This window comes from Ardenticatenales bacterium (assembly GCA_020634515.1).
Lineage (GTDB): Bacteria > Chloroflexota > Anaerolineae > Promineifilales > Promineifilaceae > JAGVTM01.
Genome location: JACKBL010000002.1, coordinates 461,373 through 519,043 on the forward strand (window position 1 = coordinate 461,373; position 57,671 = coordinate 519,043).

The following is a 57,671-nucleotide window of genomic DNA, read 5'->3' on the forward strand; positions in this document are numbered from 1 at the left end:
TGGTGCTGTCCCCGTTTAGCTCCTGGTTCGTCAGATTCTCAAAATCGGCGATGGCATAACCGGCGGCAAGGCCGTAGATGCCGGCAATCGCCGCGGAAACACGCGGCCGGTCGTGACAATTCCCCGCCGATACCAGTCCTCCTGAGGCGCGCGCTTCCCAAAAAACCACGGCGACCGGATTCCGCGCCAGGATGAAATCGCGTAATGCGGTGGTTTCCGGTTCGGAAAAGGGCGCCGCGCCGCCAGCCCCGGTGACAACCTGGTTACGCCATGTGGGATTGGCGGTCCAGCGACAGCCCCAGTTCCGATTCAGGTCTACGCCGCGGGCGTTGAGGCGACCGCGCAGTTCTCCGGGCGCGGAGGGGCTATCCGGGTTGGCAATGGGAATGATGTAGAGGGTGATGGATGCCGGCAATTCCCCCAAATTGCGCTGAAAATGAGCCACCGCTTGCTGCGCGACGGCGACGCTGCCGGGGGTAAAGCCGGCGTGCATTCCACCAATGAGGATGATGACCTGGCCGCCGCCGCCAAAGCGCACCGCTTGCAGGGCGCGTCCATTGACTGATTGGCCGTAAACGATGGTTTCCGGTCCCAGGTCGGGTGTTTCCGTGGCTGTGGGACTTGGCGTGGGGGTGTGGGTCGGGCGTGGCGTGGGCGTGGCGGTAGGGATAAGGGGCACGGGCGGGGTTGTGGAAACAAGGGGCGTGACGGTGACTGCCGTAGAGAGGGGCGTAGAGCTTGCGGTGCGGGATGGGAGTTGTGCGCTGATGCCGGCCGTGGTGGGCGTGAGGGGGGGGGCGTCAGGGGGGGATTGGGTTTGGAACCAGAGGAGGAAGAGGAGGAATGCCGGCACAATCAGTCCCGCTACCCACCACCATGCTCGCTTACGCGCCAATGGCCGGCCACACCCGCCACAAAACTGCGCCTGCTTACGATTGGCGTGACCGCATACAGGACAGAAGTTGGTGGCAAAGGCGTTGTTGTTCATCAGCGTTGCCAGCGGGGCTGCCAATCGGCGCGCCCGTTGAACGTCAATTGTGTCACTTCCGAACCGTCGCTACGCATAATGAAAACTTCCGCGTCGCCATCGCGGTAGGATGTGAACGTGATCCACTGTCCGTCGGGCGAAAAAGACGGGGCCAGGTTGCTGCTCTCGGCGGTTAGTTGTTGAACTTCCAACGTGTGAACGTGGACTTTGTAGATCTGGCGGCTGTTGCGCGGACCGGCGTAAAAGGCGAGCCATTGACCGTCGGGCGACCAGTCGGTGCGCCCGCCAATGCTGCCTACGCCCGTTTCCAGACGGCGACTTTCGCCGCTGGTCAGGTCGAGAATGTAATGGGCATTGACGCCGGACTGGTTGGAATAGTAGGCGATCTGGCGGCCATCGGGCGACCAGGTGGGGTCCTGGTTATCGGTGGGGGCGGTCGTTAGTTGGCGCAGCCCGCTGCCGTCGCGGTTCATGACCCAGATGTGTTGTTCATCGTTTTGGGCCGCGGTGAAGGCGATTTGGCGGCCGTCGGGGGAGATGGCGGGCGCGTAGAGGCCGCCGAGATGGGTGGGGCCGATGGCACGCGGGTTGCCGCCGTTGGAATTGATACTGTAGAGTTGAAAACTGCCGGCATGACGCGAAGAGAAAACGATCTCCTGTCCATCGGGAGCGAAAGAGGCGTAAAAGCTGGTGGCGGACAGGTTTGTGAGCTGCCGCAGGTTGCGGCCATCGGCGTCAATCGTGCAAATCTGGTCAATCTGATTCATGTAGCAGGTGAAGACGATGCTGCCTGAGGCTGGCTGCCGGGCGGGCGCGGCCGTGGGCGTGGCGGTGTGGGTAGGAGAAGGGGGAGGCGATGCAGTTGGGGATGGCGTCAAGCTGGGCGCGGGCGTCGTTGTCGGCACAGGAGTCGTTGTCGGTAAAGGGGTAGCTGTGGGCGTTGTTCGGGTGGGACTGGGCGGTATTTGGATGGTTGCGGGGGGCAGCGCGGCTATCTGGCTGTTATTTTGTCGCCACAGGAGAAAAGACGCGACGACCAGGATAAAAAGCGCGGCGGCAACAATCGGTAGCCAGACGGGAATCCGTTGCGTGGGAGGAGGCGGGGGGATGGGGAGTACGCGACCACAATTCCCGCAAAACGCGGCGTTTGTTTGATTAGGGTGGCCGCATTGGGAGCAGTAGCGTAGTCTGGTTTCTCCGTTCATTGGCGAGTTGTCCTGAGGTCAACGGATGGGATCTTTATGGAATGGCTCCCGTTTGCGCTATTGGTGTGCCGGCATTGTCCACAACTTTCAACCCCAATTCGCCTGCCCGATCTCGTGTCCACCGACTACGAAAGGCCTGACCGGGGGAGAGGGAGATTTGCCAGGTTGCGATGGGTTGGTTGCCGGCATAAAGCTCAACCGTAAACTGCCCAGAACTGCTCACGGCCAGGCCGACATCCACGCCAGCGTCGTTTTCCGTCAGGCGTAGGGCGGCGGCGCTGTTGGCATAGGTGAGGCCATCCAGATGGCTGACTGGATACCATTGTTCACTCCAACCCACACTTTGTCCCGGTTGTAGGATACCATTGGCCCAGAAGGTGGAAGTGGCTCCACTCCATAACTCAACGTAATTGCTGTTATCGTCTGTCCAATAGGAAGGGGCGTAGCCGGCGGGTCCGAAGAATTTGGCGCCTGCCGGCCAGCCCGGCGCATGGCTGCGCACGATGCCTTGCTGTGCTGCGTGGTCGTAGAGGGCGGCGAAGCCGTTGGGCGGGAAGAAGAAGCCGATGTGACCTTGCCAGTTGCCGTAAAAGTTCATGGCGCGGCCGCCGTGAACGGGCCAGGACATGCCGCCGCCGGCACCCGGAACGCCGCCATCCCCGCTGGAGTGAATGGTGACTTGAGATGCCGGCACGATAAACTCCGTTTCTGGAGACACTGTATTGCCGCCGAGGGTGAGCATTGCATTGAGCCAGAGTTGATATTCATGCGCCTGTTCCGTATCGTTTTTCGCATAGGGTTGGATGGTGAAGGCGCTGCTGCCGGCACGTAAAGAAATCGTGGCCCCAACTTCCATACCGGTGCGGTCATCTATATCACTGACGGTAATAGAGGTGCCACCGACGCTAACGTTCCACGGTCGCCATTCATTCAGGCCGTGTTCTTCCACGGGAAATGCCCACTCAATGCCGCCGGCGGCCAGCCACCAGCCACGATAGCCCCAGGCGGACGGTTTGATGACCGGATTTTGATACAAGAGTTGTCGTCCAGTGCCTTTGTCTAGCCAGCGATAGAGGCGACCACCCAGTTCAGGCAGAATAGTGAGGCCAACATAACCGTTTTCCAGGTGAATGGCACGATAAGTTTGCGGAACTGGCGGCCCTACCTGACCGAAGTCCAGCCGCGGATACGGGTAGGCGGAATCGTCTGGGGCGGTGGGGATGAAGGCTTGCTGGAATTGATAGGTGAGAATGGTGATGGTAGATTCCGTGGTCCAGACGCCAACATTGCTTGTCGGCGGACTGGCGGGTTCAATGGTGTATGGCAGGACGCCGTTGACTGGCGGCAAAGGGGTGTTAGTGGAAACGGGTGGTGACGTGTCGGTGGGGATGGGCGGCGGCGAGTCAGTGGGAATGGGGGTGTCGGATGTGGGAGATGCCGGCACAATTACCGGTTGGCGCACATCCGTGGCGGCGGTTGGTGGCGAGGCAGACGGCAGTGCGATAGGTGTTGCGGTGGGGGAGATGGCAGTGGTTGTTGGCGTCGTTTTTATGAGCGTTGGCGTTGCCAGTGGTGTAAGTGTTGCCGGCAAACGAATCAGCGTCGCGGTCACCGTGGCCGAAGTGTCCGTCAGTGGGATCGGAGGCGTGGCGGAAGATTCTACTTGAACCAAATAGGCTCGTGTTGGGAGGGGAGAAACAGAAGGGCGACAGGCCACCGACAGTAATGCCAGAGTAATGAGGAGCAACCAGATGTTTCGTTTCATGGGCATTTACCGCCAGAAGCCGCTATGCAACAAGATGTAAACATGTCCGCTGCTGGCCTGGATTGCCAGTCCGCCAGAGAAATCTTGTACGCGATTGTGATTGCCCCATTCGTAATTGGTGGCGTTGCCCAATCCTTGCTGCACTTCAGGGTAGGTACACCAGACCCAACCGAAGCCTCGGCGGGGTGTAGGTGGACTTTGCCGTGGTCCGCAGGTGTATTCGTCGTACCCTTCCCTCCAATCGCCGCGATAGAGACCCCATCGCCCATTGGCGTAGAGGACGTAGATATACTTATCGTTATCCTCTCGCCAAAAGGTATGGCCACCGACGAAATCTTCTTGAGCCATCCATACGGTTTTGCCGGCATTCAGTGGACAACCGAGGCTATCAAGATAACCCGCCGTGGCGGCGGCGAAGGTGCGGTCAACCCCATAGGCGCAGACGGTGGGAGCTGGCGTAGGCGTGTTTGTGGGGAAAGGCGTATTTGTGGGAAGGGGCGTGCTTGTGGGGCGAGGTGTAGCTGTGGGGCGGGGCGTGGATGTGGGGATGAGGGTGGCGGTTGGCGAGGGGCGTGGTGTGGATGTGGGGCGAGGCGTCCTGGTGGGGATGAGGGTGGCGGTGGGGCGCGTGGCGGTGGCGGTAGGGTTGAAGGGGGGAGGCGGTTCTGGGTTGCTCCCACCGTTGAGGAGGAGAATGCCGGCAACGATCAACGACAGTCCCAAGACGCCGATCAGGTAAGGGAGGATGGACTGGAGTATGGTAGGAGCGGGGGGGCGTGCTGTGGGCATAGTTGGTAAAGGCGACAAAGCGGGCAGTGCATGACGGCACTGGCCGCAGAAGCGGGCATTGCCTGCATTGGCGTGCCCACATTGGTCGCAATAACGTATCTCTGACATATCGGCGCTCCATTTAAGGCTGTGTTGCCATGCCATTGGCTTCAATCGTGATAGCGGCAATGTTTAGCGCGGGATCAAGGGTGTTAAGCGAGGGGACGGAATCATCGCTAATCGTTATGTTCGTTAACATGCCGGCATGACATTGTGGCGGCAGTTCCAGCGATAACAGATCCAGAAAACCAGATACACCGACGGTTGTTGCGCCTTCCCACACGGGAATGGCCGCGGCAGCATGGGAGACGACGTTGGCGGCAACGTGCCATTCACGCAGATCGCGCCCCAATCGCAGTTCACGCACCAGATAGGGTTGGTCCTCGCAGGTGACGGTGATGCTACCTACAGTCTGGTTGAGGAAGTGGTTATAGCCATTGCCGGTATTTATCAACAGGTGAATCTTTTGCGTCTGGAATATAGATACGGACAAACTGGCCTGCGTGGGATAACGGTCAAATGGTGGAGTAGAAGCCTGGCTTTTGAAGACGCCACTGCCAATCCTGAATAGAATGTTGTCAAATTCGTGTAGTCCCACAGCGGGGGCGGCGAAATCCAACGTGCCATTGGAGACGGCATCCAATGGAATTGGAATAAATCTATTTGCTTGGACGGGGACCGCGGATGGCGCGGGCGAGGAGGTGGGGGATGGGCGTGGGGTGACGGTCGACATCATTGTCGCTGTAGATGTGGGTAGGATAGTGGAGGGAGGTGTTGCGCTGCTTGTGGGAGAGGGAGTTGGCGTTTGGGAGGGCACAACGGGGATTGGGGGGGGAGGGGGTGGCGTGCTGGTCGGGGAGATAGCGGCGGTTTGGGGCAGGCAGCGATGGAACAGGTCAATGCCGGCAATGCAACCTTCGGTGAGGAAGAGAATGCCGGCAATGACGATGAGCAAGGAGGCCGTACCAACTAACCAGAAGGGAACACGTGGACCGGCGGTCGGAGTCGCAATGGGTATCGTGGGCAAGGACGATAATGCCGGCAACACATGACCACAATTGCCACAGAACTGGGCGCCGGTATTGTTGGCATGCCCGCATTGGCTACAGTAATATGCTTGCTTCATCACCGCCCCTGCATTGATTGACCTCCATCTATTCTTCCCCCAGATCGCCGGTAACAACACCCAGGTAGTGCCCACAACCCGTGCAAAAAACGGCTCCAGGCGCTACGACCGAATGGCAAACGGGGCAGCTACGCGACGCAGGTTTGTTTTCAATCGTCTCCTCTTCGTGCTGCCCTCCCAATGGATGTCCACACTCGGTACATAAACCAACATTGGCGGCGACAACGTGCCCGCAAACAGGACAGGTAGTCTGATCTGGCAACGCCGGTGGCTGTTCGATTTCCTCAATGGCGGTCAAGGGTAATTGGGCGCCGCTTGACACTGTTGGCGCATCATCCGTGGCCTCGGTTTCTGGGGAGGGTACCGGCACAGGTAAGGCCGGGTTTTCTGTCCACGGTAATTGGGGCGGTACCGGCGTCGGCTCCTCGTTGAGCCAGGATTCGGATGTTGGCGTATCTGTCGCTGATGAAGGCGGCGTTGTTATGATAGGGGAAGGCGTGGAGCGTGTTTGTGACTGCCGCAGATCGTAGCCGCAGTTGGTGCAGAAGTGGATGGTGGGGGTGATGGGCTGCCGGCATTGGGGACACAAAGTGGAGGGTGGCGGAGGCGCTGCTGCGGCGACGGGGTTGCCGCAGACGGTGCAGAAGCGGGCGTTTGGGGGCAGGGGGGCGTGACAGTGGGGGCAGAGGTTGGATGCCGGCATCACGCCGCGCGCGCCGCACTGCTGACAAAAACTGTCGCCTGGGAGCAACGTGCCATGCCCTTGCGGGCAAATGAGAACCACGGCTGGGGTCACGGGCACAACAAATTGCTGCGCCCGAATTTGCTCGATCTCCTGCTCGTGGGTCGCAATCTGCGTTTCCAGCATGTCCAGCGCGGCGCAGGCCTGTTGCAATGCTGGCGGCGTGACTTGCCCGGCGCGGTATAGTTGGTAGGCAATTGTGCCGGCCTGTTGGGCGGCCTGCTCACCTTGCTGCCGCAGCGTTCTGATTTTTAGTTGCAGCGCCGTAATCTGACGCATTTTTTCCGCTTCGAAAGCCGCCTGACCTGCGCGCGAACGCATTCTGTTCCATAGATCATCCATCCCGCGGTCTCCTGTCGGGTATGAGGGCGTACACAAGCACAAAAAGACGCAGGTCAAATATCACGCTGCGTCATCTATGTATCCTGTAAATCTTATACCTGAAAACGTCGATTTTTCCCTGGCGCTGTCGAAATTGGGTTGCTTTTGGGGCTATTTAACGGCGCTTACCTTTCTGGTCCACCAGGGCGCCACCCTTCTGGCGGTGTCGGCGCGCTCCCTTCGGGGTTGGCAGGGCCATAGAAATCCTTTTTCTCTGTTTTTTCGGCTCCAGTTTCGGCGCGTTCGGCGTCGCCAGCGTCACCATGGGCGCGTTGGGGGGTATGTTCGGCGGGGGCGTCTGGAGGGCCTTGCATGGCGGAAATGCCGGCATCACTCAACCCCTCGCTTGTGGACGTACTGGTATTGCTGCCTTCCGCGGCGTCACTGGAAAAACTGGCATCGTCGGGCATGTGCTATCTCCTGGAACTTGATGATTGTGGAATCATTGGGTACTGTGCCACCTTCTCTCACTTCCCTTCAAACACCTTTTCCGTCATGGTGCATTTCCCTTTGCATTTGCTGCAATTCTGGTTGCGGCAAACGTAATAGACCCACGTGCCTTTCGGTTGGTAATCCTCCCGCTGCGCGAACATGTGATAACCGCAGCAAGGGCACTTCTTTCCTTTAGCCATCTTAGCCTCCTTTCAAAACATGCTAGTTGTGTGGCACTCTTTCAGCCACGTGTGCCGGCACTTTCTCCAACCCTACCTCTTTTGCCGCAAAGATACGATGCCAACCAGGTCCCCCCGGGCAGTTTCCGGTTGCATCTTCTGATACCGTTTGGGCTTGAATAGCGTCCTCATAGGAAATGTGGTGGTTGAAATCTCCCGGCCCGGCTATTCCTTCGGGACTGGGCGAGTCTTTCACCAACATATTTCGCCTACCCTGGTCTTTCCATATCGTAGCGGCTTTCTGAGCCTCGCACGGCGGACCGACCTGTTTTCTCTAGCCCCTTGCTGGCTGGTTCAGGCAGATCTGTGTTCTCCGGTGTGGGAACATCCTGCTCGTTTATTTCTTCGGCGAACATCTCCACCTACTCTTTTTGGAGGTGACGGCAATCTGTTCATGCCGGCACGCCTTCCGCCCTTATTCTGCTTTTACGCCATGCTTCTTCTGCACTTCCTCAAACAACTGCCGATTCACTTGTTTGATCTCTTCTTCCGCGGCAGCTACTTGTTCCGTGTCATCAAGTTCTTTCATTTGCCGCTTGTGGGCCTGCAATTGGTCATGATAATTCTGCAGGTCGGTGATGATCAGCTTTGATTTATCTCCCTGCTCTATGCCCTGCATGGCTAACTGACCCGTTTCGCTCGTTCCCTTGCTGGCCAGTTCAGGTAACTCAGTTGTCTCCGGCAAAGATGCCGGCATATCTTGCTCTTTCACGTCAGATGTCACCATGTTATCCCCGATTTACCATGATACTGTTGCCACTCGGCAATGATTGGGTTTGAGTCGCGTGTGTGGGAAAAATGCCGGCATCTCCCCCCCCTTACTCGCTGGCTCTGAAATCTCTGCTTGTTCTGATGGAGATGCCGGCACATCCCCTTCCCGATAGTCCGCGCCCATTTCCTTTTCCTCAATCCTGCTGCCGCAAAAACCGCGCGCTCTCCTGCGCGCTTTGCGCCGTCAGTCGCGTGTTTTCCTCAATATCCAACAGGACGTAAATACTCTCCGCAATCACACGGGCGACAACGTAGAAAAAGCCGCCCACCAGAGCATCCAACAACAAGGTGCCGGCGCCCAAAAGAAAACTATCGGCCATCCTGACAAGGCCGTACATGCCGCCCAGGATGGTCAGCGCCAACACGCCATAGCTCAACGTCACGCACAGTTGGGCAATCCCACGCAGCGCCCCATAATCTCGGCTGGGTGGGGAAACAACAGCGGGCCTTGGTGGTACCGGACCTGGGGTTGGAACAAATGGTTTGCTTATCGGAGGTTTGTTGCTCAAAGAGTGCCCACACTTCTGGCAGTAACGCGATGTTGTTAGATTTTCCATCTCGCAATTAGGACAAACGATACGATCCATCAGCACCCTTGAATGTGAATGATTTGGGCGTGTTTCAAATGCGTTGAGCAGGCTGCTCACACCGTAGGACAATTTGCCCAAATTGTCCCTTCATGGCAGAGGACAATTCAGCGAATTGTCCTACAGCAACCGTCATCTAAAATGAAACGCCCCCGAATAATTTATGCGTTTCACAAGTCCTGGCAGAATCTTTCAGGATTTTCCTTGAATCGCCTTGATTCCTTTTTCGCTCAAATACTGCGACGCCTTCTCCTTCTCCGTCGCCGCCTCCATCACCGACCACGCCTTCTTCACCAATGCTTCCACTCCCTGCTTTGCTGTTTCTACTGTTTTTGTGGCGGTATCGATTGCCATTTTCACTCCTCAAACCTGTTTCGCGCCGTTTGCAATGAAACGCCGTTTCGTCCGCGCCCGTCCATGTTAATGCATCCTAATTCAGGAAGGTTTACCAATGTGGCTTGCTGGATTATAATTCAGATCATATCGTTCTGTCCGAGGAATAGGATGCTTCCTGAAATTAAAGACATTGCCCAAGAACTCAATATCGCGCCAGAAACCTTGTGGAAAGAAAGCCTGTTGGCTTATCTGACCAACGAAATGCGGCTGGTGGAAATGGATATCCGTGACATTCAAGACAGATACCGTTCCCGCACGCCGCAAGAGCTAAGGCAGAAGATCGAATCGAACCAGATCTACAGCCATCCTGCCTGGGAGGAGATGATTGAGTGGGAAAATCTGGTAGCTCATCAGTCCATGCTTCTTAAAATTCAACGTGAAATCAGTTAGAATCGTTAACTATTGCCTCTTTCTCTAAATGCGCGCTCAAAGCTGCGGCGCATGTGTTCCGTGAAGGGGAAGTCAATTTCGTGTGCCAGGTAGCACCAGGCGTTGTCCACCGTGGAAGCGCCAGGCGTGCGGTCGGCGACGGATTTGCAGGAGAGGGCCACGCCGCGCCAGTTATCGGGCCAATGCTGTGGCGCGGGTCGCTCATCGAATCGCTTGATAGCCAGTTTGAGCGTTTCCGTCGCCTCCTTGTCTAGCGTGTACGGTTCGATGGCTTCACGGTACTGGCAGGGGCTGGCGCAGAAACGGCAGCCGTCGAAGGGGAGGTATGTCCCTTTGTACTGGTCGTTAAAGGGCTGCATGGCCTGTTTCACCACCTTATCTTCATGGTCGGCGAATGTGGCATCGTCTTTGAAGTTGGGCACTTGCATAAAGGTGGCGCGGTCATAACCGGTCATAAAGACCGCCGCCTGCCCCACGCCTAGCTTGCCCAGAAACTCCTGCTGCGCATCCGTCATAATCATGGCCGCCGCAATTGCCTCGCGGTCTACTTTGTGCCGCAGTTGGTGCGCGATTTGCAGGTTGGTGTTGCGCACCGCGTCCGGCGACAGCTTGTCCGGGCTTTGGTCAGAGATGAGGATGCCCTCCCCATAAGCGCGGACTTCGGCCAACATGCCGGCAAACGCCTCCACCGCCTTGGCCCGCGTATCCGCCGCCACCTCCGACGCACCCACCGACTTCACATTCTCCAACACATTATGCGCCTCTTCCACCACCGCCACATGTTGTAGCGTCTTCCCCTTGTGTAGTTCCCGGTACTCGCGTAAAAACGTGAGCAGGAACATCATCGTCAGCGCCTTGTCCTGCTGGTTCAGGTCGTTTAACTCCAACACAACCGGACGATTCAGCAGCAGGTCCATGGGAATCCCACGCTGGCAATCAAACATACGCCCGCGGCTGCCGCGCAGCAAATTGCCGATCCGCCCCGCCGCCGCGGCGCGAATGTTGTGGTACGTTTCGCCTGCATACCCGCGCGACTCGGCGATCTGGATCACCTTGTTGAACATGTCGCGCATCGTGGGAAACAGGCGATTGGGATGCTCGCCGCCGCGATCCGTCAGCTTCCACTTCTTGTCTTTGTAAATCTCCTCCAGACTTTCGGCCACGATGGACGGCAAAATACCAAATTGGGGGAGCGCGGCGTCAAAGCACGCCTGCAAACCGCCCAGGTGCGCTTCCAGCCGCACGCCGGGCAGGAGTTCAAACGGATTGAGGCGGAAGGGGGCGGTCGTTTCGTCCCCCAGCGTGAAAACGAGGACGTCGGCAAATCCCTCCTGCCCGATGAAGCCGCGATACTCCTTCTTCGCCGCCTCAATCACCAGAAAAGGAATGCGATGCCGTCGCCACAATTGATCCAGCAGGTAAAGCACCGTGTTTGTTTTGCCCGCGCCGGTAAAGCCGACTACCAGCGCGTGCCGCACCAGGTGCTTCAATTGCGCCGTTACCGCCCCGCCGCGCTGAAAGTCTCCCAGGTGCAGCTCGTCCGCCGCTGCCGCCGCCGGGCGCGGTCCCGGCTCAAAATCGGGCGCTGTTTGTTTGACGGCAATGCCGGGCACGCCGCCGCGCACGCTCACGGGCAGCCGGAACACCGCCGCCGCCCCACGCGCGCCTGTCAGGTAAACGAGCCGCTTCTTGTCGTCGCTGGCTAATCCATTTCCCCATGGGATCAACTCTAGCTGGGCAAAACAGCGGCGCGCCGCCCCCATTTGCTCCGGCGTGGTCGGGGCAATGACGTCAAAACCGCTGGGCAGGCGTTGCTCATCATCGTCTATTTCTGTTTTACCCGCCGTGATGGCGGCCCCAAACGTGCGCGCCATTGTCCAGGCGGCGGAAGCATCTGGACTGACGCACTGCACAAGGGACAGATACGGCTCCGTCAGTTGCGTGGTCAGCGCCTGATAGATACGTCCTACCAGTTCCGCCTGCGGATCGCGGCGGGCCGCCAGGGTGTTGTCCGAGTAAGTTTTGATGGTTTGTTCGGTAAGCGTGCGGGCAATTTGGGCGGCGCGCACGAGTGCATCCTTTTCCTGTACCGTAAGGGTGGTTGGTTCCAGGTAGAGGCTGACGGTAACTTCCGCCGGCTGTCGCAGCAGCATTTCAAAAGGGCGCAGCCAGGCGCCGGCGGGACGCCAGAAGGGGTGGATCAGGTACGCTTCGCCGGGAAAGACCATAAAGGGGGTGACTTCTTCATGCTGGCGCACGTCTACGAGAAAGGAGGGGGCGGCGAAGGGGAACAGGTGGCTGTTGAGGTCTCCCTCGCTGCATGGGGTATGGGGCAGGCCCATGGCGGTGAGTTGGCCGCTGAGGTCGGCGGTTATGATTTGCGCGAGATGGTGGCTTTTGCCGGCATCTACCCGCAGCCGCACCAACAAGGCCACATCAACCCTCCCCGCCTGGGGCCGGGCATGAAAACGGAGCGCAAACGCACTCCCTTCCCATTTCCGCAGCCCTAGCACAAACTGCGTCCAGCGACTGAGTACCTCGTCCAGTTTCTCCTGGTCGGCGCGTCCCAACAGGGTGTGGTCGGCCAGCCAATCGGGGAGGAAGGGCAGCCGGTAGCCGAAAAGCAGGTGGGATTGTCCGGGAGATGCCGGCAATGACTTCACATACGGTTGTAGAACTTGAGACATCATAAATCAGCCTCAGTCACTCGAAGATAGCAACATCAAATGATGCGCTCGCGCTGTCCACCGCGGAATTCATCCTTTTTCCGCACCAGTGCTGTGTTGATGCCGACCTCGTCCAGCACTTCCAAAATACTCTTGTGGACGGCCAGGGTCATGGCCGCAATGTCATCCGCGCGAAAGTGATTGTACTGGTGCTGGTAGAAGGCCATAAAACTACGTTTGAAAATCAGTCCGGCTATGCCGCCTAGAATAAACAAACCGACATAGCCGGCAACCAGGAAGGATAGATAGTCCTCGAAATAATCAAATAGCATTCCTTCCGAAGCAATGCCTACTGCCAGGAAGTCCAGAATTAGTAGCAAGAGGAATACCCACCATCGCCATAGCAACTTCACGAAAACGTCCCAGGCTATGTACAGATCCGTGCCGAATTCCCCTATGTAGACGGCCAGAGTTGTACCCACCTTGTGCAGGGAAATCTGGTAAGGACGGGTTTCGCCCAGGAGGCCGCCTGGCGTTACATCTTTGTGGGAAATCGTCACCTGGGGCATGTTGCGTTGGCGCAGGCGTTGGATCAGGAGTTGGCGCACGCGGGAGGCTTCACCTGCCTGATTGTCAATCAAGTCGGCCCAGCCATCAATGCGTTGCCCCAGCTTATCCAGGCGCACGCGCCCGGAAGAGGTCGCTGCCGGCATCGTGTACTGAACATTCGCGGGTTGAGCAGGCGTGGTTGCCGGCATGTTCAACGTAGAACCAGGAATAGGGGAAGGTGAAACGGCCTGTTTCAATGCCGTGCCACACTGGTTGCAGAAATTTTCCGTATCGGCGTTTTTCGCACCACATTGGGGGCAAAACACTCGCTTCCTCCTTTCTTTTCGTAAAAGACCTAAATGACGCGGATGCCGAACGAAGATGGTGGGCGTTCAGGCATGAGTTCTTGTGGCACATTGATTTTGTCCAATGACTCGCGCACGGTCTGTTCCACCGATTTTTCCAGAGCCACGATGTCATCCAGTTGGAATTCGTTTGGCGGTGTGCGTAGGATAGCCCAGAAATCCTTTTCCTTTAGAAACTTGTAGATGCTGTAGACGAACGCAATCAGCAGCAGCAGGGCATTGACCAGCCCTAGGGGGCCTACCAGGCACAAAAGGGCGAATAATGATCCCAGGCCGCTGTTGTTGCCAAAGGGGTTGATGGAATTGGTTGCGCTCATGACGCTGTTGCCATAGCCAAAGACGAAAAAGAGGTGAAACAGCAGCATCAGACTGATGATCGCTACCCGTAGATTGTTGATTGGCCCTTTGGCATAAGTGACTTGCGAGATGTACAAGTCTTTCCCGAATTTGCCGATATACAGGGCCACGGTGGTGATGCCGCGTTGAATGAAATAAAATGGGCGGCGCTCGACGACAATTCCTTGTCCGGTCAATTCGACCCACCGCATTCGTGACTGTTCAATTCGCCGCTGGTGAAAACGTTCGCTGATGGCCTCATGCAACGCCTCCGTCTGCTGTCCCTGGTTGTCCAGTAACTAGGAGACGTGTCGTCCTCGTTCGCCATAGCCGGCAAAAGGTCCCCAAATACTGCCGGCATTTACCCCTCCCGTTCCCATCTGTTGACTTGCATACGTCCTCTGTACTAACGGTTTGGCCGGAGGAGGTGTTGCTGGCGAGCGGGGTGCCGATGGCATGGGGGGCGACGGTTCCGCTGATGGCGTCTCCGCGAGTAAAGGCCTTGATTCAGTTGTGACAACGGCTGACCCAATACGAGCGCCACAATGTTGGCAGAATTGAGAGTCGCTTGGATTTTGTCTCAGGCAGTTTGGGCATTGCATAGGCAGGTACTCCCTATAAGCTTCATTGTCTTTGCCCACATTGATGGCAAAAACGCGCGCCTGTGTCTAGCCATGCGCCACAATGAGAGCATTGCCCGGCCGGGCGACGCCGGTGGCTAAAAGCATAGGCGCCAACGCCCGCGAGAATGAGTATTCCGCTGGCGATAAGAATAATCGGAGTGGGAAAACGACTTTTCTCGGTAAGAATGGCCTGAACGGGACCGACCGGATTATTCCATCGCACTTTGCCCGGTTCGATTTGCTGACCATTGCTGGAAATAACCTGACCACCAACAAGAGTCAGCACATTGCTATTCGCTAATGAAAGGTCTCCCATGTTTTCGTTGTAAACTATCTGTCGCTGCCCATCTACTTCTTTCACCTGAATGGACGTATTCTCAAGTATTTGTTGCGTTAATAAGTCATAACCTGTGCCTTCTGCGTGAATGGTATATTCGAGAATGTCGTCACGCTGATCCAGTGACCAAGAAGCGGTAGCTCCCAGACTTTGCAGATTGGCGACATTGTCCCGCAGTTCAGCCTCAAAGTCGGCCTGCGAGCCAATCAAAGCCAACGTTTGCCGTGGAATGCGAATAATCATGTCAACTACCCACTGTTCTTCTGGATAGAATGTAACTGTGCGGTCTAATTCGCCGCCACATCCGACCAGAAGCGACAGGAGTATGAGACTGGTTAGAGGCACTAAACGCCAGAGGCCGAAGGGTTTACGCATCCGCGGCACCTAAAATGATTGGTATGAGTTGCTCCAATCGCTCTCATGATAATTGTCACGTCGAGGTGGTCTTTCTGCTATGATCAAAACGGCGGCAATGATCAGGGCAATCAGACCAATTCCCGCCGCCCACAATCCGAACTCGCTGCTTACTTCAAGACCATTGGCGGCGGCATCCTGATTGAGTTGATTCCATTTGAGTAATAAGACGGCCAGCCCGGCAGCAGAACTCAGCATCTGTCCCACGCCTACGATGGCCCCAGGCACTTTTGCCGCGGTGAGGCCCATGAGCAGCCCTAAGGAGAGCAACGCGGCTCCTGGCGCGACGAAAACGGCGGCATCACCATCGAAAGATTGCGCGCCCAAGCGGGTGTTGACCTCACCGCCCGCCGCAAGTTGGTAGCCACTTAGCCGGGCGACAGGCTGATTGCCACAGGAAACGGTAATCCAGGGGAGAAAGAAACACAGGAGAACAAAGAGAGCAACAGGACCACTGAGAATGCGACCAATCGACATAAGCACCTCGTGCTGTTGGAGAGGATTTGACTATTGCGCGACTTATTCAATTGTTATACTGTTTTGCGCTAAAATTTCTCCCCAAGATTCAAGTAAATGTCCAAATTGGAGGAGGCTGAACGATGACAAGAGTATTGGTAATTGCCCTGGATGGGGCGACGTGGGATTTGCTGCGGCCGTGGATGAATGCCGGCATTCTCCCCCTCCTCTCCCGCCTATTCCAACAAGGCCGCGGCGGTGTGCTGGAAAGCACCATCCCCTGGGCCACCCCCACCGCCTTTGCCTCCTTTGCGACCGGCACCAACCCGGGCCAGCATGGCGTATTCGACTTTGGCCGCCTCATTGGTGACGACTACACCGCCTTCATTCCCACCAACGGCGCGGATGTGCAACGGCCCACGTTGTGGCGTTTGCTGTCGGATGCCGGCATTTCCTCCGCCATCATCAACATGCCCATGACCTACCCCGCCGCGCAGATTGATGGATGGTTGATTGCCGGCATTCCCTACCCCCACCACAGCCCTCGCCTCTGCCACCCCCCCGACCTCCTCGACAACCTGCGCCAGCACGACTGGGACCTCGTCCTCAACGCCTCCGACGACCTCGGCGGCAGCTACGCCGACTACCACCAGGGATTGCTGCGACTCGTGCGCCAGCGCGGTGCGGCAACCGCCCACCTCATCCGCCAGCACAACCCCGACTTCGTCTGCGTCCACTTTCTGGAAACAGACCAGGCGCAGCACCGCTTCTGGCAATTCCTCCCCGGCGAACCCCGCCACGATCCACAAGGCCCGCACACCAACGCCATTCTCGCCGTCTTCCAGGAAGTCGAACGAGCCATGCAACAAATCATCGACGCCGCCGGGCCAGACGTCACCCTTTGCGTTATGTCCGACCACGGCTTTGGCCCCTCGCGCCACCAGGTCTGGCCCAACAACTGGCTGCGGCAAAATGGCTACCTCGTCCTCAAGAACACGCCCGGCGTCCGCCTCAAGCGCCTGCTTTACCAAATGGGACTCTCCCCCGCCGCCATCCGCGAAAGAGCGCCCGAACGCCTCAAACTCGCTATCCTCCAATTCTTCGAGCGGCAAAAAGGGCGCGCCATCGCCTCCCAACTGGAAGATGACCGCGGCCCGGCCCGGCGCAAAGGCATCATGGATTGGCTCACGGAGCGGCTGGCGCTGGACTTTTACGATGTCGATTGGTCTCGCACCGTCGCTTTCTCCACCGGCAGCACCTCCGTGGGCTACGTCTTCCTCAACGTCACCGGACGCGATCCCCAAGGCATCGTCCCGCCCGGCGCGTCCTACGAAGCCTTGCGCGCCGAAATCGCGGAAAAGTTGCGCCAATGGCCAGCCGTCGGCGCGGTCAGTACACGCGAAGAAATCTGGCACGGCGCGCAGCTTGACCACGCGCCCGATCTCGTCATTCGCTGGGCCGCCGACAGCACCGACGCTCGCTACTTTCAGACCCGATTCAGCAGCCACCATCTGATCAAACCCGTGCCCAACGATTACGCATCCCATCGTTATGATGGCTTATTTTTCTTTCATGGACCAAACGTGCGCACGGGGGAAGAACAGCGCGCCAATATCCTCGATCTGGCTCCGACCTTACTCTGGCTGCTGCGCCAACCCGTCCCCACGTACATGGATGGGCGCGCTCTCACGGAATGCTTCCAACTTGACCACCCCGTCACTTTTACAGAGGAGGCCGCTTCCACCCACCCGTCCGATTTCGCCCTCTCCACGGACGATGAGGCCGCGATCCGGGATACCCTGCGCGCGCTTGGCTATATTGAGTAACTGTTTATGCCGGCATTCCCCGAACAAAGGACGCCAGCGATTCCGGACCCGTACCTTCTCCCCCGCCACTATTCCCTGATGACCGAACTGACGAACCCACACGACCGATTCTTCAAAGAAACATTCACCCGCATAGAACTGGCGCAAGATTTCTTCGCCCAGTATCTACCCGCGCCCGTTGCCGCGACATTGAACCTCAACACCCTTGAGTTACAATCGGGCAGCTTCGTGGACCCCGACTTACAGCAGCAATTCGCCGATCTGCTTTACCGCGTCACGCTTCAAAGCGAAGGCGATGCCTATATCTACTTGCTGTTGGAACACAAAAGCTACCCCGATCCCCAGGTCCCGTTCCAACTCCTGCGCTACCTTGTCCGCATCTGGGAAAGAGACCTGCGCGCGCAGGAAACCCTGCGCCCCATCGTTCCCCTGGTAGTCTATCATGGACAGGGTCGGTGGCAGGTCCCCCTCACCTTTTCCTCCTGCTACTCAGGCCCCGAAGTCTTACGCGCCTATTGGCCGGACTTTCGCTATGAGTTGCAGGACCTTTCTCGTCTTAGCCACGCTGAAATCACGGGAGCCTTGCCATTACAGATTGCCCTGCTGGTACTGAAATACATCCTTGACCCCACCCTCCATGACCATTTGGGCGATATTCTGAGCCTATTCAAGAAACTGGCGGATACGCAGTCAACGTTGACTCTACTGAAAAAAGGCCAAAAACCGGGTTTTTACACATGAACCACTCTGGTAATTTTGGCCGGGCACTCGAAAAACCCGGTTTTTTCAGTGAACTCAACGTTGGAATATCTCCATACAGTGTTGTATTATATTGGCATCGCCGGGGCGCACATAACCCGCGATGACATGACGAATGTTGTGCAAACGACGCTGGCGGACAAAGGAAGTGAGATGATGCAGACTGTCGCCCAACAGTGGATCGCGGAAGGAATTGAGCGAGGAATTGAGCGAGGCGTGGCTCAAGGGCGTGTGCAGGCGTTGCAGGAGGCCATCTTGGATTTGCTTCAAGTGCGGTTCAGCGTGCTGCCAACGGGGTTGACCGCGCAGGTAATGGCCTTAACGCACGCGGAATTCTTGCGCTTGCTGCTCCGCGAAGCGGCGGTGACGGACAGCATGGCGGAATTCTCCCAGCGGCTTGCACATCTCGCGTCTGAGCCGCCGCGGCCAGGCAATTAACATGGAGTGGGCCGCGCATTGACGCGGCGAAGATGCTCATGATTCCCTGTACTATCGGTATCACGGCGCACAATGAGGAGGCCAATATCGGCAAGCTCTTGCAGCGCATTTTGGACCAGAAACTCGTCACGGTAGAGCCGCGCGAAATCATTGTTGTCGCCAGTGGTTGCACGGACAATACCGAGGCGATTGTGCGCCAGTTTGAGCAGCAGGACGCCCGCGTGCGCCTGCTATCGCAGGAAAAGCGCGAGGGCAAGGCATCGGCGATTAACCTGATTCTGCGTGACCTGAGCGAGAAGGTGGTGGTGATTTGTAGCGCGGATTTATTGCCGGCATTTGACGCCATCGAACAACTCGTTTCCCCCTTTGCAGACCCCGAAATCGGCATGACAAGCTGCCGCCCCGTCCCCGTCAACGACCCCAACACCTTCATGGGCTTCGCCGCCCACATGCTCTGGAACCTGCACCACGAGATCAACCTGCGCTCCTTCAAAGCCGGCGAGATGATCGCCTTTCGCAAAATCTTCGAACGCATCCCCTACAAAACCTCCGTAGACGAAGCCAGCATCGAACCCGTCATCCGCGCACAAGGCTATCGCGTCCGCTACGTGGCCGATGCCATCGTCGCCAACAAAGGCCCTGAAACCGTAGCCGACTTCTTGCGCCAGCGCCGCCGCATCTACTCCGGCCACCTGGACGTGAAAATCCTGCTGGGCTACTCCGTCAGCACCATGAGCGGGGGAAAAGTGCTGCGACTCCTGCTGCGCCACCTCGACTGGCGACCCAAACAGCTTATGTGGACCTGGACCGTGGTGGCCCTGGAAGCGTATGGCCGCTTTCTCGGCTGGCGCGACCATAAGCAGCAGCGTGACCACACCGTCTGGGAAGTAGCCACCTCCACCAAAAAACTGGAAACCTCCTGACCCTCTCGAAGACAGGACGCGGACGAGCGCGGAAGGACGCGGACAAGCGCGTCTGCTTCAGCGGCGCAAGCCGTAACTGTCTTCGAACATGGCGCGCTCCGCGTCTCAACCACAGCCTATGAAATCCATGCTAGGCGTCCTGGCAAAAATACCAGCCTATCAGCTTTATCGGCGGTTTGGCTGGCCGCAAACGCTGCCCGTCAACATCACCCTGTCCCCGTCTCCCAAGTGCAACTCCCGCTGCCTCACCTGTAACATCTGGATGAAGCGGGAAAATGAACTGACCCTGGACGAGTGGGACAAGGTTCTCGCCTCCCTCGGACCCGCGCCATACTGGTTCACCATCAGCGGCGGCGAGCCGTTGATGTTCCCCAAAATCGTGGAACTGGCGCAGCTTGTCTATCAACACTGCCGCCCCGGCATCATCAACATCCCCACGAATGGCATCCTGCGCAGTGGCCCAGATCGCGTGCGCGCTATTCTGGAGAGCTGCCCGGAAAGCCAGTTGATCATCAACCTCTCGCTCGATGGTGTGGGTGAAAAACATGATTTCATTCGCGGGGTGATGGGCAACTTCGAGAAGTTTGAGGAGCGGCTGCAGCAGTATTTTGACCTGCGGCGCGAATTCCCCAACCTGGCAGTAGGTATTCACTCCGTCGTGTCCGTGTTCAACGTGCACGACCTGGACGAGCTGATCGCCTACGCGGACCGATCCGGGGCGGATCAGTTCATTACGGAGATCGCCGAGCCGCGCGTGGAGTTGGATACGGTGGGATTGCCGATTACGCCGGACAAAGCCGCCTACGCCGCCGCTATCGACCGCCTGATCGCCTACGTCAACACGCACCAGTATCGCGGCGTGTCACGCATCACGGAGGCGTTCCGCGTGGAGTACTACAAGCTGGTGAAACGCATTTTGGAGGAGCAGGATCAGGTGATCGATTGCTATGCCGGTTGGGCCAGCGCCCAGATTTACGCCGATGGCACGGTCTGGCCCTGCTGCGTGCGCGCCGACGATCTGGGCAATCTGCGCGACCACAACTATGATTTCGCCGCTATCTGGTTTGGGGAGAAAATCAAGGAAGTACGGCGCAGCATTGCCGCCAAGGAGTGCTACTGCCCGCTGGCGAATGCTTCTTACACGAACATGCTGCACGATGTCCCCACGCTGGCCCGGGTAGGCACGAAAGTAGTAACGAAAAGATGATGGCTTGCCACCTTCCCGGAAGCTGTTTGATGCTAAAGGACGTGAATAATGAGACGCTCTTGGCCTGAAATGGCTTCCGAGAAGGTCTCATGGATCAGGTCCCCCAGATGCCTCATAACCATTCGCCCATTTACCCATTCACCCATTAATTGTTACTCAGTTCCAGAACGATGGGCGTGGCGGGGTCGCCGCGTTGGCCGAAGATGTCCTGCAAACTGGCCGTGATCACGTTGCGCCCGCCGTCGTCGTGGCTGCGGGTGAGGGTGATGGGGATGTCTAAGATGCCGGCATTATCCACCACCCCCGCGTAATAATTCACACCCAACAAACTATTCACCTCGTAGGCGTCCAGATCAAACCCTCCCCCCGGCACGCCCGCCGTCAGCAACCCGCCCTCGGCCACCAGGAGATGCACCGTCATCCCTGGCGTCCCCATCACGCGCACCTGTTGCGTCGCGTCCTGCACCGTCGCAGGAGGCGCGGCGACGCCCATGACCTGTATCGTTGGCGCGGCGGGGACGTCCGCGCGCACCAATGCCATCGCGCCGCTGAGGCTGTCGGGAATGGGCGAGAGGGCGGCGGTGATGCTGCTGCCATCGTCAAAGGTGATGGTGACGATGGCTCCCGACATTTCTAGCCCGGAAATGCTGCCGGCATCACCAGGACCTGGCCCGGTAACACCACGAATACTCGTCGGATCGACATCCACGGAAAACGAAACGCTTTCCCCCGGATCAAAATCATCAAAATGGAGGTCGAGGATGTCATAGCCGCCATCGTGCGGGCTGCTGTAGTTGTGACCGAGGAAGCCGACCGGTTGGGCCATGCCGTCAATCTGCAAATCTTTGGCGACGAGGTCGCCGGCGACGCCCAGCGGGTCAAAAACCAGGTCGGGCAGGATGGCGGCACGCAGGTCAATGCGCGCTTGCGTAATGGTGAGGCTGCCGGGGGCGTTGTTGCTGAGGGTGAAGGAATGGGGAGCGAAGGTGCTGGCGTTGATGCCGGCATTCTCCGTCACCACCAACACCGCTTCCGGCAAAACAGGCGGCGCACCCGTGTGCAACAACAGCGGCACAAAAACCGCCACATCCCCTTGCGCCGCGCCTGACCTGCCGGCAGCCGCCACCACGCCCAACAAAATCACCAGACTGATCACCATTTGTCGCATATCGTATTCACTCCTGACGCCGCCATTCATCGAATTGTAGCCACGGCGTGGCAAGACCACAAACCGCCCCCGCTGTAGGGGATTCGTCAGCCAATGGTGCGAGAAACAGGTGGATCGATACCCATTTTTCCCGTAAACTCGGGGCATGAAAGTTGTCGTAACCGGAGGAACCGGCTTCTTAGGGGCCGCGTTGACGCAAGAACTATTGCGACAGGGAGCGGACGTCCACGTCATCGCCCGCGCCGGCTCTGATCGCCATCGCCTGCATGGGCTGCCCGTAACCATCCACACGGCGGAGATGACGCAGCCGGATACGCTGGCCGGACTGTTTGCGGCTGCCGATGGCGTGATTCACGCTGCCGGCATTCTCGGCCAGGCCAACACCCCCGAATCCACCTACCAGCAGATCAACGTTGCCGGCACGGAAAACATCCTCCAGGCCATCCACAACAGCGGCGCGCGCCCCCGCATCCTGCACATCAGCAGCGCCGGCGTGCTGGGGCCGCTCTCGCCCACCGCCGCCCCCCTGGACGAAACCGCGCCCCTGGCCCCCAGCAACCCCTACGAACGCAGCAAAGCGGACGCCGAGCACGTAGCCCGGCGATTCGCCGCCGCCGGGCTGCCCGTGACCATCGCCCGCCCGGAATTCGTCTACGGCCCCGGCGACTGGCACGTTTTTGGCCTCTTTCGCGCCATTCAGCGGCAGCAATTCTTTTACATTGGCGGCGGCCACAACACCTGCCACCCCACCTACATTGACGACGCCGTGGCCGGGATGCTCGCCTGTTGGCGGCACGGGCGGCCCGGCGCGGCGTACCACATCATGGGACCACGTCCTGTGACGTTCCGCGAACTGGCGCAAACCATCGCCGCCGCCCTGGATGTGCCCCCGCCGCGCCTGAATGTACCGGTCTGGCTGGCGTATTTGGGTGCGTGGGCATTGGAAAATGCCGGCAAAATCACCCACCGCCCCGTCCCCCTCAGCCGCACCGGCGTCGCCTTCTTCCGCGAACATCGCCGCTTCTCCTACGCCCGCGCCACGCGCGAACTCGGCTACCAACCCCAAACCGACCTGCCCACCGGCATCACCCGCACCATCGCCTGGTATCACCAACAAAAACGCCTCTAAAAAGCACACCTCATACCTCATACCGCACGAGACCCTCCCATGACCTTCGACTGGCTGAAAAAATACCAACACAACATGCAAAAACCCGCCGACTACGCCGAAAAAACCCTGGCCGCCTATCGCCTGGGCATGAAGGCCGGCGGCTCCATCGTTGGCGTGCGCCTGGAAGTGCAGGCGGATGGTTGCCCGGCGGCCCAAGCTCTCTTCCCCGACCGCGTATATAGCCCGGACGACGCGCCGCGCGTGCCTCTGCCGGACTGCCCACGAGGGAACCGCTGCACCTGTGTCTACCGCCCCGTCATGACCTACGAGCGCCCCGCCCGCGCCGCGGATCCGGACAAGTAATTCGCCATGCACAAACTGCCCTATCGTTCCATCAAATCCCTCTATGCGCTGGCGCTGGCCGAAGGCGAGGGCGTAGGGACTGCCTACGAATACTTCGCCAAACGGCTGGCCATGTCCCGCTGGCTGCCCGCCGCCTGGCGACCCCGCCGCCTGCTGGTCGCCGGTCTGCCGCAGAAGTATGGTCTTAGCTTTGATTTCTGGCTGCTGGCGGCGGAGTGGGGCGCGGCGCTGACCATTGCCGATGAACGTCCGGCGGCGCTACAAAAGGCGCGGGAGGCGTTGGATCGGGCGCAGGAAGGTGGCTTGCTGCCGGCATTACGTCCACAGTTCGTCCTCGTGGGGGATTGGCCGACAATGGCGGAACTGCCGGGCGATTTTGACCTGGCGCTCTCGTCCGAACTGCTGCAGCGGCTGCCCCCACCCGCGCGCATGGCCTACACAGCCCAATTGCAGGCGCGCGCCTCCCTGGTTGGGCTATTTTGCCCCAACGCGGAGAACGCGGGACACACCAATGTGAGCGGCTTGACGGGGCTGCGCCTGGAGGAGGCAATAGCGCTTAATGCGGGTTCCGGCTGGCGGATGCGCGCCGGTTTTGTGGACATGCCTCCGTTCCCGCCAGGGGTGACGCGCAGCGAGGCGCAGCGGGCGCAGGCGAGCAGCGGCCGGTTGGAGGGGGCGGCGATGTGGGGGTTGGAATGGTATGCGCGGTTGGAGTGGTGGATGCCGGCATCTATCCGCCGCGCCCAATCCCACATCATCTACGCCCTCATGCAGCCCACGTCAACTTGACCGCCCACCTGCCTCGGCTATAATCTTCGCACCATCTGTGATAAATTTCTCAGACAACATACGCCGATCACTCGTGCCCGCCAACTTACCACTGACAACTATTTCCGAACGAAACGCGATGAGCCGCGACGCATTGCTTGGTTGCGTACATGCCCAAGCCATCATAGACGAAAACAGTCGCGGCTTGCGCTTGACCCAAATCGCGTTTCATCCGCGAACGGGTGGCACTGCTGACACGACCAACTGTCAACCACCCGTCCACTACTTTCGAAGGAGGCCCCGTGCCTAAAGCACTCATTACCGGTATCACCGGCCAGGACGGTTCCTATCTGGCTGACTTTCTGCTCAAACAAGGGTATGAAGTCGTGGGCATGGTGCGCCGCACCAGCACAATCAACTTCCACCGCATCGCCCACATCCAGGACCAAATCACCCTCGCCAACGGCGACATGCTGGATCAGGTTTCCCTTGTCCACATTCTGGAAGAACACCGCCCCGACGAAATCTACAACCTGGCGGCGCAATCCTTCGTCCAAACCTCCTGGACGCAGCCCGTCTTCACCGGCGAAGTCACCGCCCTCGGCGTGACCCGCATCCTGGACGCCATACGCATCGTGGACCCCCGCATTCGCTTCTACCAGGCCAGCTCCAGCGAGATGTTCGGCAAAGTGCGCGAAGTGCCGCAAAAGGAAACGACGCCCTTTTACCCGCGCAGCCCCTACGGCGTGGCTAAAGTTTACGGACATTGGATCACCGTCAACTACCGCGAAAGCTACGATTTGCACGCCGTTTCCGGCATTCTCTTCAATCACGAAAGCCCGCGCCGTGGCCTGGAATTCGTCACGCGCAAGATCACCCACCACGTCGCCAGAATTAAGCTCGGCTTGACCGATGAACTGCGACTGGGCAATCTAGACTCCCGCCGCGATTGGGGTTTTGCCGGCGACTACGTGGAAGCGATGTGGCGCATGTTACAGCACGACGACCCGTCCGATTACGTCATCGCCACGGGCGAAACGCATTCGGTGCAAGATTTCCTGGAGGAGGCGTTTGGCTACGTTGATCTCGATTGGCGCGACTACGTGGTGCAGGACCCGCGCTTCATGCGTCCGGCGGAAGTGGATTTGTTGGTGGGAGATGCCGGCAAAGCGGGCCGCGAACTGGGATGGGAACCACGCATCACCTTCGCCGGACTCGTGCGCATGATGGTAGACGCCGACATCAAAATGCTAGAAGATGGCCGCACGCCCATGTAACGCTCCTGGTAACGGCTAAGGAACGGAAATCAAATAAGACAACGAAGTTGTTCCCTTACCGTTCCCGCAAACTGACGATGCCATTCTGTACTGTATTTCATCGTCAGTCCTAAGCCAGATTGGACCCATCTGCTCTGGTGAAAATGGCCATTGAGCGCCTGAAATGGGTCCAATCTCCAGAGAGCGTTAGCAGTTACCGGTCCTGAAAACAGACGACAAAAGTCACCAACCCGTCTTGGCATCCATACGCCCGGCCAAGACTTTTGTAGTCTTTCATCCCCAGATACCGGGACATGATTCCGATCACCCTTTGCAATTGGTGTGCTGCCAACAATCCACCATCCACTCACCACTATGCTGCAAGGAGACACCATGCACACAATCAAATTCGGCACCGACGGTTGGCGCGGGCGCATTGCCGAGGATTATACGTTTGACAACGTGCGCCGCTGCGCCCAAGGATTCGCCGCCTACATGCACCGGCAAGGATTGGCGCAACAGGGCGTCATCATCGGCTACGACAAACGGTTCCACGCCAACAATTTTGCCGCCGCCGCCGCGGAAGTACTCGCCGCCAACGGCGTCCACGTCTGGCTCACCGATGGGGCCACCCCCACGCCCACCATTTCCTATGCCGTCGTAGACAAACAGGCGGGCGGCGCGATCAATATCACCGCCAGCCACAACCCGCCCGAAGATTGCGGCTTCAAAGTACGCGATCCCCACGGCGGCGCGATTGCCCCGGCGCAGTTGCAGCAAATCGAGCGCCTCATCCCGCCGGATATGGCCGGCGTGCGCCGCATGAAGTTGGACGACGCGCGCACCGATGGACTGGTGACGGTCTTCGACGCCAGTCCCGCCTATGTGCGCCAGCTTCACCGCCTGGTAGACCTGGCGCCGATCAAGGCGGCGGGCTTTGGCGTGCTGGTGGACTGTATGTGGGGCAATGGCGCGGGCTGGTTCCCCATGCTGTTGGCCGGCGGCCAGACAACCATCCATGAAGTCCACAACGAGCGCAACCCCATTTTCCCGCACATGTCTCGCCCGGAGCCGATTCCGCCCAACGTGGACCACGGCCTCAGCTTCGTCTCCCGCCTGGGCGCGGACGTGGCCGTGATCAACGATGGCGACGCCGACCGTGTTGGCTTTGGCGATGAGCAGGGGCGTTTCATTGACCAACTGCGCGTCTACGGCCTGATCGGCTACTACTTGCTGGAGGTTCGCGGCCAGCGTGGCCCCATCGTGAAAACGATCTCCACCACGAAAATGCTAAACAAACTGGCCGCCATCTACAACGTGCCCGTGTACGAAACGGGCGTGGGCTTCAAATACATCGCGCCGAAGATGATGGAAGTGGACGCGCTGGTGGGTGGTGAAGAGAGCGGCGGCTACGCTTTTCGCGGCCACGTGCCGGAGCGAGACGGCATTCTCGCCGGGCTGTACCTGCTGGATATGATGGTGCGCACCGGGCAAAAGCCATCGCAGCTTCTGGACACGCTTTTTGCGCTCGTGGGACCGCATTACTACCAGCGTATTGACACGCGCTTTGACCAGAGCCGCCGCGCGGAAACGCAGGCGTTGGTTGCCGCGGCGCAACCGACCACGATTGGCGGCCTGCGCGTGGTGGACAAAATCACCATTGATGGCTTCCAGTTTGTGATGGAAGATGGCGGCTGGCTGTTGATCCGTTTTAGCGGCACGGAACCCATCATCCGCGTCTACTGCGAAACCACCCACGAAGACCGGGTTGAGGCGATCCTGGCGGACGGTATGCGTATCGCCGGCCTGCGATAACCACCTTCCCGGAAGCTGACCAGATGCTAATTGGCGCGAGCTTCCGGGAAGGTTCGACCCTGAACTTCCATTCACCACCACCTTCCCGGAAGCTGACCAGATGCTAACCGGCGCGAGCTTCCGGGACGGTTTGACCATCTACCCGATATGACCCAATCAAAAGCGTTTCAAGATTATTATCCTGATGACACCAGTCATTGCTATGGCTGCGGTCGTCTCAATGAACATGGGCTGCAGATCAAGAGTCACTGGGATGGCGAGGAGGCGGTGTGCGTTTTTCAGCCACGCCCATACCACACGGCCATACCGGGCTACGTTTATGGCGGCTTGATTGCTTCCTTGATTGATTGCCACAGCACGGGGACGGCTTCGGCGGCGGTCTACCGCGCCGAGGGGCGGGAGATGGGGTCGGAACCCGTGCCCCGCTACGTGACGGCGTCGCTGCATGTGGATTATTTGCGCCCGACGCCGTTGGATGGTCCGCTGGAGGTGCGCGCGCGGGTGAAGGAGATTAAGGGGCGGAAGACGGTCGTGGTTTGCTCTCTGTGGGCGGAAGGCGTGGAGACGGCGCGGGGGGAGGTGGTGGTTGTGCAAATGCCGGCATCTTTCCTACGCCAACCCTGACATGCTCATCGACACCCACTGCCACCTCGACTTTGACCGCTTTCACGACGACCTTCCCGCCGTGATCGCCCGCGCCGCCGCCGTCGGCGTGCGCCGCATCATCGTTCCCGCCCTCCATCCCGACAACTGGCAGGCTGTTCTCCACCTCGCCGAAAACTACGAGAGCGTCTACGCCGCCCTGGGCGTCCACCCCAACTCCTGCGCCGATTGGGATGACCGGTGGCTGGCGACTCTCCGTTTATTGGCGCGGCATGAAAAATGCGTGGCAATTGGGGAAATTGGGCTAGACTACTACTGGGATCTGGCCCCAAAAACTGTACAGCACCGCGCTTTTGCGGCACAATTAGCGCTGGCGGCGGAGCTTCATCTCCCCGCCATCGTTCACAATCGGGAATCAGACCCCGATCTGTTGCGCCTGCTCATGGACTCTCCCCTGGCCGGGCGCGCGGAAGCCGGTGTCCTGCACTCCTTTGCCGCCACCTGGGAACTGGCCCAGCAGGCCCTCGCCGCCGGCTTTTATCTGGGATTCACGGGTCCCGTCACCTTCAAAAAAGCAGACGCGCTGCGAGCCGTGGCTGTGCGCGTTCCCGAAGAACGCATCCTGGTAGAGACGGATGCGCCATTTCTGACGCCCCATCCCTACCGCGGCCAACGCAACGAACCCGCCTACGTCCTCTACATCGCGGCGCGGCTGGCGGCGGAGCGAGGCGTTTCCGAGACCGCCTTTGCCGCCCAGACCACGGCGAATGCCATTCGCCTCTTCCCTGGGTTGGGCGCAAACTTTTAGGCCATATCCGTCACTGAAAAAACCGGGTTTTTCGAGTGTCCGGCCGATGTGTAAAAACCCGGTTTTTGGCCTTTTTTCAGTAGAGTCAAGATTGGTTCTTTCTTGGCGAATGAACCAATCTGAAAATGCCCGCCGGCCCTATCAACCGAGAAGTTACTGTTTCATGCAAACCGCACAACTTGACGTGAAAAAAGCAGACGCAATCGACATCTTTGAGCCTATTCAGGCGCAATTGCAGCAGGTGGAAGCGCGCATGCGCGAGATGACCGTTATCGCGCATCCGGCCCTGGTGTCGGCCTTGCAATATCTGCTACAGAGCGGTGGCAAACGCGCCCGCCCGGCGGTGACGCTGCTCACCGGCGACGCCATGAAAGCACCGGAAGCGGCGCTCATTGATCTGGCCGGCGCGGTGGAATTGCTGCATACGGCCAGCCTGGTGCATGACGACATCATCGACGGGGCGTTGCTGCGGCGCGGTGTCAGCACCCTGAATGCTACCTGGTCTCCGGGGGCCACCATTCTCACCGGCGACTTCATTTTTGCCCGCGCCGCGCAGTTGGCCGCCGCCACGGGCAGTGTGCGTGTCATGTCGCTGTTCGCCCAATGCCTGATGACGATTTGCAATGGCGAATTGAACCAGCTTTTTGAGGGGCGCAGCGGTGAACGGGAGCGTCAGGCGTATTATGATCGCATTTATGCCAAAACGGCGTCGCTGTTTTCTCTGGCCGGCGAGGCTGCCGCGGTTCTGGCAACGGACGACGAGGGGGTGATCGCGGAAATGCGCCGCTTTGGGGAAAAATTGGGCATGGCCTTTCAGATCGTGGACGATATTCTCGATTTTGTGGGCAAGGAAACGGCGGTGGGGAAGCCGCTGGGGAGTGATTTGCGCCAGGGGCTGGTGACGCTGCCCACGCTCTATTTCCTGGAGCAATACCCTGAGGATGATCGCGTGGTGAGTGTGCTGAATGGGCACAAACGGGACCCGGAACGACTGGCGCAGGCATTGGCGGCGGTGCGGGAGTCGGAAGCGATTTCGCTGGCGCTGGCGGAGGCGCGGGATTTTGTGAATGAGGCGCGTCGTTCTTTGCGGATAATGCCGGCATCCTCCCAACGAGACGCTCTGGAATCCCTGGCCGAATACATCGTAGCCCGCGACCTCTAATTAGCCTTCATGCCTCCTTCCGCGCCACACAGTCCCATCGATCTCTCCATCATCATCGTCAGTTGGAACGTGCGTGACCTGCTGCGCCGTTGCCTTCATGCCATCCGGGACAACGCAGGCGAGCTAAACCTGGACATCATCGTCGTGGACAGCGCCTCCAGTGACGGCAGCGCCGAAATGGTCGCCCGCGAATTCCCCCACGTTCACCTCATCCCCTGCGCCGAAAACGTGGGCTTCCCCCGTGGCAACAACATCGGCCTGATCCAGGCCGCAGGCCGCTACCTTATGCTGCTGAACCCGGACACGGAAGTCATCGGCGACGCCCTGCCGCGCCTCGTCGCCTACCTCGACGCCCACCCTGACGTGGGCATGATTGGTCCCCAGTTGCGCAACAGCGATGGCTCCGTCCAATCCTCCCGCCGCCGTTTTCCCACCCTCCTCACCGCCTTCTTTGAATCCACCTGGCTGCAACCCTACGCACCCGCCGCCATCCTGCGCCGCTACTACGCCGAGGACATCCCCGACGACCAGATCGCCGACGTGGACTGGCTCGTCGGCGCGGCCATCATGACGCGGCGCGAGGTTGTGGGGCAGATAGGGGACATGGACGAAGCGTACTTCATGTACTCCGAAGAATTGGACTGGTGCCGGCGCGTCAAGGCCGCCGGATGGCGCGTGGTCTACTTCCCCGCCGCGCAAATCATGCACCACGTCGGCAAGAGCAGCGAACAAGCCGTCACGGCGCGGCACGTCAACTTCCAACGCGCCAAACTGCGCTATTTCCAAAAGTACCACGGACGGGCCGCCGCCCTCATGCTGCGCCTTTTCTTGCTAAACAGCTACGCCGGGCAGCTTGGGTTGGAAGCAGCCAAAGGACTCCTCGGCCACCGCCGCGCCCTGCGCTGGCAGCGGGTCCGATCCTATTGGCAGGTGTTGCGTTCCGGTCTGCCGCCCGCCGGGTAACGCCAACGTAACTACTAACGTTCTCTGGAGATTGGACCATTTTAGAGAAAATGGGTCCGATCTCCACTCGTGTTTATGCTAAAGATTGGACTCGTTACAGGTGAGTATCCCCCCATGGAAGGCGGGGTGGGTGCGTTTACGCAAGAATTGGCGCGGGCGTTGGCCGCCCTGGGTCACGACGTGACCATCTTTACCAACAGCCGCGCCCGCCCGCCAGACACGCCGCGCCGCCTCAACCTGCTGCGGCAACCCGTGGAATTGGCGTTTGCCCACCTGTATCCGCGCGCGTACCGTTGGCGCTGGCGGGATGTGGGGCTGCTGGCCGACCTGGTGATGGAAAAAGAGTTGGATGTGGTGAACATCCAATACCAGGCGGCAGCCTATAACATGCGCCATCCGGCTATCAATCTGGCCCCCTGGCGGCTGAAAGGATTGGTTCCCACGGTAGTTACATTCCACGACTTGCGCGTGCCCTACCTGTTCCCCAAAGCGGGACCGCTGCGCCGTCTGGCGGTGCGCCGGATGGCCGCCGACGCGCATGGCGTGATTGCCACCAATCGCGCCGACGCGGACGCGCTGGCGGCGTGGGGGATTGCCGCAACCGTGATTCCCATTGGCAGCAACATTACGGCGACGACGCCCGCGCCGACGGCCATCGCCGACCTGCGTCACCGGTTGGGGCTTGCGCCGGACGATCTGCTGCTAGGGTATTTTGGCTTCCTCAACCCCAGCAAGGGGGCGGATACGCTGCTGACGGCCCTGGCCGCTTGCCCGCCGCATACGCATCTGGTTTTTATCGGTGGGCGCACGGGAGCCAGCGATCCGACCACCAATCAGGCGTTTTTCGCCGAACTGGACGACCTGATCACGCGGCTTGACCTGGGCGCGCGCGTGCATTGGACGGGGTTTGTTCCCGAAGCGGCGGTTTCCACGTACTTGCACGCGGCGGACTTGATGGTGATGCCGTATCGGGATGGCGTCTCGCTGCGGCGGGGGACGTTGATGGCGGTGTTGGCGCATGGCCGCCCGTTGATTACGACGGAGCCGGGCAGCCCGACGCCGGAGTTGGTGCATGGGGAGAATGTGTGGTTTGTGCCGGCAAATGCCCCCCACCTCCTCGCGCAAGCCATCCAAACCCTGGCCGCCCACCCGGATTGGCGCGACCGCCTGGGCCACGGCGCGCACCAACTGGCCGACCCGTTCACCTGGGACAAAATCGCCGCCCAGACCGCCGCCTATTTGCGCCAGATGGTTGCCCGGCGCTGACCGTTTACGGCTGCGGCAGTGTCCCCAGGCGGGACCAACCGGCGCTCCCCAGATCAATCAGCCCCAACGTATTCCCCACCAGCACGGCGATAGCCGAGCCATCCGGCAGCCAGGCCGCCGCCACAGCCGCGCCCGTCACCGGCGCACTCAGCGCTGTTAAACTGTCGCCGTCCACCTTGATCAGGTACAGCGCGGCTTCGGCGGGGGCGGCGGCGGCGATGAAGGCGATGTGCGCGCCATCGGGCGACCAGGCGAACTGCCGCAGATGTAGAGTCTGGTTGGAGACGAGCGTGACTTGCCCGCTGCCGTCCGGCTGCGTCGTCTGCAATCCCCAGCCCGCGTCGATGCCGGCATTCAGTGGCGCAGACAGAAAGGCGATACGCTGGCCGCTGGGGGACCAGGCCGGCTGCTGCGCGCAAATGTCCTCACCCGTGAGGCGGACGGGATCGCCCCCCGCCGCCGCCAGCCAATACAGCCCATCGGCGGCAACGACGGCCAGGTCCCGGCCATCGGGCGACCAGGCGGGGCCACTGTTGAAGATGTCGCGGGCAGTGCCGGCGGCATCCCCACGCAGCGTGGCCAATTGGCGCAGGCTGAAGCGCATGAGTGGGTCGCTGTCGCCGTCTGGCGTGAGCAGCATCAGGCCGGAGGCGGCCAGTCCGGCTTCGTCGCGGCGGCGGTCGGTGTGGATGAGGGCGACCTGGTCGCCGGTGGGGGACCAGGCGGGGAAGGCGTGCTGCCAGCCGATGTCGATTTCGCCCGCTGCTTCCCCATTGGCGTTGAGGAGGTTGAGGGTGCGCCCGGACGTGCCGGCATATACCAACCGATCCTCCGCCACATCCCAGGAAAATGCCCAGCCATCATCCGCCACCAATCGCAGCGCCCCCACCGTCCCCGCGCGCGCCGCGGCCATGTCCAACAGATAAAGTCGGCTGCGCGTCGATTCCTGATAGCCGTAGGCGAGCACCGCGCCATCGGCGGAAAAAGCGAGCAGATGGGACGAGCCGGGCGGAGGGCAGGGCGGTGTTTCGGTGGGGGCGGTGATGGCCACGGACGTTGCCGGCACGGTGGCCGCCGCGGGAGTGACCGTAGGGGTGGTTGCCGCGCCCTGGCAGGCGACGGCGCAGAGGAGCAGGCAGAGCGCCAGCCAGCCCAGCCGCGCGTGGCGTTGGGGGCGCGAATGTGGGGCATGGAGGAGTTGGTTCATGAGGATTTGCCGTGGTCTGGTGTGGTGGGAATGGATGGCTAATGGTAACATGGATGGCGTTGGACGCCACCGTTTTCCGTTGAAGACGGGCAATTGATGAGCCGGGCAATAGCCCGTCTCGAAGTTGTAACGTGGCAAGGGCGCATCCGCTGACAAGGGCTTTGCTGAGGAGGGGACGGATGCGCTGGAAGGGTTCTTCTTACCGGATAATCCGACGTGAATCTTGCGCGAACCATAAGGGCGAATATGCCGGCAGACATCATCTTAATCGGACCCGTCAGAACCGGTAAATCCACGCTAAGCCGCCTTTTGGCCGAGAAGCTAGGGGTGCCCAATATCTCCCTGGATGAACTTCGCTGGCGTTACTATGCGGAGATTGGCTACGATGAGGCACTGGCGCGTCACATTCGTCAGACGGGTGGCTTTGTCGCCCTCGTCTTCTATTGGAAGCTGTTTGATGCCCATGCCGTGGAGCGCGTCCTCAGTGAGCATCAAAACTGCATCTTCAATTTTGGGGCGGGACATACCGTCAACGAGAACAGCGAGCTTTTTGCGCGGGTGCAGCGGGCGCTGACCGATTATGACCACGTCATTCTTATCTTGCCCTCGCCGGACGCGCAGCGGTCGATTGAGATTCTGAACGAACGTACCCAGGACCTGGTGGGATCATTCGGGCAAGGCTTTGATTGGAATACGTACTTCGTGCAGCATCCCGCGAATCGGAAACTGGCGAAATTTGTGGTCTATACGGAGGGCAAGTCGCCAGAGGAGACCCGAGACGAAATTCTGGACCTCGTGTACGGCGCGGACAAGGCGATTCCCTGAAGGTTTTGTTTGCCACCCTTCCTTCATCCGCTTTACACGGATGTGAAATATGGTACTATGAGTCGATTCCGGTTGTGTGAAGCTGTGCCGGCATTTTCCTCTCTCGCTCCCAGAGGCTCCCATGAAAAAGAAACTTCGCGGCGTCAAACGGCAAGACATCCAGCTTGATTTTGACCTCTATCGCGTCAAAGTGCCCATCCCCGGCGTCGCCGGCGCTTACCTCAGCGTCCTGGACCTGTGGCCGGAGGGCGCCACGCGCACCATCATGTTTGTGCACGGCTTCGCCGGCGTGCTGGAGTCGTGGGAGTTCCAGATCAACTACTTCGCCCGCGGCTATCGCGTCATCGCGCCCGATTTGCGCGGCCACGGACAGAGCGACGCCCCCTACACGGCGTACACCATGTCCGAAATGGTCGCCGACCTGGAAGCCATCGCCACGCACCTGGAGTTGCCCTCGTTTGTCCTGGCGGCCCATTCCTTTGGTGGATCCATTGCCGTCGAATACGCCAACGCCCACCCGGAGCGGTTGGAAAAGCTAATCCTCATCGCCACCGCCGGCGAATACCCGCTGCCCAAAGCCGCCAACCTCCTCTTTCGCATCCCCGCCGCCTTTTTTCGCCCCTGGTGGCCCTATCGCCCCCGCTGGGACGCGGAAATCCACGTACTCAAGCGCATGATGGGCAACAACATGCGCCACTGGCAGGGGTGGTCGCTGCTGCGCAACATCACCACGCCCACGTTGATCATCACCGGGGAGCGGGACAATTATTTTCCCCGCTACGTGTTTGATGACGTGGGCAAAACGGTTCCGCACGCGGAGATTTACGACATCGGCTCCGCCAAGCACAAAGTGCAGTTGGAGCGGCACAGCGCCGTCAATCGCGTGATTGAACGCTTTCTGGGTGACGAAAAGCAGAAATCGTGGCGCGATCTGTCGCCCGCCGCCGCGGCTTCCAACCGCGTCTGGTTGAAGAGTTACAGCAAGGAGACGCCGCCGACCATTCCTATCCCCCGCCATCCCTTGACCAGCTTCCTGGAAAGCGCGGCGGGCTGGTTGCCGCGGCGGGTGGCCCTTTCGTTTTATGGCACAAAACTGACCTATCAGCAGCTAAACGAAAGCGTCAACCAGTTTGCCCACGTCTTGCACGGCATGGGCGTGCGTCCGGGGGACCGGGTGATGGTGGTGCTGCCCAATATGCCGCAAATGGTGGTGGCCTACTACGCCATCTTGCGCATCGGCGGCGTGGTGGTGTTGCCCAATCCGGACGCGGACGCGGCGCGCATTGTGCGGCTGGTGGGGGAGACGGGGGCGAAAATCTTCATCACGCTGAACAGTTTTAGCCGCATGGCGCAGGCCGTGCGGGCGCAGTCACAGGTGGAATACGTCATTTTCGCGGATATTCGCCAGGTGGTGTCCGGCTTTGTGTATCGCAAGCTGATGGATCGGTGGGGAATTGCCGGCAGCGAAGAGCAGGATTACGAGTTATCACAGAGTATCGGGCAGCGCATGTCGGAACTGATGCGTGACGCGCCCATTAGCCCGCCGGAGGTCGTCGTGAAGAGCGGGGACATGGCGACGATTATCTTCACCAGCGGCACGGTGGACGAGCCAAAGGGCGTTTGCCTCTCGCACGCCAATCTGGTTGCCAACACGCTGCAAACGCGCCATTGGGTTCCGGGGCTGCAATATGGCCAGGAGACGTCCCTCTCCGTGATTCCGCTGCTGCACAGCTATGGCATGACCAATGCCATGAACCTGCCGATTGCGCTGGGGGCGACGATTGTGCTGTTGCCCGTGTTTGATCTGGAGCAGGTGCTGGAGCATATCAAGACGCACAAGCCAACCATCTTCCCCGGCGTGCCCTCGATGTATACGGCGCTGAATCAGGCCCCAAATGTGCGCGAGTATGGCCTTTCCTCAATTCGGGCGTGTATCAGTGGCGCGGCGCCATTGCCGGTGGAGGTGCAGGAGGCATTTGAGAAGCTGACGCGGGGGCGGCTGGTGGAAGGGTATGGGCTGACGGAGGCGTCCCCGGTGACGCACGCGAATCCGCTGTATGGGGTGCGGAAGGCGGGTTCGATTGGCGTGCCGCTGCCGAATACGGATGCGAAGGTGGTGGATTTGATGACGGGGGCGGATATGCCGGCAGGCAGCATCGGCGAACTCGTGGTCAAAGGACCGCAGGTCATGATGGGCTACTGGAACTCCCAGACCCAATCCCCCCTGCCGCCGGACCATCCCGCTTCCGGTTTGAAGGAGGGATGGCTGGATACGGGGGATGTGGCCGTGCAGGACGCCGACGGCTATTTTCAGATCATCAGTCGCAAGAAAGACACCATCGTTTTTGGCGACTACAGCGTTTACCCGCGCGACGTGGAAGAGGTGCTTTACGAAAACAACAAAGTGATGGAAGTGGCCGTCGTGGGCGTGGGCACGACGGATGGCGGGCAGAAGGTGAAGGCGTTTGTCGTGCCGCGTCCCGGTAGTAACTTGACGGCGGAAGAGTTGTTGGAATTGTGCCGGCATCGGCTGGAACCTTACGCCGTGCCCTGGGAGATTGAATTCCGCCAGGAACTGCCCAAATCGTTCATCGGCAAAGTGCTGCGGCGCATGTTGGTGCAGGAAATGAACGAGGACGGCGGACGCCGCGAATCGGGCAACTGAGCAGCGAGAATGACCGATTTAACGCCCATCGCTCCCGGAAACGAACCGCCGCCGATGTACCACGTGGGCAATTCCGCCACCTACCGCGTGCTGCAGCCGTTGTTGTTGGCGGCAATGGTCACGGCTTTCCTTACGGGCATCGTCAGCCTGATCCGGCAGGGAGACCCAGAAGGTCCCTGGGGACCGTTGGGTTGGTTTTTGTTCCTGGTGGCGCTGCAATCGGCGCTGACCACGCTGTGGCTACACCATCCAGACAGGCGACAGGTGGCGCGCACACAGTACCGCGTCGCGGAGATCATCGTGCTTATTCTGGTGGCGCGGTTGTTGACCTGGTTTGTGGCCGGTGGGCTGCCCCGCGCCGCGCTGTGGCGGGACTATCTGATAAATCCGTTTCTGTTGTTGGATGGCCCGTTTTTTGTGTACGCGCTGCTGGCGTTTATTGCCTGGGAGCGCAGCCTCAGCCTGAGCGCGATTTTCGGCCAGTTGGCCCTGGGCATCGACGAGGCGGCGTATTACCGCCAGCCGGCGGCGGTGCGCGGCGCGGATCATTACAACCCATTCAATTTTGAGCGGCAGGAACTGGTGAACCAGTTTTTGCGGGCCTGGTTGGGGATGGGCGTTTTCCTGGGGATTTGCGCGGCATTTACCACGTTTGAGTTGAGCGAGTTGGCGCGTACGTTTCGCGGGCTGACGCGGCTGGGGTTGTCGTCGGAGATGCTGCTGGCGCTGGTGAGTTACTTCTTGATTGGGCTTTGGTTGTTGAGCCAGGCGCGGTTGTCGGCGGTATATGCGCGCTGGGTGGCGACGGGGGTGACGACGCAGCCGGCGGTGTGGCAGCGGTGGCATCGGTTGAGTTTGTGGCTGCTGTTGGCGATTGCCGGCATTGCTGCTTTCCTCCCCATTGGTTCTACCATTGGCCTGGCGCGTATTTTGCAGGCCGTCGTGGGCGTCCTCTTCCTCCTCGTTGGCGCGATCTTCACCTTTTTCATCTCCCTGTTTTCGCTGCTGCTGTCCCCTTTCTTGGGTGCGCAGGCGGCGGCGGAGGATGTGCCCACTCCGGCCCCGCCACAAGCGCCGTCCATTTTTCAGGATACGATTTTGCCGGCAAGCGAAACCACAAGCATGGTGATGGGGGCGCTGTTCTTGATTGTGTTGGTGGTGGTGGCGGCGGTGGCGCTGTATTTCTTTTTGCGCGAGCGAGGGGTGGGGGTGAAAATGCCGGCATTTTCCCTCTTCTGGAACCGGCTCATAACGTGGTGGCGCGCCTTTTGGCAAGGGGTGGGCGGCCAGGTCGGCGAAATCCGCCGCCGCGTCACCGCGCAAATGCGCCCCCCGGAAATCGAACTGGAGGCCCCCAAACCGCCGTGGAATTTCGTCCGCCTCAGCAACCTCTCCCCCCGCGAACAAATCCGGTTCTTTTATCTGGCGGCGGTGCGACGGGCGCGGGAGCGGGGCGTGGCGCGGGCGGAGTCGGAAACGCCGCTGGAGTTCGCGCAAGATTTGCGGGAGAATTGGCCGGAGGCGGAGGCGGAGGTGGGGACGCTGACGGAGGCGTTTCTGGAGGCGCGGTATAGTCGGCATGTGTTGGCGGAGGAAGATGCCGGCATCGTCAAACAAACGTGGCGGCAGGTGCGTAGCCGTTTGCGCCAGCGGCCAAAGGGAGAATAGAACATTGACCGTACTGACGCTCCCGCTGTGGCATCTCATTTTGGCTATTTGCGGCCTGTTTTCCCTCCTGTTGGGGACGGCTCACTTCTTCTTCCCCGTGCTGCTGGATTTCGAGCAGGCGATTCCCCGTGAAGGCGCGCCGCTGCGCCCTTTTCGCCTCGGCCCCATTCGTTACCGCACGCTGCGCCAGGACGTCCACGGCATCGCCTGGGTGATGAACCACGCCGCCAGCTACATCCTCGTGAGCATTGGCGTGATGGACCTCCTCGCTTCCCGCTGGCTGGCCGCACCCTGGGGGCGTTGGCTGGCATTGTGGCTGGCGGGCTGGTGGTTTCTACGTGCCGGCAGCCAACTCTACCTGGGTCGCCGCCGGGGTGATTGGTTGGTACTGGCCGGCTTTGCCCTGTTGGGCATCATTCACCTGGGGGCGGCCCTGCTCGCCCGGTAGCCTGATGCTCTCGCGGTGGGCTGCCGGCGCTCCCACTCCCCCAAATCGCGTTAATTCGTGTAGTAAACATAAAGCGCGGCGCACTTGCTTGACAGCGAGCGCGCTGCGCTTTTTGGGGGGCGTTGCCCGTGGTTGGCGGGGATGACGCCTACAACGGCCAGTCGCGCAACATGCGCTCCGTCTCCTCGGCGTGACCGCTCTCGTCACGCACCATGTCCTCAAGCTGCACCATCAGCCCTTTGTCGCCGAATGCTTCCGCTTCCGTGGCCCGCCGCGTGTAATCTTTGCTCGCCTGCTTTTCCGCGGCCAAAATGGCTTGCAGCATCTCGCGGTTGTTGCCGGCTGCCGGCACGGGGCGGGGCATTGTTGTCGGTTCGCCCCCAAGCGCGACGATCTTGTTCGCCAAAAACTGCGCGTGAAGCTGTTCGTCGGCGACTTCGGCAAGGAAGAACTGCGCCAACTGCGGGCGGAATGGTCCGGTGGCCTTCGCGGCGTAGGTGATGTACTGAATAATGGCGCTCAGTTCACCCGCCAGGTCTTCGTTCAAGTGGGCGATCATCGTTTGTTTGTCCATGTTTTTTCTCCATACAGGTGGCTTGTCTCGATGGACGAGCCAGAATGTTAACCATTCGATAGGATGACGTCGCTCATGCGTTGTGAAAGCTCCCACTGCGCAGACCTTCCGCGAGAATGCCGGCACGTTCTTCATTCAGCTTCAGATAAAAAGAAAGCGTCGGCATGTCAAACGCATCCGCCGCATACGCATCCGCGCAGAAAATGCGGCGTCATCACGATCTCTTTTTGAAACACCGTAGACACCCGCCGCAGATTGACCAAATCCACTGGCCGTTCCAGATGCGTTTCCACAGCAAAACGAAGGTCGCTCAACGCGAGTGAGTCGACCTGTTTGGCTTGCGCATGTGGCAACAGCAAGGCCAGGTCCACGTCACTATCCGGCCATGCGCTGTCCGTGGCGTGGGACCCGAACAAATAGGTGGCCTGCGTTTCTGGATAGGCCGCTAAAATGGCCTGAATGATCATTTCCCATATACGGATGTGCCCCTATGATTGCCGCCAGGTCTCTTTGATGGAGGATCGCGCCTCGAATTGCAATACAGGCACGCCCTGCGCAATCTGGTACAGCGCCTGCGTCGCAACGTGTTCCGCCTGTTCGGCGGAGGCATCGCGCCCAAATTGCAGACCCACGCCAATGATGGCCCAACTGATGGCCGTCGCCGCGACCTCCGGCGATGTGCCCCCATTGGCGCGGACGACAGGCGCGAGCCACGCAAACACGGTCTCATACACCTGCTGCTGCACCAGTGTTTCAATGCGAGGTTGATGCGGCGGATAGATGCCGCCGCGACAGGTGTGCTTGTAAAGCTGCGCGAGAAAGTCAAAAACGGCCAGGATTAACTGGTGCAAGGTTTCCTGATTAAAGGGAGCCGGCTGTGGCAGACGCGCCCGCAACACAGCTTGAAACCAGTCGCGGAACACGTATTCATAAAGCGCGTATTTGTCCGCAAAGTGGGCGTAAAAAGTGGCGCGGTTGACATTGGCTCGCTGCGTGATGTCGCGCACCGTGATGGCTTGGGGCGTTTTCTCTTCGAGTAGTTCAACAAACGCCTGGGTTAGAAGCCGGCGCGTGCGCCGCGCGCGTGGGTCCATGCTCTCTGAATTTAGCGACATTTTGCCCTATCTGTTGGTTAAGCGACATAATATCAATCTTGCTGGTTGAATTTCCGCCCCGTTGCCTCTATTATAACCAACACGTGTTGCCCAATCAAAGCCTCCGTCGTCAAAGAAAACAGGATGAGTTTCCAACTCGCTCAGCGCGTTTATGTCGAAGGCGTTCCCCATGGGGGCAACGCGCCACCAACTATCCACTGACCACTACTCACTACTTTCACCGGAGGAATGAAATATGAATACAGCTTTATGGATCGTACAAGGCATGTTGGCCGTGGCCTTCCTGATGGCCGGCGGGATGAAGGCCACGCAGCCCATTGAGAAGATACGGGAGCGGCTGCCATTTGCCGAGGATTTCGCCGAGCGCACAGTTCGCGTCATTGGCATCCTGGAAGTGCTGGCGGCGGTAGGGTTGATTTTGCCCCCGATCACGAAAATCCTGCCCATTTTGACGCCATTAGCGGGGGTGGGGCTTGTTCTGACCATGATTGGGGCCATCATCACGCACGTTCGTCGCGGCGAATATTCCGCTATCGTCGCAAATGTGGTGCTGTTGTTGCTGGCGGCGTTCGTGGCTTATGGTCGCTTTGTGATTGCGCCGTTCTGATCACCCGCGGCGGTTGTAGTCGCGTACGGAGGGGGGGAGTCCAATTTTCTCTGGGAGCCGCTCGTCGGGGATGGGGGATAGCGTTTCTTCGCGCAGCGGCAGCACGCCCGCCCAGATAGGCAGGGCGTAGTCCGCTTCGTCATCCGCCGGTGGCCCGGTCCGTATTTTGGCCGAACCGCTGGCCATGTCGATTGCGACCACGCTCGTGGCCTGCAATTCTTTTGTCGTGGGCAGCCGCGCCTCCTGCCAGCGTCCAGGCGCGACGTGTTCGGTGATGACCTCCAGCGCCAGCCATTGCTCCTCCGGCGTCTCCAGCAACCGCCCCACGCCAAATACCACGGCGGAGCGGTAGTTCATGGAGGAGTGAAAAACGGAGCGCGCCAGCACCAGGCCATCGACCAGGGTGAAGGTGGCGCAAATGGGGTGTCCCTCCTGGATAGCCTTCAACAGGCGGCTGGCTTTCGCGCCATGCAGGAAGAGGGTGTCGTCCTGTCGCCCGTGGATAGTGGGGATGACGAATGGCTGTCCATCCAGTGCCAGGCCAACGTGGCAGATGAGGGCTTCATCGATGATGGGGTAGATGGTGGCCTTGTCGTAGGTGGCACGTGCCGGCAAACGACGAACCCGATTGCGCGAAGTAAGGGGAAAATCAGTCATGAATCCTCACACTTGAATGGCGATCCCGTGGGTGGTATCGTCCGTTAAGATTTCAAACGCGGCGCGGTGGTGTGTCGTTAATGTCTCCTGCTCGCCGCCCGCCTTGTGCCGCAGCGTTAACGAGCAGGCGGCAATTTTGCTGTTGAGGCACTGCTTGCTGCCTCCGGGGGGATTGCCGTAGCGCAAGCCGACGAATGCTTCCCGTGGCGCGGAAATGGTGCCGGCAATTCGCACCTGCGACGTTTCCGAAGCAAATGACCAGCGAAAATAGTCGAATGCCCCCCGCGCGCGCACGCTTTGCCACAAGGCCGTTAGCGCATACTCCTTTTCCTTGTGCCGCAGCACCAGCGGCGTAAACGCCGGCGACCAGACGGGGCCAAACTTCAGGCGCGCCGTGGCCACTTCCAGAAAGCTCTCCGGCGCATTGTCAAACCCGGCCACCTGCCCCCAGGCGTACCGGTCGGTATGCTGGCTGCCCCAGTTGTGATTCTGGCTGCCCAGCCAGTCGGCCACGGAAACGGTTTCTCCGTCTACCGTCAGGTGACCGTTGAAGCGCGCCAGGGGTAATCCTACCAGGCTTTTGGCTTTGGGGAAGCCGCCCGCGTACAGGTTGCGGGGCAGCAGGAAGAGGGGGGGCTGGTCTCCTTCGTACCGCAAATCCCAGGCGATCTCGTGAGAAATGCCGGCACAACGCCCCCGCAAACCATCTATCCCCAACGTCGCCTCCCCCACGCGCACGGCAAAAGCGTCCCGCGCAAACTGGCAAGCCGCCAGCGGCCAAACCTGCTTCACGGCTGCGTGCCGCCGGCGCTCGCCATCAAAAAAAATAGCCCACAGTTCGCCAACCGCCTCTTGTGGGCGACTTTTGGGGCTGAAGATGGTGTAGCGAATCCAGAAAGCCAGCGGGCGCGTGGGATGGTTGCCGCGCTGGAAGAAGCTCTCGTAATGGCCTGCTGCCTGTCCGGGCGTGTATCTCGTCTGGTTTACTTCGGCGATTAGCGTCATGGTCTTATCCGCTGCTGCGGTGGGGGCGTCTCACATGGCCGCCAGAAGCTGGTCCGACATGCGTTCGGCGACGGCGGCGATGGTGTGCGACGGGTTGACGCCGACGGAGCCGGGCATGACGCTGCCGTCGATGACGTAGAGGCCAGGATAGTTGTAGACTTGCCCATTGGCATCGACGACGCCGCCATTGGCGCCGGTGGGGCCGTTGTCGCTCATGCGGCAGCCGCCGACGGGGTGGACGGAGGTGTAGCGGCGCAGGTCGTCCCACGTTTGCGCGCGTAGTCGTTCACCGCCGTAGGGGCTGGCGCCGGCGATCTGTTCCACCAGGTTAGCCGCTGCCTGCACGAGGTCAAAGGTGCGATTGCCGGCAACGAGCGGGGTGGTCCAACTGATGTGCGCCTCGCCGTTGGCGTCCACCTGCACCCGCCCATCGGGGGCGTCCAGGCCAATGGAAGCCAGCGCCAGCACGTCTTCGGCGTAATGTTCCTTAATGAAGGCCTTAAAATATCGGCCCCAATAAAGCTGCGCCCCCTGGTTGGGATCGGTGTTGCAGGCATCCAGGGCGCGTGGTTCGATGCCGCCTTCCTGCCGCCGCACGGGGAACTTGCTCACGCCTACGGGCAGCGTACTCACGTCTTCGAGGATGAAGCGAATGCCGTTGGGCGGGTTGAGCCAGGGGTGATAGGAGACCAGGTTCATGATGGAGCCTTTGAACAGCTCCGCTTTGAAGTCGGCGGGAAGGTTGTCGAAGAAGAGGCCGAAGGCGGCGTCGCCGTTGCCGGAGATATGGTGGCCGGCGTGTGGGCTGACGTCGGGGAGGTAGCCCATCATCTGGCTGCGCAGGAGCAGTTCCGGGCTGCCAATGGCGCCGCCGCTGATGACGGCTACGCCGCCGAGGTCGGATTGCGTGGCTCCCGTGCGTTTGTTGCGCCATTCGACGAGGTAGCCGAGGGAGGTGGGGCGCACGCCCCAGGCCTGGGCGTCGGTGCGCACGGTGAGGTTGCCGGTTTGTTCGGCGAGGGCGAGGTAGTTGGTGGGGAGGGTGCCTTTGGCCTGGAAGATGCAGCCGAAGGTGCAGAAGCCGCAGCCGGTGCAGCGGTGGACGGGGACGCCGAAGGGGTTGGTGAAGAAGGGTTCGGCTCCCTGGGCGAAGCGGTTGCCCCACAAATTGAGGCGGATGGGGTCGCAGGAAATGCCGGCACGGGCGAAAGCATCCGCCACCACTGCCGACCGTTTGGACACCTGGCGCGCGCTGCCATTGTCATACGATAACTGCCACACGGGGAAAATTCCCTCAATGCGGTCGTAGTACGGATCGAGCGCGGTGCGATCATAGGCGGTGGGCCAGAGTACGTTGCCGTTTTCCGCCGGCATGAACGTTTCGCTCGGCGCGCGCAAATGGATCATACTGTACACCAGCGAGCCGCCCCCATACCCGCGCCCCACGGTCACAAAAAAGCGGGACGTGGAGCCGAACGGGTTGTACTGGCTGTCGTAATCCTCAAACAACCCGCCGCTGCGATTATCGCTCCCCGGAAAACGGTAAAAAATGTATTTGAGGTCGGTGTTCTGTTGCAGGACGTAATGGGGATTGCCCCACTCGTCCGTGTCGCCCGGCGACATGGCAAAACCTGTCTCCAGATCGTTGACGTTCCACTTGTTCACAATGTTTATGCCATCCCGGCCAATCTTCTCGTTGGCCGTTTGCGGCGTGCGCCAGCGGTGGCCTTGTTCCAGCAGCAGCACTTTTGCGCCTGCCTGCGCCAGTTTTGCCGCCGTCACCGCCCCGCCAAAGCCTGAACCAATGATAATTGCGTCATATCGGGTCATGGGAAGTCCTGTTGTCCGTTGTTAGTTGTCAGTTGTCAGTAGCCGGTCTGATAAAGTGTGAAATCGTTTTCGGACGGCTACTTAGGGTAGGTTGCCGTCGTCGGTAGCGGGTGTGGGGTGCATCCAGGGATAAGCGGTGTGGCTGCCTTCGGACGTGCCGTGGTAGTAATGATTGGCCGGGCCGGGCCAGCCGATGTCGTTGGTGATGGCGTAGTTGTAGGCGGCGCCGAGGGCGGTTGCCAGGGCCAGCAGCCACGCGCCCTGCCACAGTTCCGCCAGGGGACCGACCTGCACTTCTTCCAGACCACGGACGACGCGGATTTGGGCTGACCAACTGGCTTGTTGGAAGAAATCGGCCGCGCCGCAGTTCATCAGGCGGCTCCACCAGTCCAGCGCGGAGACGAGGGCGAAGTTGCCTCCCTGGGGTTCAAAGGTGTAGTAGGGATCGAAGAAGGGGGTGATGGCGCAGGCCATGTAGGCGCCGGCGCTGGTGTCGGAGGGGTCGTCGTTGGGGGCGACCTGGGGCAGACGTCCGCTGAAGGGGGATTCGTCGTCGGCGAAGGCGAGGCTGGTGTCGTCGCCGGGCCAGAGGACGTTGATGAAGTGGGCGACGCCGTGCCGCTTCCAGTTGTCGCGGTCGAAGAGGAAGGAGCCGTTGGCGGTGGGGCCGGCTTCGCAGTCGATGATGGGTGGGCTGGTGGGGGAGGAGAGGAGGGGGAGGGTGGTGAGATTGCCGGCATACAACGCCCCCATGGCAGCCAACGAAGTGAGGAACTGGCGGCGGGTCAAAGGAAGTTGAACAGAATTGGACATCTTGGACTCTCTCCGAACATAGTTGATCGCCACGTCATTAACCGAAACTGCGCTTATCTGGCAGTTTACGGTGGGAACCAGGTTTGAAGCGTGTTCCGCAACTTGTTAAATGCCCGCTCGTCAGTCCGTAGACTGACTGCCTGAGCGAGTTCCTGAAAAATACGAGCGGAAAAAGGGCGACCGCTAATTCTAAGCACCTGTTGTAAGGCTTCTTTGGGCTTTTGCGGTTTTCCCGTTAAGGCGTGAGGTTGTGTTGACAAAAACAATTCCAATTCGGCAGGTTCCAGGCCCAGTATGCGAGGGACATGCGGCGAATCTGACCAGACCCATACTTCTAGTTCCGGATCAAGAACAACGACAGCAGACCTTTCGGCCTTCCAACCATTCTTTTGTAGACGACTCTCTACGTCTTCTTCAATTTCGACAGCCGAAAGCCTCTCCTGCCCCGACCCTTCTCGATCCAGTAATACCAGGGCATTCTGGGCGCGGTTTACGTATAAGCGCAAGAAATCAGGTGAGTCATGGAATACACCGTTGTCTCGATTTGGGTGACGTTGTAAAGAAAAGTTGACGCGACGAATCCCCAAAGCACGAGTTCGCATTTCCAGCAATGTTCGTACAGTCCATTCCATGTCGTTATCGGCTGTGAGAACAATCACATCATATTCTAGTCGGTCCATTAACTCAACACCCCCGCGGCAAATAGCGTTTCTATAGGCAATTCTGACTGCCATACCCGTAGTGCGGGGTGCTCCGTTCCTCGCACAATATCGGTTGCGCCATTTGGTAATTTCGCAAAAATCAACAGGTCTTCTGGCTGGGATAAGGCCATGAACAAGGGGGAGTGTGTAGCCAGGAAGATTTGTCCCTGGTAGACCGAACTAAGTGACTTGAAAACGGCTTCCATCGCCCGTGGATGTACCCCATTCTCAGGTTCTTCAATCAAAAAGATATGGTTTCGGGGCGGCAAGTAGGCCAGTAAAGTCAAAGCAATCAGACGTAGTGTGCCATCAGACAGCATCCAGGCAGGTGCTTTCAGGCCATGCCGGTAAGTCAGGACAAGATAACGGGAGCGATCTTCTTCGCGTTCAGCCACGCGAATTGATTCCAGGTCATCCAGAACCGTTTGCAAGTGACCCAGCCACCAGTCAAATCGTTTTGGATTATCCGCAATTAGCTCGGCAACCATCAGGGGGACGTTAGAACCATCTGGTTGAAAGGAGCGTGGCGCGTCGGCTGGGCAAGGTTGGCGCATGACGACGCTATTCAATTGCAAAATCTGAATGTGCTGTAGAAGTGATTCTTTGAACCAGAGTGCTATCGGGAAACGATCTTGATCTTCTGGTACGCCAGATAATGCTAGACGGCGGGGTGAGAGGCGGAATGTGATATTCCAGCCAGTTGTCTCTGAACGGAAGTAGTCATTACCCCCGAGAGCTTTGCGTACAATTAAGCGATATCCTCCCGGTGTTTTCGCGCGTGGGGGATGCACAATTGGCTTTGTGTCTTCCATATCTATTGGGAACAAAGACCTCTGGGCAAAGGACTTGGCATGCGTGGTTGTTATCAACCAAAGATTCTCCGTCCGAACGACAATGCTTCCATCATCATCTAAACCAACTTCTACCTCGTAGCGTACGCTGTCGTATCCATTTATCCGCATTTCTTGAGGAATTTCGGCTTCAACCGCTAACTCAAAACCATGCTGAACCGATTGGTGCTGCCAAACCATTTCGCGCAAAGAAGTTGCCCGAAGACGAACTGCTGCATCGACATCATTATTGAGTGCGTCTCGCAAGAAGCTAAAGATATCTAGCAATGTACTTTTGCCGCTGGCATTGGGACCAATGAGGATATTGAAGGCTTCCAATTTAACGCTGATGCGTTTAAGACACTTGAAATGCCTTGCTTCTACCTTACGAAACATAGTCTTTCCTTTAGCAAATATCTGTTCATCTGCGATTTCTTGGAAAAGACAGCGACCCTAACATTCTACGAAGATAACTCCCATGGAATGATGCTCTTCAGTTGGTTTAAAACCAGAGCATCGCACTTGGAGATTATTTATACCAAATTTCGTTGCAATGCGTCATAAGCGGCATCCAGCCAGGCTTGTTGTGCCGGCACAAGCGCCGGCTTCGGCTGCAAGGGTGTCCAGAAACAGCGGAAGAGCTGCCCATCTGCCTGGATGCTCCAGGCGGCGGCGGTGTCGCCCGTGGTGGCCAGGTGGTAGAAGTAGCGGATGCCGCGGCGGGTGAGCAGGCTGCGGCGCACGTACCCTTCAAAGTGGGTAAGTATGGCGGGTGGGTCCTGGTTCAGGTCGTGTTCTTCGTGGATGACGTGGGCGAAGGAGTCGTGGTCGGCGACATGGCGCACAAGGGAGCCGCGAAAGAGTGTAAAGCCGACGCCATCGGCATCGGAGGTGGGGGTGGCGAAGATTTTGGTGGCGCGCAACACCCAGCGCAGGTCGGGTGGCAGGTCGTGGCGCAGGTCGCCCAGGTGGGCTTCGATTTGCACGTTTTGCAGCCCGGTTTCTTCCCGGACCTCGCGCAAGACGGCGGCGTCGGGGCGTTCCATGACTTCGACGGTGCCGGCAGGAAGCTGAATGCCGGCAGTTGGATGAGCAAACACCAGCAATTCCGCCGTCGCCCCACGTCCCCGCGTCACGAAAGCGGTTACTTTCTCCACGGCCCGCAAAATAGGAGGGTTCATGAACGTGCCTGTTCCCGATGGTCCGCCGGGGTCAGATTATCGAGACGCCGATGGTGCGTTGACCGGCGGTGATGAGATGACTTCGATTTCTGGCGAGAAGAGGGACGCGAGGTGTTTTTTCTGGTTGCGCCCGCCGCGCCAACCATACCAGATTGTGAAGAGAATTGCCAGGAAGAGGAAGACGGGGAGGTTTTGAATGCCGGCATCGCTAAACCCCCGCGCCGTCCAATAATCCCGCCCGATGGTCGCCGCCCCCTGCGCCACCACCAGCCCCAACAGCACAAACCCCGTCGCCGCCGTCCACAGCCAGGCCACCGGCTTGCGGCTAATGGTGTACAGCACGCGAATCACAACCGCCAGCGTCAGCGGGGCGATCAGCGCCGCCAGCAGCGGGTAGAGCGAGCGTTCATCCCCGGCGAAGGCCGCCGTGATCAGCGCCCACAGCACCCCGCCCCACAGTGCCACGAACAGCCCCGCCAGCAGACTGAGGCGAGTGCGCCCGTCAATTTCCGCGTTTTCCGCCTGCACCGCGTCGCCCCACGCCCGCCGTTCCTCCAGACAGTCATCACACATCTGCACGGGGAAATCGTTCATCACCGCGAGCCGAACCGGGCGCGCTTTCTGGCATTCGGCGCACCAGTTGGCGGGAAGCGGCTGGCTGTAATGGCCGACGAGGTCGGCAAAATCGCGGATGCGCTGCGCCAGGTCGGCGGCGGTCTCAAACTGGGGTTCGTAGGGTAGGAAGATGCCCATGTGCGCGGGGGCGACGCCGACGCGGTTGGTCGCCGGTTTGCCATCCATGATGGCCGTGAGTCGTTCATCGGCCAGTAGTTTTTCCTTGATGCCGGCATAATCATCGCGCGGCGGAAAATGGGCCTTGATGCTCACGTACACTTTGCTGCCAAAGGGCTGCTCCAACTGCACGGAAAGGAGGCGGTTGTTGCCGCGCCCCAGCAGGCGATGACGATACCAGAAGTGGGTTCCGTGGCGCGGGATGGTGTCGAGTTTAGTGGCTTGCGCGAGTTTTTCCCAGTAATGGGCGTGTCCCATGCCCGTGTACTGCTTCAGGTCCGCCGCCGTCACGCCCGCTTTCGCTTCCACTTGCGATGGCAGCGGCTCACCGTCGCGCAGCAGGAAGTACTCATACTGGTTGCCTTCCACCACCATGCCCGCCAGGTCCATGTGGTGTCCGTCCAGATCGAATTCGTGCCGCCAGCCGCGGCTGAGAAGGGTCCGTTGGCGCAGCAGCCGTTGTCCGTCCACTTCAATTTCGCGCAGTCCCGACAGTCGCCGGTGGCGCAGGGTTGCCCGGTGGGGTTGCCCGTCCAGGTCAAAAGTCCATGTTGTTTCGCTCATAGTTACCGTTTTTGCAGATGCTCACTTGGGTGTTATTCAAGGGCAGGAGACGGGGGTGGTGTTGAGCGTGCCGGCATTATCCACCACCAACCGGAAGCAATTTGGCCCGTCCGCTGCCTGCAAAATGATCCCACCGGCCGCCGACAGGTCGCCATGCACCACCACATCCTGGGCGAACTCGGCGCTATCCGACACGCTGAGCAGACGCAGCGTCGTCTCCAGGTGGGGCGAGAGCGTGTCCCACGGATTGGGCAGTGTATCATCCGTCACGTACACCAGCCCCAGATAGTGGCGTAGCACCTGGAACTGGGCCGTGTCCATTCCTTGCGCGTATACCAGCCCCGCGCGCTGGCGGTAGTGGTAGTCCGCATAACCGCCATCGTAATCCCCTTTCAGGTCCGCCTCCGTAGGCCAACTGCTGTTTTCGTGGATCACGATCACGTCCGCCGTGTTGCTGCTGAAGTAAATCTCCAGCGTGCCCGCGCCCGGGTTGCCCACGGTGGGATACAGCCCCGCCGCGTGCGCGTAGTTGTTCAGACCCTGGTAGTAGTTGACGTGCCCCTGGTTATTGTCGTTGGTCATTTCGTCGAAGAAGATGCCGTCCACGTCGGGGTAGAGCGTCTGCCAGGCGTCCACGTCGGCGGTGACGGTGGCATAAGGACGGGCGGTGTAGGCGGTGGAAACGTAGCCGAGGATGAAAATGCCGGCACCGTGCAATCGCTCAATGGCCGCCGTGTAATTCCCGTCCGCCACCGCCCCCGGACCATTCGCCGGATTGAGGATGGCGTACACGGGCACGTCGTGGTATGTCTTTTTCAGCGCGATTAGCTGGTTGTAGACGGGATTCGTGAAAATGTTGGCCGGGTAGACATACATGGGAATCAGGATGCCCGTGGTTTCGGCGACACGATTGGCGACGTAGGCCTGATTGGACGCGTCGCCGGGGGCCGCAGGGGCGGCAACGTCGTTCACCTGTTGGCCGCTCATGTTTAGCGGGCCGCCAATGCGGGCCGTGCCGTTGACGTCGAGGCGGGCAGCCGGGGCCGTGGTGGCAATGCCCACGTTTGTGCCATCGCTGTACATGTTTGTGCCCACGGCCACGCCCGGCGGCGAGAGGCGATAGACCAGCGGAACCCACGGATCGCCCCCTTCCGCCGTTTCCGGCGCGCTCGCCCCCCGCGCCCATCGTGGAACCTGTGCGGCAATCAGTACAGCGAGTAATACCAGGCCAAACAGCCCGACGGTTAATTTGCTACCTTTCATGATTGTGTTCCTCCTTCAAAATGTAGGGCGATTTTCCAAATCGGGCTACAACGGCTTGACCCGCGTATCCAGCCACCAGATGGCGTAGGCGGCCAGCAAGGCCACGACGCCGCCAATGAAATAACCTTCGAAAACGGCGGCCTGGGTGATGAAGATGGCGATCATGCCCAAGATGCCGGCAAACAAGTAGAGAATCAGGACTGCCTCCCGCTGACTGAAGCCGAGGCGCACGAGACGGTGGCTGGTGTGGTCTTTGCCCGCCGTGTTCGGGCTGACGCCGCGGCGCAGGCGGGAGAACATGACCAGGGCCATGTCGAAGATGGGCACGCCAAACAGGAAGAGGGGGACCATCCAGGTGACGAAGTTGGAGTTTTCGGGGAAGCGTAGCTGGATGCCGAGGACGGCGAGGAGGAAGCCGAGGAAGAGGGCGCCGGCGTCGCCCATGAAGATTTGCGCCGGTTTGAAGTTGAAGCGGAGGAAGCCGAGGCAGGCGCCGAGGATGGCAGCGGCCAATCCGCCGACGAGGTACTGGTTGTTGAGCGCGCCCAGGAGCATGATGAAGGCGGCGATGACGCCGCTGATGCCGGCACTTAACCCGTCCATGTTGTCCAGGAAGTTGATGGCGTTGCTAATGCCGGCAATCCACAAAAACGTGAGCGCGTAATTCGCCCACAGCGGTAGCGGCAGCTTCACGCGCACGTCAAAATAGGCCAGCAGCGCCACGCTCACCACCTGCGCCAACATCTTGGCCCATGCCGGCAATCCATACCGATCATCCACCAATCCCACCAGCGCCATTAACCCTGATCCCAGCACAATCCCCCGCACCTGCGGCGCGCGCACCACCTGCGCATCGCGGAAAAAAATCAACACCGCCAGCGTTGCCCCCAACACAATCGCCACGCCCCCCAACAGCGGCATCGGCGTACTGTGCAGCTTTCGCTGCGCCGGCGCATCCACAAACCCCAGGTTGATCGCCGCCCGCCGCACCCACGGCGTACTCAGCCCCGTGACCATGAGGGCGATAAGAAAGACGAAGATAATGGTATCCATTATGAGATAACTCTATCCCCCAATCTGATCACGGCATAATACGCATCATTTGCAATCCATGCCAGTTCCAGGTCTCCGTGACGTGCAATCTGGGGCGCAGTTGGGAAAGCAGGATCGTTGATGAAGAAATCTTGATCATCATAGCCCACCAAGACGACAGCGTGCCAGGTTTCCCATACCCAGTACGGCAAGTCTTCTGTCCAAACGAACAGAATCACAGGCATCCCGTCATTGATCGCCTCAAAAATATCTATCAGTGCGCCTTGTCGATAGGTGATCAGCAAATCACGGATGAGATGATTCAATTGTTGGATGTTACGGTGAGGCGTTCCCCATGGTTTGACATCCAGGATTGAGAGCAGATCGTCATAATCAGGTTGCAAACCAATTGCGGCAAGCGACATGGCAGCACAAGCGGCCAGGCAATCCGATTCACGACGCTGTGGGATGTGCGGAACTGTCAAGAAGTGCCTGGGCATGATTTTCCAGTTGCGTGATAAATTGGGGAGGCAATAGCATCTGCCCGGTGCGGGCATCAATGTCTAATGTGGCAACCTGCCCTAAGATGCCGCGTTGAGGCGAACTGAGCAGAATGGGTACGCGCCAGATGACGCGCCCTTTAACTAGCAGAAGCGAAGGTTCTCCCCCTCCCATCAAGTGACTGACATGGCTGCCAATATAGCCACTGGCCTGTTTGCGTGCCGTAAAGGCCGTGATGTTAATAATGGGTTCACCAGGAGCCGCGATGAGATGCTCGTCCACGGAAATAGTGTTTGATATACCCATGATTGCCCTTTCCTTCTATTTCACTACAGGTGACTGATCACAACAACTTCATCCGGCACCGTTTTAAGGGGCGTTGGCGACGTAGATGTCGATGCGCTGGATGACATCGCCGGGCGGGCCGTTGGTCGCCGGGTCGCGCAGGCTGATAGCGCGCAGCACGTCTTCGCCGTCAATCAACTCGCCAAAGATGGTGTAGCCGCCGTTGAGGCTGGGCTGCGGCGCAAAGGTGATGAAGAACTGGCTGCCGTTGGTATCCGGTCCGGCGTTGGCCATCGCCAGCAGACCGGCGCGGTCGAATTCCAGGCCACTGCCGGTTTCATTCGCAAACGTATATCCGGGACCGCCCGTGCCCGTGCCTGTCGGGTCGCCCCCCTGCGCCATGAAGTTTTCCAGCACGCGGTGGAAGGTGATGCCATCATAGAAGCCCTGCGTTGCCAGATAGACGAAGCTGTTAACGGTCAGCGGTGCCTGGCGCGGAAACAGGCGGAAGCGCATCGTTCCGTTGTCCATGACGATGGCCGCCTCGTAGATTTTCGCCTGGTCAATGATGGTGGCCGGGTAGCTTTGGAAGATGTTGTTGCGCTGCACCGGTTCCATCGCTGCCAGGGGACGGTCGCCCGTGAGCGGCGTGAAGCTCTCCGGGGATACGGGTAGCGTGTCCGGGTTTGCGGGCGTGGGCAGCGGTTCGCCCGTCAGTTGAGAGAGGTACGCTTGCACTTGCGATTGCTGTTCCACCGGCGCATTGCTGAGCGACTCCCGCGCATAACTGATAGCCAGGTCAATCTCGCCCTTTTTCTGCGCTACGTCGGCCATCGCCAGGGTGGTTTGCCAGGCGGGGAAGCGGTTGTTGGCGCGTTGGCGCGCCTGATCGAAGGCGTCGAGGGCGGCATCGTACTGTTGCAGTTGCTCATTGACCTGGGCCAACTGCGTCCAGCGGCGGGGGTCGTTGTCGTCCAGGGCCAGCCCTTCCTCGATGCTGGCGATGGCGTCCTGGTAGTAAGCGGTTTGCTGCCCGCCTTCGCTGTTGCCGGCACAAGCTATCTGAATTTCCGCCCGTTCAAAGCGCGTGCTGGCGTAGTACGGGTCCACCGTCGCCGATTCGTTGTACAAATCAATGGACGACTGGCAATCCCGGTCAAACGCATACGCCAACCGCGCTCGTTCGTTGCGAATCACCGCATTTTGCGGACTCAGCTTCAGCGCCGCCGCGTAATATGCTTTCGCGTCCTCTACATGCGTTTCCCGCTCCGCGCCTGCCGTGGCATCCGCCCAGCGTGTATTCAGGCGGGCCAGGTTGGCGGTGTGGTCCGTGTTTAGCGGGTTGATGGTTTGTGCCTCCACCAAACCCTTGTCCGCCGTCACCAGCAGTTGCTCTTGGGCGACGGGGTCGTCACTGAGGAGGGAGGCTTTTTCCAGGTAGGCGCGCCCCAGGAAGAGGTAGTAGAAATCTTCACGCGGGGCCAGTTCGATGGCGCGCTCGTAGATGGCGATGGCGTTGTCCCACCCTTGTGGCTGGCCGCTGCGCGTGGCTTGCTTTTCCCAGGGGTCGCCCCGTTTGTAGACGATGTCCGCGTGGATGATGCGGATGTTGGTGGTGTAGACGGCGACGAAGCCGAGGGGGATGAGGATGAGGAGGGCGATAAATGCCGGCATTGTTCCCGATTGACGCAGCCGCCGCAGCCGAGGCCAGAGTACCAGGGCGCTCACCAGGAAAATCACCGAGAAAACGAACACGTAGAACAGTGTGAGGAAGCCCGCCGACTGTTCCGCTTCCAACACCCGCCGCACCGTTTCCGGCGTCTGATCCGTCACGCCCGCCGGGGCAATGATGGAAGAACGCACCTGCGACGCTTGCAGCAAGCCGTATATCAATCCGGCGGAGAGCGAGGAGATGGACATGAACAGTCCGGGCACGATGGACTTTTGCCAGGCGGGGTCCCAGAGCCAGTAGAGCAGCCCGCTGGAGAGAACGAGGAACACCAGTGCATAGCCAGGGGTGGCGGCCCCAAACATGGCAAAGGAGAGCGCCAGGCCAATGCCGGCAACCACGCCCCCCGCCAGCCGCCCTTGTTTCGCGTCCCGCACAAGCATCAGCGCCGCATAGGCGCAAAAAGCGGCCCAAATAAGCAGCAAACTGCGTCCGATCAGCCCGGTGGTGTCCGGCGGCGTGTCTGTGGGCAAAAAGCGCAGCAGCAACGCCCCGGCTCCCCAGGCGGCAAACACCACTGCCGCGAGCTTCTCGCGCGCGAGCTTCTCGCGCCCTGCCGGCAGCATACCGGAGAGCGGGCTATTACGGAACGCGCCGTCTTTCGCCATCTCGCTGAGGCAGATCAGGCTCCCCAGCGCCCACGTCAACGTCAACATGAGATAGACGAACGGGGAAGCGGCAAAATTGTGCCCCGTGTTCACAAAAAAGGATTGGTGGAACACCTCGCCCGCGCTGGGCACGTCCGCCAGGGATTGGATCACCTGGCCGCTGGGCAGGCTAAAGCTGATAAAGTCAAAGCAGAGGATGCCAATGATCAGCGTCAGGATGAAGGTGGCAAACACGGTGGGTACAATCCACCGGCGTTCAACCGGCACGCCTGCCGCATTACCGCGTGCGCGCCCTCGCCGCCGCTTGCGCGAGGGCGTGGCTACGGTTTTCTCCACGGGCGCGGCTTCTTCTTCCTCCTGCCGCGCGTGCGGCAAAACGTACCCGACCATCAAAATCAGGGCCAGGTAAACAAAGAAGTGAATGCGCGTGGCGGCGATGGCAATGCCGAAGTGGATTTCCACGTAATGGGCCATCACGGCGGCCAGCAGCCCGGTGAGCAGGAGCCGATCCGCCTGGAACGGATTGACCACCTTGTCGGTGTCCAGGCCGTGAGAGAACAAGGCGTAATAGATGAGGTAAATGATCAAGCCAATGATGCTGCCAAAGGGCACGGCCACGCCCAGGAATGGCGGACCCAGCCAGAGGGTGAGCAGGATGCCGCCCAGGACGGCCCCGCCAATCCACAGGCCGACCAGCAGCAGTTTGTCGCGGCGGCTGCGCATGACGCCCAGCCAGCTAAAGCTGTAATAGAAGACGAGCAGGTAGAGCGCCTGCCACGCGAGGAAGCCAAATAGCCCCGTGATCACCAGGGCGTCGAAGGTTTCATTGTGGGAGCGGTCGGGGGAGGCGTTGCGGGCTTCTACGGTTGCCAGTTCCGGCGGATAGAAGCGGTTGTAGGCGACGTACATGGATTCCGGTCCGTAGCCAATGAGGGGGCGGAGGAAATTGAAGCTGTCGCTGGTGCCGTCGGGGTAGCTGAGGGGGGTGTGTGGTCGGATGAGTTGCAGGGCGCCTTCCCAGATGAGGACGCGGACGCGCCCGGTGCCGCTTTCTGATTCTAACAAGCGTCCGAGACGGCCAATTGCCGGCAATCCACGCCACTCCTCCAACGTTTGCATCACATTCCCAATCACCGGGCGCTGCGCATATTCCGGCCCCAGTTGGTCCGCCAGGTTGAACGCCACCAACCAGCCCCCCACGACCAGCGTCACCAGCAACCAGGCAAACCAGAGCCAGCGCCAGCCCCGCCGCGCCACCACCATCACCAGAATGGTCAGCACCACAACGGCCAGCGCCGCCGCGAAGGAGACAAACGACCCCATGGGGCCGGCCAGGGACGCCAGCCGCCCCGTAGCCGTGATGCCGTCTATGAGCAGCGTGAACAGCAGAAAGAGGAGCGCCGCACCGCCCACCACCAGGAGCAGCGCCTGCCCCACGTCCCGCAGACGAAAGCGCCCCCGGTCCGCCGCCGCGCCGCGCAGTCCGACCAGCACGATCAGCACGAAGGCGAACATCCCCACGCCCAGACCAAGCCAGGGACCACGGCTGCTGGACCAGTAGATGGCGATTAACTGAATGGCCAGGGCGAAAATGTAAATGGCCGAGCGCACAATGTCCGCGATGGACAGGTCCGCCTCGTCCAGGATATTGGTGAAAGCGTCGATGATGCGCGCCGCCGTCAGTGGAACCGCCATGATCAGGTAGGCGGCCACGAAAATGGCGTTGCCCATGTTGGCGGCCACGCGGCGCTGCACATTACCTCCCCAGGGCAGGGGGTCCAGGCCACGCCGCTGCAACATGGCGTAGAGCGACACGGGAATGCTCGTGATGATCACCGCCGTCACCACGCGCCGCACTTGCTCCCGCGTGCGGATGGTCACGGCCATCAGCGCGAAGACGACGATGTAGGAGAGCGTGGTGTAGGTTCCCTGTAGTCGCTGGTAGGAGCCGGCCCAACTGACCTGGGGCGTGACGGAAAAGAGGGTGGAGAGGAGATAGGAGATGACGAGCAGGGCAACGGGCAGGACAAAGGGGATGCGCCATATGGTGTTGCCGTCGCGGGGGCGCAGGCGTGTCCAGGAGCGCCAGCCTTGCAGATCGATGAACTTCACCAGCCACGTCACGGACATGATCACGGCTATGGAGCGCAGCAGCGTGAGCTTGTCGGGTTCAAAAACACGGGCGGAGAATGTATCAAAAAACAGGGGGGTGGCGACGATGACGGTCAGCCAGCCTGCTTCTAGCAGGCCATCACACCAGCGAGAGAGCTTTGATTCCATATTGTTTTCTCATATCCTCTTCCGAATTTCAATCGTATGCGGGGTGAATCTTACCGCATCGGTAGAGGGGGAGCAACAGGGAGGAAAGGAGCGGGGGAACGAGTTGGGTTAGAGAGGGAGCTAATAATTAATGGGTGAATGGGGGAATGGTTGATATGGACGGTTGCTGCCCAGCTATCATGGACAGCAACCGTCCGCACATTTCCGCTAACTTAATTGCGGATAGCCACTAACGATTTTTCTTCCCTGGTTTGGGGCGGCGGGTGGGGTGGGGTGTTGGTTCTTCGGGTTGGCTATCGGCATCTTCGCTATCTTCCAGCACCGGCGCGAACTGCCGGCCGCGGAAGAGGACGACGAGGAAGGTAAGGATAAAAAGCACGCCGATAGCAATGAATAGGATTTCGTCCCAATTGCCGACCGCGCCGTGCAAGAAAACAGTGAGCATGGTGATTCCGTTTT

Annotated in this window: 54 protein-coding genes and 1 pseudogene (1 of these 55 only partly in view); 21 read left to right on the forward strand and 34 right to left on the reverse strand. The window is 59.7% G+C overall.

Going from position 1 to position 57,671, the window contains the following annotated elements; translation table 11 throughout:
• From H6650_06395 to H6650_06440, 10 genes are all read right to left on the reverse strand, one after another.
• On the reverse strand, positions 1–988 hold the 5' portion of the coding sequence (locus tag H6650_06395; GenBank protein MCB8951629.1) for a hypothetical protein. The gene continues 119 nt to the left of window position 1, outside the view; the window shows 988 of its 1,107 coding nt (coding positions 1–988); it begins with the start codon at positions 986–988; its stop codon lies beyond the left edge, outside the window.
• The gene (locus H6650_06400) at positions 988–2,193 is read right to left on the reverse strand and encodes a PD40 domain-containing protein (GenBank protein ID MCB8951630.1); all 1,206 of its coding nucleotides are present in this window, start codon (positions 2,191–2,193) and stop codon (positions 988–990) included. The genes H6650_06395 and H6650_06400 overlap by 1 nt, the downstream gene beginning before the upstream one ends.
• 34 nt (positions 2,194–2,227) lie before the next feature.
• The gene (locus tag H6650_06405; GenBank protein MCB8951631.1) at positions 2,228–3,958 is read right to left on the reverse strand and encodes a DUF5107 domain-containing protein; all 1,731 of its coding nucleotides are present in this window, start codon (positions 3,956–3,958) and stop codon (positions 2,228–2,230) included.
• Positions 3,959–3,964: 6 nt separating this feature from the next.
• On the reverse strand, positions 3,965–4,855 hold the full coding sequence (locus tag H6650_06410; protein MCB8951632.1) for a hypothetical protein: 891 nt from the start codon (positions 4,853–4,855) through the stop codon (positions 3,965–3,967).
• A gap of 13 nt (positions 4,856–4,868) precedes the next feature.
• Positions 4,869–5,831 carry a hypothetical protein gene (locus tag H6650_06415; protein ID MCB8951633.1) on the reverse strand — a complete coding sequence of 321 codons (963 nt, stop codon included), beginning with the start codon at positions 5,829–5,831 and terminating at the stop codon, positions 4,869–4,871.
• A 109-nt stretch (positions 5,832–5,940) separates the two neighbouring features.
• The gene (locus tag H6650_06420) at positions 5,941–6,996 is read right to left on the reverse strand and encodes a zinc ribbon domain-containing protein (GenBank protein ID MCB8951634.1); all 1,056 of its coding nucleotides are present in this window, start codon (positions 6,994–6,996) and stop codon (positions 5,941–5,943) included.
• Between the two features lie 164 nt (positions 6,997–7,160).
• On the reverse strand, positions 7,161–7,445 hold the full coding sequence (locus H6650_06425) for a hypothetical protein (protein ID MCB8951635.1): 285 nt from the start codon (positions 7,443–7,445) through the stop codon (positions 7,161–7,163).
• A 676-nt stretch (positions 7,446–8,121) separates the two neighbouring features.
• Positions 8,122–8,418 (reverse strand): hypothetical protein, encoded by a 297-nt coding sequence (locus H6650_06430; protein MCB8951636.1) that lies wholly within the window; start codon positions 8,416–8,418, stop codon positions 8,122–8,124.
• A 193-nt stretch (positions 8,419–8,611) separates the two neighbouring features.
• Positions 8,612–8,860 (reverse strand): hypothetical protein, encoded by a 249-nt coding sequence (locus H6650_06435; GenBank protein ID MCB8951637.1) that lies wholly within the window; start codon positions 8,858–8,860, stop codon positions 8,612–8,614.
• 396 nt (positions 8,861–9,256) lie between these two features.
• Positions 9,257–9,418: a hypothetical protein gene (locus H6650_06440; GenBank protein ID MCB8951638.1), complete on the reverse strand. Its 162-nt coding sequence runs from the start codon at positions 9,416–9,418 to the stop codon at positions 9,257–9,259.
• A 150-nt stretch (positions 9,419–9,568) separates the two neighbouring features.
• Between H6650_06440 and H6650_06445 the strand changes: the two genes are divergently transcribed.
• Positions 9,569–9,850: a hypothetical protein gene (locus tag H6650_06445; GenBank protein MCB8951639.1), complete on the forward strand. Its 282-nt coding sequence runs from the start codon at positions 9,569–9,571 to the stop codon at positions 9,848–9,850.
• Between the two features lie 5 nt (positions 9,851–9,855).
• Here the strand turns inward: H6650_06445 and H6650_06450 are convergent, their stop codons facing one another.
• The 5 genes from H6650_06450 to H6650_06470 form a co-directional block, all read right to left on the reverse strand.
• The gene (locus H6650_06450) at positions 9,856–12,540 is read right to left on the reverse strand and encodes an ATP-binding protein (protein ID MCB8951640.1); all 2,685 of its coding nucleotides are present in this window, start codon (positions 12,538–12,540) and stop codon (positions 9,856–9,858) included.
• A 32-nt stretch (positions 12,541–12,572) separates the two neighbouring features.
• Positions 12,573–13,391, reverse strand: a complete 819-nt coding sequence (locus H6650_06455; GenBank protein ID MCB8951641.1) for a zinc-ribbon domain-containing protein — start codon at positions 13,389–13,391, stop codon at positions 12,573–12,575.
• Between the two features lie 29 nt (positions 13,392–13,420).
• Positions 13,421–13,963, reverse strand: a complete 543-nt coding sequence (locus tag H6650_06460; protein MCB8951642.1) for a hypothetical protein — start codon at positions 13,961–13,963, stop codon at positions 13,421–13,423.
• Between the two features lie 427 nt (positions 13,964–14,390).
• A complete protein-coding gene (locus H6650_06465) occupies positions 14,391–15,101 on the reverse strand; it encodes a zinc ribbon domain-containing protein (GenBank protein MCB8951643.1) in 711 nt (236 codons plus the stop codon).
• Between the two features lie 9 nt (positions 15,102–15,110).
• Positions 15,111–15,617 carry a hypothetical protein gene (locus tag H6650_06470; GenBank protein ID MCB8951644.1) on the reverse strand — a complete coding sequence of 169 codons (507 nt, stop codon included), beginning with the start codon at positions 15,615–15,617 and terminating at the stop codon, positions 15,111–15,113.
• A 122-nt stretch (positions 15,618–15,739) separates the two neighbouring features.
• On the opposite strand from H6650_06470, the gene H6650_06475 reads away from it, so the two are divergent.
• From H6650_06475 to H6650_06495, 5 genes are all read left to right on the forward strand, one after another.
• The gene (locus tag H6650_06475) at positions 15,740–17,422 is read left to right on the forward strand and encodes an alkaline phosphatase family protein (GenBank protein MCB8951645.1); all 1,683 of its coding nucleotides are present in this window, start codon (positions 15,740–15,742) and stop codon (positions 17,420–17,422) included.
• Positions 17,423–17,428: 6 nt separating this feature from the next.
• Positions 17,429–18,163 carry an Rpn family recombination-promoting nuclease/putative transposase gene (locus H6650_06480; GenBank protein ID MCB8951646.1) on the forward strand — a complete coding sequence of 245 codons (735 nt, stop codon included), beginning with the start codon at positions 17,429–17,431 and terminating at the stop codon, positions 18,161–18,163.
• Positions 18,164–18,241: 78 nt separating this feature from the next.
• Positions 18,242–18,619, forward strand: a complete 378-nt coding sequence (locus H6650_06485; protein MCB8951647.1) for a hypothetical protein — start codon at positions 18,242–18,244, stop codon at positions 18,617–18,619.
• A gap of 38 nt (positions 18,620–18,657) precedes the next feature.
• Positions 18,658–19,542: a glycosyltransferase gene (locus H6650_06490; GenBank protein ID MCB8951648.1), complete on the forward strand. Its 885-nt coding sequence runs from the start codon at positions 18,658–18,660 to the stop codon at positions 19,540–19,542.
• Positions 19,543–19,660: 118 nt separating this feature from the next.
• Positions 19,661–20,749, forward strand: a complete 1,089-nt coding sequence (locus H6650_06495) for a radical SAM protein (GenBank protein ID MCB8951649.1) — start codon at positions 19,661–19,663, stop codon at positions 20,747–20,749.
• A 145-nt stretch (positions 20,750–20,894) separates the two neighbouring features.
• Here H6650_06495 and H6650_06500 read toward each other — a convergent pair whose 3' ends face one another.
• Positions 20,895–21,917, reverse strand: a complete 1,023-nt coding sequence (locus H6650_06500; GenBank protein MCB8951650.1) for a hypothetical protein — start codon at positions 21,915–21,917, stop codon at positions 20,895–20,897.
• Positions 21,918–22,062: 145 nt separating this feature from the next.
• Here H6650_06500 and H6650_06505 point away from each other — a divergent pair, with 145 nt between their 5' ends.
• The 10 genes from H6650_06505 (at position 22,063) to H6650_06550 (ending at position 32,032) form a co-directional block, all read left to right on the forward strand.
• A complete protein-coding gene (locus H6650_06505; protein ID MCB8951651.1) occupies positions 22,063–23,046 on the forward strand; it encodes an NAD-dependent epimerase/dehydratase family protein in 984 nt (327 codons plus the stop codon).
• Between the two features lie 39 nt (positions 23,047–23,085).
• Positions 23,086–23,391: a hypothetical protein gene (locus H6650_06510; GenBank protein MCB8951652.1), complete on the forward strand. Its 306-nt coding sequence runs from the start codon at positions 23,086–23,088 to the stop codon at positions 23,389–23,391.
• Between the two features lie 6 nt (positions 23,392–23,397).
• A complete protein-coding gene (locus H6650_06515; GenBank protein MCB8951653.1) occupies positions 23,398–24,180 on the forward strand; it encodes a hypothetical protein in 783 nt (260 codons plus the stop codon).
• 281 nt (positions 24,181–24,461) lie between these two features.
• Positions 24,462–25,436 (forward strand): GDP-mannose 4,6-dehydratase, encoded by a 975-nt coding sequence (gmd, locus tag H6650_06520; protein ID MCB8951654.1) that lies wholly within the window; start codon positions 24,462–24,464, stop codon positions 25,434–25,436.
• A 372-nt stretch (positions 25,437–25,808) separates the two neighbouring features.
• A complete protein-coding gene (locus tag H6650_06525; GenBank protein MCB8951655.1) occupies positions 25,809–27,230 on the forward strand; it encodes a phosphoglucomutase/phosphomannomutase family protein in 1,422 nt (473 codons plus the stop codon).
• Between the two features lie 147 nt (positions 27,231–27,377).
• Entirely contained in the window at positions 27,378–27,854 is a 477-nt protein-coding gene (locus tag H6650_06530; protein ID MCB8951656.1) for a PaaI family thioesterase, read from the forward strand.
• Between the two features lies 1 nt (position 27,855).
• Positions 27,856–28,641, forward strand: a complete 786-nt coding sequence (locus H6650_06535) for a TatD family hydrolase (GenBank protein ID MCB8951657.1) — start codon at positions 27,856–27,858, stop codon at positions 28,639–28,641.
• A gap of 163 nt (positions 28,642–28,804) precedes the next feature.
• On the forward strand, positions 28,805–29,803 hold the full coding sequence (locus tag H6650_06540; GenBank protein ID MCB8951658.1) for a polyprenyl synthetase family protein: 999 nt from the start codon (positions 28,805–28,807) through the stop codon (positions 29,801–29,803).
• Between the two features lie 9 nt (positions 29,804–29,812).
• Complete coding sequence (locus H6650_06545; protein ID MCB8951659.1) at positions 29,813–30,766, forward strand: glycosyltransferase family 2 protein; 954 nt, start codon at positions 29,813–29,815, stop codon at positions 30,764–30,766.
• A 114-nt stretch (positions 30,767–30,880) separates the two neighbouring features.
• The gene (locus tag H6650_06550) at positions 30,881–32,032 is read left to right on the forward strand and encodes a glycosyltransferase family 4 protein (protein MCB8951660.1); all 1,152 of its coding nucleotides are present in this window, start codon (positions 30,881–30,883) and stop codon (positions 32,030–32,032) included.
• 4 nt (positions 32,033–32,036) lie between these two features.
• Here the strand turns inward: H6650_06550 and H6650_06555 are convergent, their stop codons facing one another.
• On the reverse strand, positions 32,037–33,239 hold the full coding sequence (locus H6650_06555) for a PD40 domain-containing protein (GenBank protein ID MCB8951661.1): 1,203 nt from the start codon (positions 33,237–33,239) through the stop codon (positions 32,037–32,039).
• Positions 33,240–33,485: 246 nt separating this feature from the next.
• Here H6650_06555 and H6650_06560 point away from each other — a divergent pair, with 246 nt between their 5' ends.
• The 4 genes from H6650_06560 (at position 33,486) to H6650_06575 (ending at position 38,845) form a co-directional block, all read left to right on the forward strand.
• Positions 33,486–34,064, forward strand: coding sequence for a shikimate kinase (locus H6650_06560; protein ID MCB8951662.1), 579 nt, complete (start codon positions 33,486–33,488; stop codon positions 34,062–34,064).
• Between the two features lie 121 nt (positions 34,065–34,185).
• The gene (locus tag H6650_06565) at positions 34,186–36,729 is read left to right on the forward strand and encodes an alpha/beta fold hydrolase (protein ID MCB8951663.1); all 2,544 of its coding nucleotides are present in this window, start codon (positions 34,186–34,188) and stop codon (positions 36,727–36,729) included.
• 9 nt (positions 36,730–36,738) lie between these two features.
• Complete coding sequence (locus H6650_06570) at positions 36,739–38,397, forward strand: DUF4129 domain-containing protein (protein MCB8951664.1); 1,659 nt, start codon at positions 36,739–36,741, stop codon at positions 38,395–38,397.
• A 13-nt stretch (positions 38,398–38,410) separates the two neighbouring features.
• Positions 38,411–38,845, forward strand: a complete 435-nt coding sequence (locus H6650_06575; GenBank protein ID MCB8951665.1) for a hypothetical protein — start codon at positions 38,411–38,413, stop codon at positions 38,843–38,845.
• 148 nt (positions 38,846–38,993) lie between these two features.
• Here the strand turns inward: H6650_06575 and H6650_06580 are convergent, their stop codons facing one another.
• The 3 genes and pseudogenes from H6650_06580 to H6650_06590 all read right to left on the reverse strand — a co-directional run bounded on the left by H6650_06580 (position 38,994) and on the right by H6650_06590 (position 40,534).
• Entirely contained in the window at positions 38,994–39,419 is a 426-nt protein-coding gene (locus H6650_06580; GenBank protein MCB8951666.1) for a ferritin-like domain-containing protein, read from the reverse strand.
• Positions 39,420–39,492: 73 nt separating this feature from the next.
• Positions 39,493–39,886: pseudogene (locus tag H6650_06585) on the reverse strand (nucleotidyltransferase domain-containing protein).
• 21 nt (positions 39,887–39,907) lie between these two features.
• The gene (locus H6650_06590) at positions 39,908–40,534 is read right to left on the reverse strand and encodes a TetR/AcrR family transcriptional regulator (GenBank protein MCB8951667.1); all 627 of its coding nucleotides are present in this window, start codon (positions 40,532–40,534) and stop codon (positions 39,908–39,910) included.
• A gap of 235 nt (positions 40,535–40,769) precedes the next feature.
• Here H6650_06590 and H6650_06595 point away from each other — a divergent pair, with 235 nt between their 5' ends.
• Positions 40,770–41,141, forward strand: coding sequence for a DoxX family protein (locus H6650_06595; GenBank protein MCB8951668.1), 372 nt, complete (start codon positions 40,770–40,772; stop codon positions 41,139–41,141).
• On the opposite strand, the gene H6650_06600 is transcribed toward H6650_06595, so the two are convergent.
• From H6650_06600 to H6650_06665, 14 genes are all read right to left on the reverse strand, one after another.
• Complete coding sequence (locus tag H6650_06600) at positions 41,142–41,798, reverse strand: pyridoxamine 5'-phosphate oxidase family protein (GenBank protein ID MCB8951669.1); 657 nt, start codon at positions 41,796–41,798, stop codon at positions 41,142–41,144.
• Between the two features lie 6 nt (positions 41,799–41,804).
• Entirely contained in the window at positions 41,805–42,803 is a 999-nt protein-coding gene (locus H6650_06605; protein ID MCB8951670.1) for a hypothetical protein, read from the reverse strand.
• A 30-nt stretch (positions 42,804–42,833) separates the two neighbouring features.
• Positions 42,834–44,633, reverse strand: coding sequence for a GMC family oxidoreductase (locus tag H6650_06610; protein ID MCB8951671.1), 1,800 nt, complete (start codon positions 44,631–44,633; stop codon positions 42,834–42,836).
• Between the two features lie 81 nt (positions 44,634–44,714).
• The gene (locus H6650_06615) at positions 44,715–45,446 is read right to left on the reverse strand and encodes a hypothetical protein (GenBank protein MCB8951672.1); all 732 of its coding nucleotides are present in this window, start codon (positions 45,444–45,446) and stop codon (positions 44,715–44,717) included.
• 65 nt (positions 45,447–45,511) lie between these two features.
• On the reverse strand, positions 45,512–46,126 hold the full coding sequence (locus H6650_06620) for a hypothetical protein (GenBank protein MCB8951673.1): 615 nt from the start codon (positions 46,124–46,126) through the stop codon (positions 45,512–45,514).
• Entirely contained in the window at positions 46,126–47,373 is a 1,248-nt protein-coding gene (locus H6650_06625; GenBank protein MCB8951674.1) for an AAA family ATPase, read from the reverse strand. The genes H6650_06620 and H6650_06625 overlap by 1 nt, the downstream gene beginning before the upstream one ends.
• 137 nt (positions 47,374–47,510) lie before the next feature.
• The gene (locus H6650_06630; protein ID MCB8951675.1) at positions 47,511–48,158 is read right to left on the reverse strand and encodes an NUDIX domain-containing protein; all 648 of its coding nucleotides are present in this window, start codon (positions 48,156–48,158) and stop codon (positions 47,511–47,513) included.
• Between the two features lie 36 nt (positions 48,159–48,194).
• Entirely contained in the window at positions 48,195–49,514 is a 1,320-nt protein-coding gene (locus H6650_06635; protein MCB8951676.1) for a hypothetical protein, read from the reverse strand.
• Between the two features lie 36 nt (positions 49,515–49,550).
• Complete coding sequence (locus H6650_06640; protein MCB8951677.1) at positions 49,551–50,777, reverse strand: spherulation-specific family 4 protein; 1,227 nt, start codon at positions 50,775–50,777, stop codon at positions 49,551–49,553.
• 45 nt (positions 50,778–50,822) lie between these two features.
• Entirely contained in the window at positions 50,823–51,830 is a 1,008-nt protein-coding gene (locus tag H6650_06645; protein MCB8951678.1) for an undecaprenyl/decaprenyl-phosphate alpha-N-acetylglucosaminyl 1-phosphate transferase, read from the reverse strand.
• Positions 51,830–52,294: a C39 family peptidase gene (locus H6650_06650; GenBank protein MCB8951679.1), complete on the reverse strand. Its 465-nt coding sequence runs from the start codon at positions 52,292–52,294 to the stop codon at positions 51,830–51,832. Before H6650_06650 ends, H6650_06645 begins: the two co-directional genes overlap by 1 nt.
• The gene (locus H6650_06655) at positions 52,263–52,616 is read right to left on the reverse strand and encodes a hypothetical protein (protein ID MCB8951680.1); all 354 of its coding nucleotides are present in this window, start codon (positions 52,614–52,616) and stop codon (positions 52,263–52,265) included. The genes H6650_06650 and H6650_06655 overlap by 32 nt, the downstream gene beginning before the upstream one ends.
• Before the next feature lie 63 nt (positions 52,617–52,679).
• Complete coding sequence (locus H6650_06660; GenBank protein ID MCB8951681.1) at positions 52,680–57,212, reverse strand: peptidylprolyl isomerase; 4,533 nt, start codon at positions 57,210–57,212, stop codon at positions 52,680–52,682.
• Between the two features lie 229 nt (positions 57,213–57,441).
• Positions 57,442–57,657 (reverse strand): hypothetical protein, encoded by a 216-nt coding sequence (locus tag H6650_06665; protein ID MCB8951682.1) that lies wholly within the window; start codon positions 57,655–57,657, stop codon positions 57,442–57,444.
• Positions 57,658–57,671 lie beyond the last annotated feature (14 nt).

What these genes read in the sequence shown, in the direction of transcription:
- H6650_06590 (MCB8951667.1), bottom strand. Translation starts at nt 40,534, where the DNA reads ATGTCGCTAAATTCAGAGAGCATGGACCCACGCGCGCGGCGCACGCGC.
- H6650_06445 (MCB8951639.1), top strand. Translation starts at nt 9,569, where the DNA reads ATGCTTCCTGAAATTAAAGACATTGCCCAAGAACTCAATATCGCGCCA.
- H6650_06450 (MCB8951640.1), bottom strand. Translation starts at nt 12,540, where the DNA reads ATGATGTCTCAAGTTCTACAACCGTATGTGAAGTCATTGCCGGCATCT.
- H6650_06480 (MCB8951646.1), top strand. Translation starts at nt 17,429, where the DNA reads ATGCCGGCATTCCCCGAACAAAGGACGCCAGCGATTCCGGACCCGTAC.
- H6650_06425 (MCB8951635.1), bottom strand. Translation starts at nt 7,445, where the DNA reads ATGCCCGACGATGCCAGTTTTTCCAGTGACGCCGCGGAAGGCAGCAAT.
- H6650_06640 (MCB8951677.1), bottom strand. Translation starts at nt 50,777, where the DNA reads ATGAAAGGTAGCAAATTAACCGTCGGGCTGTTTGGCCTGGTATTACTC.
- H6650_06475 (MCB8951645.1), top strand. Translation starts at nt 15,740, where the DNA reads ATGACAAGAGTATTGGTAATTGCCCTGGATGGGGCGACGTGGGATTTG.
- H6650_06405 (MCB8951631.1), bottom strand. Translation starts at nt 3,958, where the DNA reads ATGAAACGAAACATCTGGTTGCTCCTCATTACTCTGGCATTACTGTCG.
- H6650_06600 (MCB8951669.1), bottom strand. Translation starts at nt 41,798, where the DNA reads ATGACTGATTTTCCCCTTACTTCGCGCAATCGGGTTCGTCGTTTGCCG.
- H6650_06550 (MCB8951660.1), top strand. Translation starts at nt 30,881, where the DNA reads ATGGAAGGCGGGGTGGGTGCGTTTACGCAAGAATTGGCGCGGGCGTTG.
- H6650_06615 (MCB8951672.1), bottom strand. Translation starts at nt 45,446, where the DNA reads ATGTCCAATTCTGTTCAACTTCCTTTGACCCGCCGCCAGTTCCTCACT.
- H6650_06580 (MCB8951666.1), bottom strand. Translation starts at nt 39,419, where the DNA reads ATGGACAAACAAACGATGATCGCCCACTTGAACGAAGACCTGGCGGGT.
- H6650_06545 (MCB8951659.1), top strand. Translation starts at nt 29,813, where the DNA reads ATGCCTCCTTCCGCGCCACACAGTCCCATCGATCTCTCCATCATCATC.
- H6650_06420 (MCB8951634.1), bottom strand. Translation starts at nt 6,996, where the DNA reads ATGGATGATCTATGGAACAGAATGCGTTCGCGCGCAGGTCAGGCGGCT.
- H6650_06440 (MCB8951638.1), bottom strand. Translation starts at nt 9,418, where the DNA reads ATGGCAATCGATACCGCCACAAAAACAGTAGAAACAGCAAAGCAGGGA.
- H6650_06530 (MCB8951656.1), top strand. Translation starts at nt 27,378, where the DNA reads ATGACCCAATCAAAAGCGTTTCAAGATTATTATCCTGATGACACCAGT.
- H6650_06625 (MCB8951674.1), bottom strand. Translation starts at nt 47,373, where the DNA reads ATGTTTCGTAAGGTAGAAGCAAGGCATTTCAAGTGTCTTAAACGCATC.
- H6650_06410 (MCB8951632.1), bottom strand. Translation starts at nt 4,855, where the DNA reads ATGTCAGAGATACGTTATTGCGACCAATGTGGGCACGCCAATGCAGGC.
- H6650_06500 (MCB8951650.1), bottom strand. Translation starts at nt 21,917, where the DNA reads ATGCGACAAATGGTGATCAGTCTGGTGATTTTGTTGGGCGTGGTGGCG.
- H6650_06495 (MCB8951649.1), top strand. Translation starts at nt 19,661, where the DNA reads ATGAAATCCATGCTAGGCGTCCTGGCAAAAATACCAGCCTATCAGCTT.
- H6650_06515 (MCB8951653.1), top strand. Translation starts at nt 23,398, where the DNA reads ATGCACAAACTGCCCTATCGTTCCATCAAATCCCTCTATGCGCTGGCG.
- H6650_06565 (MCB8951663.1), top strand. Translation starts at nt 34,186, where the DNA reads ATGAAAAAGAAACTTCGCGGCGTCAAACGGCAAGACATCCAGCTTGAT.
- H6650_06400 (MCB8951630.1), bottom strand. Translation starts at nt 2,193, where the DNA reads ATGAACGGAGAAACCAGACTACGCTACTGCTCCCAATGCGGCCACCCT.
- H6650_06620 (MCB8951673.1), bottom strand. Translation starts at nt 46,126, where the DNA reads ATGGACCGACTAGAATATGATGTGATTGTTCTCACAGCCGATAACGAC.
- H6650_06510 (MCB8951652.1), top strand. Translation starts at nt 23,086, where the DNA reads ATGACCTTCGACTGGCTGAAAAAATACCAACACAACATGCAAAAACCC.
- H6650_06570 (MCB8951664.1), top strand. Translation starts at nt 36,739, where the DNA reads ATGACCGATTTAACGCCCATCGCTCCCGGAAACGAACCGCCGCCGATG.
- H6650_06660 (MCB8951681.1), bottom strand. Translation starts at nt 57,212, where the DNA reads ATGGAATCAAAGCTCTCTCGCTGGTGTGATGGCCTGCTAGAAGCAGGC.
- H6650_06635 (MCB8951676.1), bottom strand. Translation starts at nt 49,514, where the DNA reads ATGAGCGAAACAACATGGACTTTTGACCTGGACGGGCAACCCCACCGG.
- H6650_06560 (MCB8951662.1), top strand. Translation starts at nt 33,486, where the DNA reads ATGCCGGCAGACATCATCTTAATCGGACCCGTCAGAACCGGTAAATCC.
- H6650_06540 (MCB8951658.1), top strand. Translation starts at nt 28,805, where the DNA reads ATGCAAACCGCACAACTTGACGTGAAAAAAGCAGACGCAATCGACATC.
- H6650_06645 (MCB8951678.1), bottom strand. Translation starts at nt 51,830, where the DNA reads ATGGATACCATTATCTTCGTCTTTCTTATCGCCCTCATGGTCACGGGG.
- H6650_06490 (MCB8951648.1), top strand. Translation starts at nt 18,658, where the DNA reads ATGATTCCCTGTACTATCGGTATCACGGCGCACAATGAGGAGGCCAAT.
- H6650_06465 (MCB8951643.1), bottom strand. Translation starts at nt 15,101, where the DNA reads ATGCGTAAACCCTTCGGCCTCTGGCGTTTAGTGCCTCTAACCAGTCTC.
- H6650_06505 (MCB8951651.1), top strand. Translation starts at nt 22,063, where the DNA reads ATGAAAGTTGTCGTAACCGGAGGAACCGGCTTCTTAGGGGCCGCGTTG.
- H6650_06610 (MCB8951671.1), bottom strand. Translation starts at nt 44,633, where the DNA reads ATGACCCGATATGACGCAATTATCATTGGTTCAGGCTTTGGCGGGGCG.
- H6650_06555 (MCB8951661.1), bottom strand. Translation starts at nt 33,239, where the DNA reads ATGAACCAACTCCTCCATGCCCCACATTCGCGCCCCCAACGCCACGCG.
- H6650_06535 (MCB8951657.1), top strand. Translation starts at nt 27,856, where the DNA reads ATGCTCATCGACACCCACTGCCACCTCGACTTTGACCGCTTTCACGAC.
- H6650_06525 (MCB8951655.1), top strand. Translation starts at nt 25,809, where the DNA reads ATGCACACAATCAAATTCGGCACCGACGGTTGGCGCGGGCGCATTGCC.
- H6650_06595 (MCB8951668.1), top strand. Translation starts at nt 40,770, where the DNA reads ATGAATACAGCTTTATGGATCGTACAAGGCATGTTGGCCGTGGCCTTC.
- H6650_06470 (MCB8951644.1), bottom strand. Translation starts at nt 15,617, where the DNA reads ATGTCGATTGGTCGCATTCTCAGTGGTCCTGTTGCTCTCTTTGTTCTC.
- H6650_06630 (MCB8951675.1), bottom strand. Translation starts at nt 48,158, where the DNA reads ATGAACCCTCCTATTTTGCGGGCCGTGGAGAAAGTAACCGCTTTCGTG.
- H6650_06665 (MCB8951682.1), bottom strand. Translation starts at nt 57,657, where the DNA reads ATGCTCACTGTTTTCTTGCACGGCGCGGTCGGCAATTGGGACGAAATC.
- H6650_06655 (MCB8951680.1), bottom strand. Translation starts at nt 52,616, where the DNA reads ATGGGTATATCAAACACTATTTCCGTGGACGAGCATCTCATCGCGGCT.
- H6650_06605 (MCB8951670.1), bottom strand. Translation starts at nt 42,803, where the DNA reads ATGACGCTAATCGCCGAAGTAAACCAGACGAGATACACGCCCGGACAG.